Here is a 57,671-nt window from a genome sequence, read left to right on the forward strand (position 1 = left end):
GTCCTGCGCATCGCCCGAGACAGCGAACATCCGCTGCGCCAACAGAACCGCCTGGACGATGACCCGACCCTGCGGCGCTGGCTGAACCAACCGGCCAACACCGTGCTGCTGGCCAACGGCCTGGCGGTTTCAGCGCACCATGCCTGGGACGCTCCCCACAGCGCACGCTGGCAGTACCTCACGAGCCTGTACCTGCAGATGCCCGTGGAAGAGATCCAGCAGCAACTTCACCAACAAGCCGCCAACAGCGCTCGCCAGAACAGCATGCCGGACCTCTGGCACCCGGCCGTGGCCCTGGTCTGGCCCCCGGGCAGTCGCCGCATCCCCTCCGGGCGAGCATCCGCAACGCCACCCAGCACCATCGACCTGACCCAGTGGCGCAAGCAGTGCGCCGCCTTGCTGGTGGAGCCAAGCCCCTTCAGCAACGCCATGCACCTGACCACCGCCGCCCGGGACGCCCTGGCGGCGTGCGGCATGCGCCGGGTGATGATCCTGATGGCCGACCGCAGCCAGGCCAACGTGCGCGTGCACCAGACCGCCGGCCTGCCCAGCGAGGCGGCGGCCATGAGCTTCCCGATCAACCAGAGCAAGGTCTTGCAACGGTTGCTGGCACAACAGGCCCAGGTTCGCCTGAACCCCGACAACAACGCTCAGTTTTCGGCACTGCTGCCGCCGGTCCTGCGCAGCCTGTTCAAGGGCGAGCACCTGCTGCTGCGTTCACTGACCTGCAATGGCAAGGTGATCATGCTGGTGGTCGTGGACCAGGGCGGAGGCCCGTTCTCGGACGTGACGGTCCAGGCTTTCGGCAAGACCGCGCAATGTATCGAGCGAGCCCTGCACACCTTTACCAACCGCGGCCGTTGAACTTGATACAATCCTTTCCCTTTGCGCCCCTGGAGACCTCACATGCCTGACTTCTCTGGCTTGCCGCTGGTGATCGAGCCAAGCGACCTGCTTGCGCGCCTCGACGCACGCGAACTGATTCTGGTGGACCTGACCAGCGCCGCCCGCTACAGCACCGGGCACGTTCCCGGCGCGCGCTTCGTCGACCCCAAGCGTACGCAACTGGGCCAGCCGCCAGCGCCAGGCCTGTTGCCGGCCAAGGCTGACCTCGAGGCATTGTTCGGCGAGCTCGGGCACAACCCGGACGCGGTCTACGTGGTCTACGACGACGAAGGCGGCGGCTGGGCCGGGCGCTTCATCTGGTTGCTGGATGTGATCGGCCACCCGAACTACCACTACCTCGACGGCGGCCTGCTGTCATGGCTGGACGAAGGCCTGCCCGTGTCCACCGAAGTACCGCCCAGCGCCGGTGGCCCGGTGCCGCTGACGCTGCGCGACGAGCCCACCGCCACTCGCGAATACCTGCAAAGCCGCCTCGGTGCCGCCGACCTGGCGATCTGGGACGCGCGCGGCCCGCTGGAATACTCCGGGGAAAAAGTCGTTGCAGCCAGGGGCGGACACATCCCCGGCGCGGTCAATTTCGAATGGACCGCCGGCATGGACCCAGCCCGCAACCTGCGTATCCGCCGGGACATGCCGCAGATTCTCGAACAGCTGGGCATCACCCCCGACAAAGAAATCATCACCCACTGCCAGACTCACCACCGCTCCGGCTTCACCTACCTGGTGGCCAAGGCGCTCGGTTACCCACGGGTCAAAGGCTATGCCGGTTCCTGGGGCGAATGGGGCAACCACCCCGATACCCCTATCGAGCTTTGAAGGTTCCAAAAAGGACAGTTAATGAAAAACCGCTTGTTCATCCTCACCCAGTACCTGTTGCCCCACCACCTGCTGTCACGGCTGGCCGGCTGCATTGCCGAATGCCGCGTACGCTGGTTCAAGAATGCATTCACCGCGTGGTTCGCCAAGCGCTACCAGGTGGACATGTCCCAGGCCCTGGTGGAAGACCTGACCGCCTATGAGCACTTCAACGCCTTCTTCACCCGCGCCTTGAAGGAAGGCGCGCGCCCACTGGACGAAACCCCAGGCGCGATCCTCAGCCCCGCCGACGGCGCCGTCAGCCAGCTCGGCCCGATCGAGCACGGCCGGGTGTTCCAGGCCAAGGGCCACAGTTTCAGTGTGCTGGAACTGCTTGGCGGCGACTCGGCCAACGCAGCGCCGTTCATGGGCGGCGATTTCGCCACCATCTACCTGTCGCCCAAGGATTACCACCGCGTGCATATGCCGCTGGCCGGTACGCTGCGGGAGATGGTCTACATTCCGGGACGGATCTTCTCGGTCAACCAGACCACCGCCGAAAACGTTCCCGAGCTGTTCGCCCGCAACGAACGCGTGGCGTGCATCTTCGACACCGAACGCGGCCCCATGGCCGTGGTACTGGTGGGCGCGATGATCGTGGCGTCCATCGAAACCGTCTGGGCCGGGCTGGTCACGCCACCCAAGCGCGAGCTCAAGACCTTCCGCTACGACGAAGCCGCCCGTGCGCCGATCCATCTGGAAAAAGGTGCCGAACTGGGCCGCTTCAAGCTGGGTTCCACCGCCATCGTACTGTTCGGCCCGGGCCAGGTGAAGTGGGCCGAGGAGCTGGTGGCCGGCTCGCCGGTACGGATGGGCCAGGGGCTGGCCTTGCCGAGGACCTGAACCATCGGTCGCCCCGTGGGAGCCGATACACTCGCTCCCACGGGCGACCTGGAATTCGATCGGAACTTCTTTCGACCACAGCTGCTATTGTTGGAGACATCCTTTTCGTTTTCAGCCGGAGTCGTCCACGGCATGAATGAGACCAGCCCTCTCCAGTTACTGCGCGTCTCGACCCCGACGCAGCCACGCCTGTCGTTCTGCGATGCCACGCCACGCGACCTCAAGCGCTGGATCGCCAACCTGCCCAAGGCCAACATCGGCGAAACCGCTCGACTGCTGTACCAGGCCATCGGCGAACTCAACCTGCTGCTCACCACCAGCGACAATCGCCTGCAGCTGCTCGAATTGCTGCGGCCCGAGGTGTACTACGTCTGCAAGCATCTGGAGCGGCATTTCCTGCACCAGGCCATTGTGCTGGACGACCGCTCACGCAAGATCGTCAACCTGTGCCAGGCCCTGCAAAGCCAGCTGGCGATGGGCTACAAACAGATCGTGGCGCGCATTTCACCGAAATTCACCAAGGACCGCGCCCGCCTGCTGAGCACCGCGCTGCAACGGGCGATGCATGCCCTCGACGGCCCGCTGATGCGCGCCACCGAGCTGTACAGCCCAGTGCCTGAAGGGTTATGGCTCGATTTGCACCAGCTGTACCGCATCGCCTGCCAGCATCGGTTGCAACATCAGAGCATCAATGACGAGCTGGCCAGCCAGGTCCAGCAACTGAGTCCGGAGCAAAGCTATGTGGTCGCCCTGCTGCTGGGCGCCTCGCGCAGCAACCAGCTGCGCCAGGGCCAGATAGCCCGGCTGGCCGAAGCGCTGGAAATCTGGAGCCAATGGATCAAGCTGGACCCGGCCACTTCCGCCACGAGCCTGTTCGCCGTCGCCCCGGGCCTGGATGTGGGGCCGCGCTATCGCTCCAAGTTCAGAGCCGAGCAACAGCCCAGCCTGCTGGGTTTCGATCCTCAGCCGCTGGTGCGCGCCATCGCCGTGCATCTGCAGCAGCCGACCGACCACACCCTGCCGGTGCCCGGTGGCATGAGCACCGACACCCTGCAGCACCTGCAGGCGGCCTGGGGCGAGGCCGTCGAACGCAGCTTCCAGCGCACCGAGGGCAACGGCACGCTGACCTTGTGCGTGGGCATGAGCGCGCTGCATTACTACCTTGGCGGCAAACGCTCCTTCAGCGAAATCCTGAAGACGCCGAATGCCCGCAAGGCGCGCTTCGAAGTTTCACAGAGCAAGCCCCACGACACCTGGAACCAGGCCTTCGACGCAGCGCCCACTGGCGACAGTGACCTGCTGCCCTACGAGGAAATCGAATATCCGGCCAACCCGACCGACGATGAAGGCAGCGGATCGGACCACCAGCAGCATTTTCCAACCTACGACCTGCCGATCATCAATCACAGCCCTGGCGGTTATTGCCTGGGCTGGCCTAAGGAAGTACCGGAACAACTCCAGGCCGGGGAAGTGGTCGGCATCCGCGACGCCACCGATCAGGTCTGGAGCATTGCCGTGGTGCGCTGGATTCGCCAGGTGCGCAACGGCGCCATGCAAATGGGCATCGAACTGGTCGCCCCTTATGCCCAGCCTTGCGGCCTGCAACTGGTGCGTGAACAGGACCAGCAAGGTCACTACCTGCGTGGCCTGCTACTGCCGGAGATCAGCGCCATCGACTTGCCGCCCACCATGATCGCCCCGCGCCTGCCCTTCCAGGAAGGCCAGCGCGTATTGATCAACACCAACGGTCAGGAACGCCGTGCCGGCCTGGACCGTCGGGTCACCAGCACCCACAGTTTCAATCAGTTCGCCTATCACCAGGAGGACGCAGGCCCCACCGAGAAGGGCGACGCCCCCGAAGCAGACTTCGATTCATTGTGGAAGTCGCTTTGAACAGCCCACACACAACCCTTTGTGGCAAGGGAATCTATCCCCTCGCCACAGGTGAACGCTTCCAAAGAATGCACCAGGCTCGAATCAGAGCTGCCCGTCGCGATCCCTGAAGCCCAGCAGGTACAAGACGCCGTCCAGCCCCAGGGTCGAGATCGCCTGCCTGGCCGACTGCTTGACCAACGGCTTGGCCCGGAACGCCACGCCCAACCCGGCGATGGCCAGCATCGGCAGGTCGTTGGCGCCGTCGCCCACGGCGATGGTCTGCTCCAGGCGCAGGCCTTCCTTCTCAGCCAGCTCACGCAGCAGGTCGGCCTTGCGCTGGGCGTCGACGATCGGCTCGACGGCCACCCCGGTCACCTTGCCGTCCACCACGGCCAGTTCGTTGGCAAACACATAGTCGATGCCGAGCTTGGCCTGCAACTGCCTGGCGAAGTAGGTAAAGCCGCCAGACAGGATCGCAGTCTTGTAGCCCAGGCGCTTGAGTTCGGCGAACAGGGTCTCAGCGCCCTCGGTCAGGCGCAGGGAAGCGCCTATGGAATCCAGTACGCTGACATCCAGGCCTTGCAGGAGCGCCAGGCGTTCCTTGAAGCTGGCGCGAAAATCCAGTTCACCGGCCATGGCCCGCTCGGTGATGGCCGATACCTTGTCGCCCACGCCAGCGGCTTTGGCCAGTTCGTCGATGACTTCGGCTTCGATCAGCGTCGAATCCATGTCGAACACGGCCAGGCGCCGGTTACGACGGAACAGCGAGTCCTCCTGGAACGCGATGTCGACGTTCAGCTCCTGGGCCACGCTGAGGAACTCGGCGCGCAGTGCCTGGGGATCGGCCGGTTCGCCCCGTACGGAAAACTCGATGCACCCCTTGCCCTTGTCGGCCGGGGTATCGAGCGGCATGCGCCCGGACAGCCGGTCGATATGGTCGATATTCAACCCGTATTTTGCGGTAATCGAGCTGACGCGCTGCAATTGCTCGGCGGTGACCTTGCGGGTCAGCAGGGTAACGATGTGACGCTTCTTGCCCTGGCCTGCCACCCAATGCTGGTAATCGGCTTCCGATACCGGCGTGAAACGTACCTGCTGGTCAAGTTCATAGGCGGTGAAGAGGATATCCTTGAGTACCGACTTGCCTTGTTCGCTATCCGGGATTTCAACCAGGATGCCAAAGGACAGCGTGTCGTGAATCACCGCCTGACCGATGTCGAGAATGTTCACACCACCCTGGGCCAGGACGCCGGTAATGGCCGCAGTCAGACCCGGACGGTCGCTGCCAGTGATGTTTATCAGGACGATTTCGCGCAAGGCGCACCCCCGCAGGTGGAAAAAAACCGCATTCTACCCACTTTCGGTGACCATCGGGCACCGCCAGTGCTTTGCCGGTCATGGGGCTGTCGCTATACTGCGCGTCAATTTCACGGACAAAGAGCCGAGCTCAGTGAACCGGCCCACGCCAGTCAAAACCGACAATTTCTTTCTGCTGATCTTCCGTGCACTGCGCCATCGTCGCGTGCCGATTGCATTGCGCATTGCCAGCCATAACGTGATCCTGGTCGCCCTGGCGCTGGTCATCTATGCCTGTGTGATGGGCTTGCAGTTCAAGCAGGCGATGCACGAACAGGCCGACGCCCTGGGCGAGAGCCTGACCACCCAGACCGCCACGTCCGCCACCGAGCTGCTGGTGTCCAACGACATCCTCAGCCTCAATGTGCTGCTCAACAACCTGACCAAGAACAAGCTGGTGGCCCACGCCGCCATCTACAGCGTGGACAACCGCATCCTCGCCGAGGCCGGACAGCGGCCCAAGCCTGGCCTGCTGGGCGAATCCGGGGGCATGTACCAGAGCAAGATCACCTTCCAGGACGTGACCGCCGGGCAACTGCGCATCAGCCTGGACATGGACCAGTTCCAGCAGCCGATGACCATCAGCCTGCAAAGCATGGGTATCCTGAGCGCGATATTGCTGGCCCTGGCCTTGGCCTTGAGCCTGCGCCTGGGGCGGCACCTCTCCACGCCGCTGCTGCAATTGCGCGTCTGGTTGCGGGATATCGACGAACATACCCCGGCCATCCAGCGCCAGGACGAGATCGGCGACCTGGCCCGGCAGCTGCACGCCAGCTTCGCGCCGGAGCCTGAACCTGAGCCAGAACCCGAGGAAATCGACTACGCGGATGATGATGCCGAGCCCGGTTTCGAAGTCCGCAACCTGCGTGATCCCGGTTTCGACGAAACCCCGCCCATGCCTGCCGCCCGGCCCGCGCCCCGTCACGTAGTGCGCACGGTTGAAGACGACGAGGACGACGATGCCTTCGCCGACCTGCGGGACGAAACGGTGACCGGGCAAACGCAGCCGGTCGCCAGGGCTGCCGTCTCGAACCAGCCGCAGCACAGTGCCGTGCTTGCCGTGCAGCTCGGCGCCCAGGATCAATTGCGACGCCTGCCCCAGGCCCGCCTGAAGGAACTGCTGGAACGCTATCGCGATTGCCTCGACCAGGCCGCCTCGCTGTACCAGGGTGAATTGCATACCCTGAACGATGGCAGCACGCTGATGCTGTTCCACACCGAAGACAGCGGTGACGATTACCTGACCAATGCCATCTGCTGCGGCGAACTGCTGCGGGCCCTGGGCCATCAGTTGCAGATCGAAGTGGCCGACAGCGGCATTACCCTGCAATTGCAACTGGGCCTGACCCTGGGCAACGGACTGTTCGGCCTGAGTCAGATTGACCTGCTGCTGACCGAAACTGCCCAGGACGCCCTGGCCTTGTCCCAACACAGCCGCAACCTGTTGCTGGTGGAGCGCAAGATCAACGACGACGCCCTGATTCGCCAGCGGGCCCGCATCCGCCCTATCGCCAGCCCTGAAGGCGCCTGCTGCGTGGAGCGACTGATGGAGCCCTATCCGTCCTTGCTGGAGCGGCAACTGGCGCGAATGCACGAGCGCCAGGCCTGATATCCAGTCGTTGAAGCGAACGCAAGCCTGCAGATGAGTGATTATCTGCAGGCTTTTTTGTTGCCATCGCCGATCGGTTGCGAGCAGGCTCGCTCCCCCACAAGATCTTCGTAGGCGGCAGAATCCGTGTTTACTCAAGGTTGAATGTGGCTTGTTCGCGAAGGAGCCAGGACAGGCGCCGACAATCCAATCGACAGAAACGACAAAGCCCGCATCAGTGCGGGCTTTGTCTTGTTTGCAGTCCAGCTATCAGAACCGGAAAACTTCCATATCCGTCCGAATCGGCAAGGCCATCGGGATCTTTGGCGACTTCTCCGGTTCAGCAGGCTTGGCCTGGGCCGGAGCGGACTTGCGCACCGGCGCTTCGACGATGGGAGGTTGGTTGGCCAACGGCTTGAGCGCCGTCGATAGCTGCTCGGCCAGGCGCTGCACCAGGATACCTTGGGCCTGGACCTGGGCCGCAGTGCTGCCCGCATGTTGCTCCTGCAGATGAACGATACGGTTTTCGCGGACCTTGCCGCGACGGTCGATCAACCGCCATTGGGCGTCGAGCACCGCCGGCTGCGATTCGCCAGAGTCCAGGCGGGTAATGGAAAGCAGCACCTGGACATCGGGGGTGAAACCCTGGGTCGCTGGCGCAAGGACCACGCGCTGGCTGTCCAGGTGACCGGCCACCTGGCGCAGCAGCAACTGATCGATGTCCGAAGAAAGGCTACCGGCCCAACGACCGTCGGTGGCGGCCTGCAAGCTACCGTCGGGTTGGCGTTGCAGCAGGGTTTCGCGTTGCAGGTAGTCAGCGATCAATACAGGGCCGAGCAACACAGCCATGCCCGTGCTTTGTGCAGGCTGGGCCGGGTTTCCACTGTCGAGTTGATACAGCGACACCGGCTGGTGAATGCTGCAGCCCGCCAGGCCAAGCAGGCCGGCGAGCCACAGAATAGGAAGGCGCAGAGCAGTCATCGTTCCGTCCAGGTGGCGGCCACAAGGCTTACCACAGTGAAAAAATACTCGGTCATTATGAAGAACGCTCGGCCACGCCGGCGCTTGAAAGGGCCTATCATCCGTGAATATCCGTTCCGACTCCAGCGCGAAAGCATCGATCTGCGGCTTTTAATCGCAGACCGAGGCCTCTGGCACGCTTAATTCAGGTTTTCGACGAGCAGTGCATCCACTCGCTGGAAACCCCTCGGAAGCTTGTTGCCCCGGCGACCGCGTTCACCCTTGTAATGCTCAAGATCGTCCGCTTTCAACGAAAGCGTACGCTTTCCAGCCTGCAGCACAAGCGTGGCACCCTCCGGTAATACTGCAATATCCGTGACAAATTCCTCACGGCTTGCAACCCGTTCGCCGGAAATGCCGATTATTTTGTTGCCTTTGCCTTTCCCCAGCTGTGGCAGATCGCTGATCTTGAAGACCAGCAAACGGCCCTCGGTCGTCACCGAGGCCAGCCAGTTGTTATCGCGATCGAAGACCGGACGCGGCGCAATGACCTTGGCGTTGTTCGGCAGGCTCAACAGCGCCTTGCCCGCCTTGTTCTTGGCTTGCAGGTCCTCACCCTTGACGACGAACCCGTAGCCGGCATCCGACGCGATAACGTACAGCCCGTTATCATCAGGCATCAGCACGCATTCAAAAGTTGCACCCGGTGGCGGCGTCAGACGACCGGTCAGCGGTTCGCCCTGGCCGCGAGCCGATGGCAGGGTATGGGCCGGCACCGAATAGCTGCGTCCCGTGGAGTCGATGAACACCGCATACTGGTTGGAACGCCCGGGCGCCAGGGCCTTGAAACCGTCGCCGGCCTTGTAGGAAAGCCCGGCGGCGTCAATATCATGACCCTTGGCGGAGCGTACCCAGCCCTTTTCCGACAGTACGACGGTCACTTTCTCATTGGGCAACAGGTCGTGTTCGCTCAACGCTTTGGCTTCGGCCCGCTCCACGATCGGAGAGCGTCGGTCGTCGCCGTAGGTTTCGGCGTCCTTGAGCAACTCGGTGCGCACCAGCTTCTTGAGCTTGGCTTCGCTGCCCAGCAAGGCGAGCAGCTTGGCCTGCTCCTTGAGCAACTCGTCCTGCTCGGCCCGCAGCTTCATCTCTTCCAGCCGCGCCAATTGCCGCAGGCGGGTATCGAGGATGTAGTCGGCCTGGATTTCGCTCAGGGCGAAGCGTTCGATCAGCTTGGCCTTGGGATGCTCCTCGGTGCGGATGATGTGGATCACCTCATCCAGGTTGAGGTAGGCGATCAGCAAGCCATCCAACAGGTGGAGGCGACGCTCGACCTTGTCCAGGCGGAACTGCAGGCGCCGGCGTACCGTCTTGACGCGGAATTCGAGCCACTCCACCAGTAGCGCCCGCAGGTTCTTCAACTGCGGCTTGCCATCCAGGCCGATGATATTGATGTTGACCCGATAACTGGATTCCAGATCGGTGCTGGCGAACAGGTGCTGCATCAGCGCCTCATGATCGACCCGGCTGTTGACCGGAATGATCACGATGCGGCAAGGGTTCTCGTGGTCCGACTCGTCGCGCAGGTCCGCCACTTGCGGCGCTTTCGACGGTTTTGCCTGCATCATGGCCGCAATCTGCTCCAGGACCTTGGCTCCGGACACCTGGTGCGGCAGTGCGGTGATGATGATGTCGCCATCTTCCACATGGTACACGGCGCGCATACGCACCGAACCACGACCGGTCTCGTAGATTTTCAGCAGGTCGGCCCGCGGCGTGATGATTTCCGCCTCGGTCGGGTAATCCGGCCCCTGGATGTGTTCGCACAGCTGCTCCACCGTGGCTTTCGGCTCGTCCAGCAGGCGCACGCACGCCGTGGCTACTTCCCGCAGGTTGTGAGGCGGTACGTCGGTGGCCATGCCCACGGCGATGCCGGTGGTGCCATTGAGCAGGATATTCGGCAAACGTGCCGGCAGCACCAACGGCTCCTCCAGGGTTCCGTCGAAGTTCGGCCCCCAGTCCGCGGTGCCCTGGCCCAGTTCGCTAAGCAGCACTTCAGAGTAACGCGACAGCCGCGCCTCGGTGTAACGCATGGCGGCGAAGGACTTGGGATCGTCCGGCGCACCCCAGTTGCCCTGGCCGTCCACCAGGGTGTAGCGATAGCTGAACGGCTGGGCCATCAACACCATGGCCTCGTAGCATGCCGAGTCGCCATGCGGGTGGAACTTGCCGAGCACGTCACCGACGGTACGCGCCGATTTCTTGTGCTTGGAATCGGCATCCAGCCCCAGTTCACTCATGGCATAGACGATGCGCCGCTGAACCGGCTTGAGGCCGTCGCCAATGTGCGGCAAGGCGCGGTCCATGATCACGTACATGGAGTAATTGAGGTAGGCACTTTCGGTGAAGTCAGCCAGCGATCGGCGCTCCACGCCGTCCAAGCTGTCTGCAAGAATGTCGCTCATGCGGGCCTCATCAGTTCGTTGTCTGGCACGACGACAGGCGTGTCGCCGCGCTGGGTAGATTCAATCGGGTCCAGGGCGCATCGGCCCCGTGGTTGCCCATTCATGGCGAAGCGCTCCAACCGCCATCGGGCGCGGCGAAACGCCAGATGACCGGCCGTCTTTCGCCATCGGCGCGTGGCCCATCGTTGTTGTCCAGGCCGATCCAGGTGCCTGCGGCATCCACCACCATTGCTTCGGCCAGCCCATAGGGTTGGGCGTAGCGGCGTTTATCCAGAAGTCCCTCGGCCGCGAATGACCAGCAGCGCTCCACCTTGGCGGTCTGCGGATCGCGCCGGCAGATCTGATAGGCGTTGCGTTCCAGGGTAAACAGTTTGCCGTCGAACAGTGACAGATCGGCGAAGTCCCGCGAGACCGCCTTGGCATCGGCAAACTGGGCCGGTTGCATTTCCTGCCCCGCTTCGCTCAGCAGCGCGCACTGGCCGTCGCAATCCCATACCGTTTGCTGGCGCTTGATCAGCAACAGGCCGCGGCGCTCGCGCTCGGCCGCCAGCCACAGTTGGTCACCGGCCGGGTTGACCGCAATGCCTTCGAACAGCGCATTGAAATGCAACAACATGCCGCTGGCCCGGGCCTGGCGGATCATGGTCGGGGCGATCTTCAACCAGGATGCATCGCCCGACGGCGACACCTGCAACACGGCGGCATGGGACTCGCTGACCACATAGCGGTTGCCTGCGCTGTCGCAGGTAATGCCTTCGAAATCCAGCTCGCCACCACGCAGGAACGAAGCGGCCCAGGTCCGCGAACGCAAACCCCAGGGCAAGTCGCTTTCAGGCACCGGCGGTACCTCGATGGTCGAGACAAGGGCTTGCCAGACCGCCGCATCGGAGGTGTCCAGGCGATAGAGGCGATCATCATCGCGATCGGACACCGCCCACATTTCGCGGCCACACAGGGCCAGCCCGGACAGATTGCCGCCCCGCATGCCATCGACGACGTGCTCCGACAGCATTTTCAGTTCCGTTGCCGGCCCGGCGACGACGCTTCCCACCCATAGCAACAGCGCCAGGGCGAACCCGTTGCGCATCAGGCCAGCACCTCGGCCAGGTCGCCCTTGGACTCCAGCCAGGTCTTGCGGTCGCCGGCACGTTTTTTCGCCAGCAGCATGTCCATGATCTCCGTCGTCGCCTCGAAGTCATCCAGGGTCAACTGCACCAGGCGGCGCGTATTCGGGTCCATGGTGGTTTCGCGCAGTTGCGGCGGGTTCATCTCACCCAGCCCCTTGAATCGAGTGACCTGCGGCTTGCCGCGCTTCTTCTCGGCCACCAGGCGATCGAGAATGCCATCGCGTTCGGCTTCGTCCAGGGCGTAGTAGATATCCTTGCCCAGGTCGATACGGTACAGCGGCGGCATCGCCACATAGACGTGACCGGCATCCACCAGCGGGCGGAAATGCTGGACAAACAGCGCGCACAGCAGCGTGGCGATGTGCAGCCCGTCGGAGTCGGCGTCGGCGAGGATGCAGATCTTGCCGTAGCGCAGTTGGCTCATGTCCTCGGCGCCCGGATCGACGCCAATGGCCACCGCGATATTGTGCACTTCCTGGCTGGCCAGCACTTCGCTGCCGTCCACTTCCCAGGTGTTGAGGATCTTGCCCCGCAACGGCAGGATGGCCTGGAATTCCTTGTCCCGGGCCTGCTTGGCCGAGCCGCCGGCGGAATCACCTTCCACCAGGAACAGCTCGGAACGCATGGGATCCTGTCCGGCGCAATCGGCCAGCTTGCCCGGCAATGCCGGCCCCTGGGTGATGCGCTTGCGTTCGACCTTCTTGCTGGCCTTGAGACGACGACCGGCGTTGTTGATCGCCAGCTCGGCCAGCAACAGGCCGGTTTCCGGGTTGGCATTGAGCCACAGGCTGAAGGCGTCCTTCACCACACCGGACACGAACGCGGCCGCCTCGCGGGAGGACAGGCGTTCCTTGGTCTGGCCGGAGAACTGCGGCTCCTGCATCTTCATCGACAGGACGAAGGCAATGCGCTCCCAGACGTCTTCCGGCGCCAGCTTCACGCCACGGGGCAGCAGGTTGCGGAACTCGCAGAACTCGCGCATGGCATCCAGCAGGCCCTGGCGCAAGCCATTGACGTGGGTACCGCCCTGGGCGGTGGGGATCAGGTTGACGTAGCTTTCCTGGACGCTTTCGCCGCCCTCGGGCAACCACAGCAATGCCCAGTCCACGGCTTCCTTGTTGCCGGCCAGGCTGCCGCAGAACGGCTCATCGGGCAGGCGCTCGAAACCACTGACCGCGTCCACCAGATAGGAACGCAGGCCATCCTCGTAATGCCACTCGACCTTTTCACCCGTGGCCTTGTCCTCGAAGCTGACCAGCAGCCCCGGACACAACACGGCCTTGGCCTTGAGCACATGCTTGAGGCGGGTGACGGAGAACTTGGGCGAATCGAAATACTTGGGATCCGGCGCGAAATACACGCTGGTCCCGGTGTTGCGCTTGCCGACGGTGCCGACCACTTCCAGCTCGGTGGCCTTGTAGCCATCGGCAAAGGTCATCTGGTATTCGTTGCCGTCACGCTTGACCCGTACCCGGACCTGGGTCGACAAGGCGTTGACCACGGAAATACCCACCCCGTGCAAACCGCCGGAGAACTGGTAGTTCTTGTTGGAGAACTTGCCGCCTGCGTGGAGCTTGGTGAGGATCAGCTCGACGCCCGACACGCCTTCTTCCGGGTGGATATCCACCGGCATGCCACGACCGTCGTCGCTGACTTCCAGCGAATGGTCGGCATGCAGGATGACCTGCACCGACTTCGCATGCCCCGCCAGGGCTTCGTCGACACTGTTGTCGATGACTTCCTGGGCGAGGTGGTTCGGCCGACTGGTGTCGGTGTACATGCCGGGGCGCTTGCGCACCGGGTCGAGGCCCGAGAGGACTTCGATGGCGTCTGCGTTATAGGAGCTAGCGCTGGGAGTGGCCATGGGGTCTCGTCGTCAGTATTCAAATAAAAAGGGGCGATGGCTCACAGCGACGTGAAGTCGATCGCCTGGTACAGATCGGCGCCAATTCCGGCAAAACTCAACAACGCCGGCAATCGTTGGGCAAATCCCTGGAAACTGTGATCGCCACCGGCCTGGATGCGCAGGGCACAGGCGCGGTAGTACTGCTGGGCGTGGCGATAATCCAGCGTTTCGTCACCGGTTTGCAACCATATCTGAAACCGCTGCGGATCCCGGGGCGCCGGCACTTCCAGCTCGGCCAGGGCCGTGACGTGGTCGTGGGTCAACTCCCAGGTTTCGTCGGTGTACAGATTCCTCTGCGTGCCCAGGTAGCCATCGAACATCCGATGGGGGCTGACGGCAGGGTTGATCAACAGCGCCTTGAGGCCGTGGCGTTCGGCCAAGTGAGTCGCATAGTAGCCGCCGAGCGAGCTGCCGACCAGCAGCGGACGGCCCAGTTGTGCGATCGCCTGTTCCAGCTGGGCCATGGCTTCGCGGGGGTGGTGATGCAGTGCCGGCACTTGCAGTCGGTCGGCCAGGCCCAGGCGGGTCATCACATCGATGAGCTGGCGGGCCTTGGTCGAGGCTGGCGCGCTGTTGAAGCCGTGGATGTAGAGGATCGAGGCCGACATGCCAATTTCCTGTGTGTGGGGGCAAAGGCCGGAGTTTACAGGGAGATTGGAGTGGTTTGGGGGGATTTGGCCTTATCGCCGGCCCATCTCTGCTGGCTGTGCTGCGATTCTGTTGTGGGGGCTAGCTTGCTCGCGATGGCTTTGTGTCGGTCTGTGTGGATTTTTTGACCGGGTACATATCCATTGCTGCGGTAACGGCCGCTTAGGGTTCCGCCCTTACGGCGGGTCACTTTTGAAAAGGCGCCAAAAGTAACCAAAAGCGCCTCGCCCCACCACTGGGCACCTCGCCAAGGCGAGGTGTTCCCGAACGCAGGCATTGCTCCGTGGGCCCGCCGCGAAGGGCCATCCATGGCCCAGCGCGGCTATCCCGGCATCCATGCCGGGATACCCACTACGCAACGCCTGCGTTCGGCCCTTGTGGTTTAACGGGGCGCTCAAGATCAAAAGCCAAAGCAAGAGCAAGAGCAAGAGCAAGAGCAAGAGCAAGAGCAAGAGCAAGAGGTTGCCTGGCCTATCGGGGATCAACGACGTCCAGCGCTCGGTTTGCCAGCAGCTCAGAGAGTTCGACCATCTGCTGGACGCCGAAGGCTATATGCCGGTTGGAGCCTTCCAGGTTGAAGGCCAGGTCGCTGAGCATCGCATTGGCCGAGGCCAGGGTTTCGCTGAGGTTGGCCAGGAGGGTTTCGCTGTCCAGGTTTTCGACGACGGTGAATAGCTGACCGGGTAATGGTTTCTTTTTAGCCTGGGGTTCTGGGGCGAGGTAGAAGTTGAGGGCGCGTTCGGCGGCTTCGTCGAGTTTTTTGGCATCGAGGCCGGCGTGAGCCGAGGTGGGATCGGTTTCGGGGGGATTGGGGGTTACTTTGAACATGATGAGGCTCCCTTATGTAGTGGAGCCGCCATTTCCCGTTTCCAGGCGAGAGGGTGGCAGCTATGCGCGGGCTGGAAAACCGGAGTGCGGAGCAAACCCGGCAGACTCGAAAGTCTCCCGCGCACAGCCGCCATGAAGCAGAACTGCACACGCAAAAAAGCGATGCAGTATCTCATGTGGCGCGCTGTTGCATCCTCACTTATCGGGTTTCCAGGCCCGGTCGCTGAATTGCAGCGACCGAAAAAGGTTAGCGAGTCCCCTTCCCACCCGGCAACCGCCAGAGATCGTCGGAAAAATCTGCCTGAATGTCCGACCTTTCCCACAGATTTAGATCGACTGTAAAGCCGCCATCGCGAGCAAGCTCGCTCCCACAGTTGGAATGGGTATGGCCAGAGAAACTGGTCGGCCGTCAGGCCGACTCGCTTTGGCTTTGGCTTTGGCTTTTGATCTTAGACGCCCCATTAACCACAAGGGCCGAGCGCAGGCGTTGCGTAGTGGGCATCCCGGCATGGATGCCGGGATAGCCGCGCTGGGCCATGGATGGCCCTTCGCGGCGGGCCCACGGAGCAATGCCTGCGTTCGGGAACACCTCGCCTTGGCGAGGTGCCCAGTGGTGGGGCACAGACCTTTTGGTTACTTTTGGGGCGTTTGCCAAAAGTAACCCGCCGTAAGGGCGGAACCGTAAGTGGCCGTTACCGCAACAATGGATATGTACCCAGTCAACAGTTCAATACCCCTGAGCCCCATAATCAACCACAAACTCAAACCCAACCACCCGCTCAACCCCCGTCTCCAACCGCCCATCCGGCCAAAGCCGCAACCACCGATACCCGGGCGCCTGCTCACCGACGGCAAAATCCTCACTCCCCGGCTCGAACTGAATGCAAGTCGAAGGCGAAGCCAACAACCGCACCCCATTGCGCTCCCGGTCGATCTCCTGGTGCACATGCCCCCAAAGCACTGCCCGCACCTGAGGAAACCGATCCAGCACCGCAAACAGCGCCTCGGGATTGCGCAACCCGATAGGCTCCATCCACGGGCAGCCAATCGACACCGGATGATGATGCAGGCACACCAGGTGATGGCGCTCCGGCGCTTCGCTCAAGGCATTGGCCAGCAGGATCAATTGTTCTTCTGCCAGGAAGCCAGGCACCGAGCCCGGCACCGCGGAGTCCAGCATCGTGATTCGCCAGTTGCCGATATCCACCACCGGATCGAGCAAAGTGCTCTGCACCGCCGCCTGGAGCATGACCTGCGGTTCGTCATGGTTACCCGGGATCCAGCGCGCCGGGGCATCGATTCGCCCGCTCAGGCGCCGGAATGCCTCGTAGGATTGCAGTGTCCCGTCCTGGGACAGGTCGCCCGTGGCAAGCATCAGGTCGACGTCCGGCTGCTGCCTGAGTACCAGGTCAATCACCGCTTGCAGGCTGTCACGGGTGTTCATGCCCAACAGCAGGCCGTCAGACCCGGCGAACAGGTGACTGTCGGACAGCTGGACCAGCAACGCCGCATCGGCGGTGGTCAAGGTGGATACGCTCGGCAAATCGCTCGCTCCCAGGCGCGATGACGCCATTGGCTGAAGTCGCAATTATGCTGGGGATGATCGAAAGGGGAAACCCGCGAACCGGAACCGGTTCACACTAGCGAACGACTTCGAACTCGTGCCCCAGCGCCAGGCAATGACTCAGCCACTCTCCCAGGAACAGGTTCAACTGGGCTTTCTCGTCCGGCTGGTGCATCGAGGCATTGGGATAAGGATAGATGCCACGGAAGCGTCTTGCATGTTCGGCGCTGACGACTTCGGCCATGCGGGCATCGTGGTAGACCTGGACTTCCAGCTGCGGCACCGGCAGCCAGGGCAGGCTGTGCTCCTGGCGCACTTGCAGCGTGGTGGTATAGGGGCAGGTCTGCAGCACTTCGAGGGCCAGCACGCCGAGCATCTGGTCGCCATGGGTCACGGCGATGCGGCGCGGCGCCGGATCGTTGCGCATGTCCGGCAACAAGCGCATCAGGCGGGCATAGTTGGCCTCACAGGCCGCCTGCAAGCCCACCAGATCGACGCGATAGCGATCGCGTAGCTTGTTCAGGACCATAGCCCCCTCACTTCATCGCGGTTCAAGGCCAGCCACTGCAAGGCAATGATGCTGGCCGCGTTGCAGATACGTCCGTCGCGCACCGCCTGCAAGGCATCTTCGTAAGCCCAGACCTTCACACGAATGTCTTCGGCCTCTTCCACAAGCCCGTGCAGGCCGCCTGCCCCCGTGCTGTCGCAACGCCCCAGGTAGAGATGCACGAATTCATTGCTGCCGCCCGGCGATGGGAAATACTTGGTCATCGGCCACAGCGCGGCGAATACGAGCCCAGCTTCCTCCTGCGCTTCGCGATGAGCAACTTCTTCCGGTTGTTCGTCCTTGTCGATCAGGCCGGCCACCAGTTCCACCAGCCACGGGTTGACCGTCTTGCCCATGGCGCCCACGCGAAACTGCTCGATGAGCACCACTTCGTCGCGCTGCGGGTCATAGGGCAACACGCACACCGCGTCATGGCGCACGAACAGCTCACGACTGATTTCACGGCTCATGCCCCCAGCGAACAGCTCATGGCGCAGGTGAACGCGATCGAGCTTGTAGAAACCCTGGAAGCAGCTTTCGCGCTTGACGATGTCCACGGCGGTCGGTGTGGCGTTGGCGAAATCAGTCATGACAGTCCTCGTATGGAGCAGATCGATGCGAGGTTCCAACCTCGACTTCGCGCCATCCTAACGCGCCCGTACCGTTTGATGCAGCCCCTTTCCACTGATCGGGATAGACGGCAGGGGATGAAAGAATTCTAATGAGTTTAGTGGCGAACTGATTGCCCCGCAGACAGTCGAAGCGGGGAGCTTTTCGCCTTTCCCTGTTTCATGAAGGACACCCATGTCGCTTTTCAAAACCGTTTCAGTGGCCCTCGTCGCCCTGACCCTGGGCGCTTGCCAAAGCCTGTTCCAGCCCAATTACCGCGCACCGCTGGAAACCACCCGCGATGCCTCGGAACAGTTGCAACCCGGTTGTGCCAGTGCCGACTGCCCCTTGGTGAACATCGACACCCTGCATTTTCCCGCCGAGCCGGCACTGGACGGCATCGTCGAAAAACGCTTGCTGCAAATGACCCGCACCGCACCCGACGCCCCGGTGGCGCCGACATTGGCCGCCTACCGCGACCAGTTCCTGCGCAGCGCCGCCCCTGGCAGCAGCAGTTATCTGCAGGCCAAGGTACGGGAGCAACATGACGGCCTGGTGATCATCGAACTGTCCAGCTACCTGGATACCGGCGGTGAACACGGGACACCCGGACGCGGCTTCATCAACTATTCGCGCCAGCAGAACAAGGTGCTGACCCTGTCCGACATGCTGCTGCCGGGCCAGGAGGACGCCTTCTGGAAAGCTGTCCAGGTCGCCCATAACAGTTGGTTGATCAGCACCAAGCTGGATCAGGAGCCGGAATTCATCAAGCAGTGGCCCTTCAAGAAAACCCCGAACGTGGCGCTGACCTACGGCGGGGTGATCCTCAAGTACGAAACGAGCACCATCGCGCCCTACGCCCTGGGCCACATCGAACTGAAGATCCCCTACCCGCGCCTCAACGGCATTCTCAAGCCCGAGCTGTTTCCCGGCCGTAGCTGAACGCCCGGCCCAGCATCAGTTGCAGCGCCCCTGCCACGATCAGCGATGGCAGGGTCGCGCCGAAATCCGGGTAGAAGTGGGCGAGCACATGATAGGTGCTCACCCCGCCCAGCCACGCCAACAACGCCGGCCAGCGCAATGCGGCCGACATTACCTGGCTGCTGCGCCTGCGCAGGATGAAATGATCCACCAGCACCACGCCGAACAGCGGCGCGAACACCGAGCCGATCAGCAGCAGGAAGTTCTGGTACTGCGCCAAGGGCGCGAAGCAGGCGATCAATGTGCAGATGACACCGATGGCCAAGGCCAGGTGCTCGACCTTCAACCCCGACAACATGCCACTGGAAACCGCGGCCGAGTGAATATCGGCGAAAGCGTTTTCCGACTCGTCCAGCAGGATCAACAGCAGCGGGATGCCCAATCCGGCGCCTGCCAGGGCCAATAGCAATGCATTGACTTCGCCGCTCGGCGCAAAGGCCAGGGTGTAGGCCACGCCCAGGCTCATCAGCCAGCAGTTACCCATGAAAAACCCCAGGGCGGTGCCGCCGAAGACGTTCCTGGCGCACTTGCCGAAACGTGAGTAGTCGGCGATCAGCGGCAGCCACGACAACGGCATGGCGATCGCGATGTCGAATCCCACCGCCAGCGGCATCGAGCCGTCGCCCGCCTGGGCCCACAGCGCCGCCAGGTCAGCCTTGGCGAACAGGTTCCAGGTCAGCCACAGGCAAGCCCCCAGCAGCAGCCAGATGCCCCATTTGCGCAGCACCTTGCGCACGAATGTCAGCGGTCCGCTCACCGCAAGCAAGGTCGCCAGGGCGCCGAAGAACAATGTCCACAGCAAAGGGCTCGCACCCAGGCTGCCCTCGCTGAAGGCCCGTGCGCCAAGCAGGCTGGCCGCATCGCGCATGACAATGATTTCGAACGAGCCCCAGCCAATCAGTTGCAACAGGTTCAACACCGCCGGCACGCTCGCGCCCCTGCCACCCAGGCTGAGCCTGAGCGCCGCCATGGCCGACAGGCCGGTGTCGCTGCCGATCACGCCAACGGCCGCCAATAGCAGGACACCCACCAATGTGCCGAGGAAAATCGCCAGCAACGAACCGCTCAGCCCAAGGCCCGGCGCGAGCAAGGCACCGACCTGCAAGACCATCAGGCCGATGCCGAGGGAGAACCACAGGGAAAACAGGTCGCGGGCGCCGAAGACACGTTTGTCCAGGGGGACTGCGGTATCCGGGGAGTAGGTGCTGGGTTGGATGTTCACGAGTGTTATCTCAGAGGAGTATTTGTTGTTTTGGGGCCGCTATCGCGAGCAAGCTCGCTCCCACAAGGGATCACAGGCGCACACAGACTTTGTGTTCACAGCAGATCCCCTGTGGGAGCGAGCTTGCTCGCGATGAGGGCAGTGAAAACACCGCCCCCTCGGCTCACATCACACTTTCTTGTAAAGCTGACTGCCTTCCTGCTTGAACCGCTCGGCCTGCTCCGCCATTCCCTGGGCGACGTCGACGTCCACCGCTTCGATGCGCTGGTTGGCGGCGTATTCGCGTACTTCCTGGGTGATTTTCATCGAGCAGAATTTCGGCCCGCACATCGAGCAGAAATGCGCCACCTTGGCCGAGTCCTTCGGCAGGGTTTCATCGTGGTACGAACGGGCGGTGTCCGGGTCCAGGCCGAGGTTGAACTGGTCTTCCCAGCGGAACTCGAAACGGGCCTTGCTCAGGGCATTGTCGCGGATCTGCGCACCAGGATGCCCCTTGGCCAGGTCGGCCGCATGGGCGGCGATCTTGTAGGTGATGATCCCGGTCTTCACGTCATCCTTGTTCGGCAGCCCCAGGTGCTCCTTGGGGGTCACATAGCAGAGCATGGCACAGCCGAACCAGCCGATCATCGCCGCACCGATACCGGAGGTGATGTGGTCGTAGCCCGGCGCGATGTCGGTGGTCAGCGGGCCGAGGGTATAGAACGGCGCCTCGTCGCAGCACTCCAGCTGCTTGTCCATGTTCTCCTTGATCAACTGCATCGGCACGTGGCCAGGGCCTTCGATCATGCATTGCACGTCGTGCTTCCAGGCGATCTTGGTCAGCTCGCCCAGGGTTTCCAGCTCACCGAACTGCGCTTCGTCGTTGGCGTCGGCAATCGAGCCCGGACGCAGGCCATCGCCCAGCGAGAAGCTGACGTCGTAGGCCTTCATGATTTCGCAGATGTCTTCGAAGTGGGTGTAGAGGAAGTTTTCCTTGTGGTGCGCCAGGCACCACTTGGCCATGATCGAACCGCCACGGCTGACGATCCCGGTGACGCGCTTGGCAGTCATCGGCACATAGCGCAGCAGCACGCCGGCATGGATGGTGAAATAGTCGACACCCTGTTCGGCCTGTTCGATCAGCGTGTCGCGAAACAGCTCCCAGGTCAGGTCTTCGGCCACCCCACCGACTTTTTCCAGGGCCTGGTAGATCGGTACGGTACCGATCGGGACCGGCGAGTTGCGAATGATCCACTCACGGGTTTCATGGATGTGCTTGCCGGTGGACAGGTCCATGACCGTGTCCGAACCCCAGCGGATGCCCCAGGTCAGCTTGGCCACTTCTTCTTCGATGGACGACCCCAGCGCGCTGTTGCCGATGTTGCCGTTGATCTTCACCAGGAAGTTGCGGCCGATGATCATCGGCTCCAGTTCGGTGTGGTTGATGTTGGCCGGAATGATCGCGCGGCCACGGGCGATTTCATCGCGGACGAATTCGGGGGTGATGACCTTGGGGATGCTGGCGCCGAAGCTGTGGCCGGCGTGCTGTTGATCCAGCAGGCCAGCGGCACGAGCCACTTCCAGCTTCATGTTCTCGCGGATGGCGACGTATTCCATCTCGGCGGTGATGATGCCTTTGCGCGCGTAGTGCATCTGGCTGACGTTGGCCCCCGGCTTGGCGCGACGCGGATTGTTCACGTGGGCGAAGCGCAGCTTGGTCAGCTCGGGGTCGGCCAGGCGTTCCTTGCCGAAGCTGGAACTCAGACCTGCCAGGCGTTCGGTGTCGCCCCGCGCCTCGATCCAGGGCGAACGTACATCGGCCAGGCCTTTGCGTACGTCGATGATCACGTTCGGGTCGGTGTAGGGGCCCGAGGTGTCATAGACCGTCACCGGCGCGTTGATCTCGCCACCGAAGTCGGTGGGGGTTACGTCGAGGCTGATCTCGCGCATGGGCACGCGGATGTCCGGGCGGCTGCCCTGGACATAGATTTTTTGCGAGCGGGTAAAGGGCTGAACCGATTGCTGATCGACCTGGGCCGAATCACTGAGGTTGGTCGCGTTTTTTGATTTTGTCGTCATCACGGGCTCTCCAGACACACATCCAGGCAGTGGATTTTTGTCGGAGCGAACCTGTAGCGAATGGACGCACCCCTGCACGATCGTGCGGATGCTGTGCTTGCTGCTCGAGGATGCTCGAAGATCGAAAGTCGATTGTCGAACAACATCCCGGACGAAGCACAAGAGGACTCGCCGGGTGACGAGAAATCTTGTTCCCTACGCAGGCGTTAACCTGATCAGGTTCAACGGGATCCGAAATTATTCGATCTCAGCCTCAAAGCAAGGCACCCCGACAAGAACCCGGCCAGTCTAGACACAACCACTACAGAACGCCATGGCTACGGCAAAAGGCGTGATGAATGGCGCATATACAGGATTGTTGCCATGCCCCGGCGCAACTACACTCGCTACGCCGCGCCTTCGTGCGCACTCATTCGTCTAGGGATCGTCTCATGCTGCGCAAACTCTCACTGGCCCTTGCCGTGTCTTGTGCGTCCAATGGAATGGCTTGGGCTGCCGAAGCGCCCTTATCGACCAGAACCGACCTGGTGAGCGTGTACCAGGAAGCGGTGGACAACAACGCCGACCTGGCCGCTGCCCGCGCCCAGTACGGCGCCCAGAAGGAAGTGGTGCCCCAGGCCCGCGCCGGATTGCTGCCCAACCTTTCCGGCGGGGCCGAGGTGGCCAACGTGCGCACCGACATCGATGAGCCTGCCGCCATTGCCAACCGCAGTGCGCGTTCATACCAGGCCACATTGTCCCAACCGCTGTTCCGTGCCGACCGCTGGTTTCAATTCCAGGCTGCCAAGTCGGTGAACGAGCAGGCGGCACTGCAACTGTCGGCCACCGAACAGAACCTGATCCTGCAAAGCGCCGAGAGTTACTTCAATGTGCTGCGCAGCCAGGACAACCTGGCGTCGACCAAGGCTGAAGAAGCCGCGTTCAAGCGCCAGCTCGACCAATCCAACGAGCGCTTCGACGTGGGCCTGTCGGACAAGACCGACGTGCTGCAATCCCAGGCCAGCTACGACACCGCGCGGGCCAACCGGATCCTCGCTCAACGCCAGGTCGAGGATGCCTTCGAAGCCCTGATCACCTTGACCAACCGCCAGTACAACTCGATCCAGGGCATCGTCCACACACTACCGATCCTGCCGCCGGCGCCGAACGATGCCAAGGCCTGGGTGGACACCGCCGCCCGGCAGAACCTCAACCTGCTGGCCAGCAACTACGCCGTCACGGCGGCCGAAGACACCCTGCGCCAGCGCAAGGCCGGCCACGCCCCGACCCTCGATGCCGTGGCGAGGTATGAGAAAGGTGACAACGACGCGCTGGGGTTCAGCAACCCGAACGCGATTGGCCGTCCATACGGGGGCGATGTCGAGCAGCGCACCCTGGCCCTGCAGTTGAACATTCCGATCTACAGCGGCGGGTTGACCACCTCCCAGGTCCGCGAGTCCTACTCGCAGTTGACCCAGACCGAGCAGCAGCGCGAAGGCCTGCGCCGGCAGGTGGTGGAAAACACCCGTAACCTGCATCGCGCGGTGAACACCGACGTGGAACAGGTCCAGGCACGGCGCCAGTCGATCATTTCCAACCAGAGCGCGGTGGAGGCCACGGAGATCGGTTACCAGGTGGGCACCCGCAATATCGTCGATGTGCTGGATGCCCAGCGCCAGCTGTACACCTCGGTGCGCAACTACAACAACGCCCGCTACGACTACATTCTCGACAACCTGCGCCTCAAGCAGGCCGCCGGCACCCTGAGCCCGGCCGACCTGCAGGACCTGTCGCGCTACCTCAAGCCTGATTACAACCCGGACAAGGATTTCCTGCCACCGGACCTGGCGCAGGCCGCGGCGGAGCAACTGCGCTCACGGCCGGCGCAGTAGCCCACGGATCTCGCGGCAGCTACCCTTGTGGCGAGGGGATTTATCCCCTCGCCACAGATATCTCCTCGTGCCACACAGCAATCATCACCGTCCCGCGATCAACCGCCCCAAACCGTCCAGCAAACGCTGCAGCGCCCCCTGATTGGTGCGCATCACCTTCAGGCCAGCCTCGGCCATGCGCTGGGCATCCCGGGGCAGTTCGAACAATCGCTGCACCGCCAAGGCCAGGCTCTCGGCATCTTCGACTTCCTGCAATGCCCCGGCGGCCCGCAGCTGGGCGGCGATTTCGAGGAAATTGAACAAGTGCGGTCCACTCAGAACCGGCTTGGCCAGGGCCGCCGGCTCCAGCAGATTGTGTCCACCGTTGGGCACCAGGCTGCCGCCGACAAAGGCGCTGTCGGCCAACGCGTAGAGAAACAACAGTTCGCCCATGGTATCGCCCAGCAGCACCGAAGCCTGGGCGGTCACAGGCTGCCCGCTGGAACGCCGGACCGTGGCGAAGCCTTCGCGCTCACAGAGCCGGTACACCGAGTCGAAACGCTCGGGATGACGCGGCACCAGGATCAGCAGCGCATCGGGATAACTGTCGAGCAACTGGCGGTGGGCGGCCAGCACCACCTCGTCTTCGCCCTCATGGGTGCTCGCTGCGATCCAGACTGCGCGCTCTGTCGCTTGCCATTGATGCCGCAAGGCGCTGGCACTTTCCAGCAGTTGCGGATCGATCGTCAGGTCGAACTTGATGGATCCGGTCACCTCGACGGTTTCGGTCCGGGCGCCCAACTGGCGAAAACGCTCGGCCTCGGCTTCGGTCTGGACGGCGAACAGGCTCATCTCGGCCAGCATCGGACGGGTGAGCCGGGGAAACCGCGCGTACCCCCGCGCCGAACGTTCCGACAACCGGGCATTGGCCAAGGCCACGGGAATGCCGCGCCTGGCGCATTGATGGATGTGATTGGGCCACAGCTCGGTTTCCATGATCACCGCCAGCTTCGGACGCACCCGATCGAGAAAGCGCTTCGCGGCGCAGGGCAGGTCGTAGGGCAGGTAGCAATGCTGGATGCGCGGCTCGTTGGCGAACAAGGCCTGGATCCGCTCCGAACCGGTGGGCGTCATGCAGGTGACGGTGATCGGAAGCTGTGGATAACGTTGCAGCAGGGCCCGGATCATCGGCGCGGCGGCAATGCTTTCGCCCACCGACACCGCATGCACCCAGATACCTCCCGGCACCAGGGTCGGCAGGCGCCAGGAAAAACGCTCGCCAATACGCCGGGCATAAGCCGGCGCCTTGCGTGCCCGCAACCACAGTCGAATCGCTACCAGCGGCAGCCCCAGATAAAACAATGCGCTATAGAGAGTTCTGTTCATGGCGGCGGAGTTTATCGGGTTTTCAGCCGATCGCCTGCAGCTGCACGGCAAAACGTTCAGCCAACCAGCGCGCGGCCGGGCCCAGGGGCTCGTCGCGCCGCCAGACCAGTTCCACCACCAGCGCTGGCGGAGTCCATTCGCTGTTGAGCTCGACCATCTGCCCCTGATAGGCCGGGTACTGCACCACATGCCGTGGCAGCCAGGCCCAACCCAGGCCACACCTGAGCCATTCGGCCAGGACATAGAAGCTGTCGGCGCGCCAGACTTGCGGGCTGGCCTGCTCACTGCCGGGGTAGACACTGGACTGGGTCGCCATCAGCAACTGGCGATGACGGGCCATTTCCAGGCAAGTCACGTATTCCTGCGTGGCCATGGGATGTTCGCGTCCGCACACCGTCACCATCTCGACGCTGCCCAGGACCCGGCGCTCCAGTGCCGCAGGGATCTGCTCGTGATAGAACAGCAGCCCGAGGTCGGCGTGGCGCTCCACCAGCTTGCGCGCGACATCTCCCTGGGCAGCGCTGGCCAGTTGCACCTCGAGGGTGGGGAAGCGCTCGGCCAGGGCGGTCAGGCTGTCGATCACCGGCTGATAGGGCATGGCCTCGTCCTGGGCCAGCCGCAGCCGTGCTTCCTGTCCTCGCATCAAGGCCTGGGCCCGCCCATTGAGGCGTTCGCACTGGCGCAGCACCTCCCGCGCCTCTTCCAGCAAGGCTTCGCCGGCTTCAGTGAGCCTGGGCTGACGGCCACTGCTGCGCTCGAACAGGTTCACTCCCAGATCGGCTTCCAGCAAGGCAATGGCGCTGCTGATGGCCGACTGGGCCTTGCGTTGGTCCCGGGCCACGGCGGAGAACGAACGCTTTTCGGCAACACCGACAAACAGCCGCAGCTGCTCCAGATTCCACTGCACGTTCATGATGCAACCTATCTCGATATCAGATAGGTAATGACTTTACCGCATCTGAACGCTCACTAGAATGGCGCCATCGAAAGTCGCAACAGCCAAGAGGAATCGCTCATGAACGCTTACTACTACCTGGCCATCGCCATCTGCGCCGAAGTGATTGCCACCGTCTCCATGAAAGCGATCAAAGGCTTGAGCACGCCCCTGCCCTTGCTACTGGTCATCGTCGGTTACGCCACCGCGTTCTGGATGCTGACCCTGGTGGTGCGCACTGTCCCGGTGGGCGTGGCCTATGCGGTCTGGGCCGGACTGGGCATTGTCATGGTCAGCGTGGCGGCCTTGTTCATCTACGGGCAGAAGCTGGACGTGCCGGCGATGCTGGGGATGGCGTTGATTGTGCTTGGGGTGGTGGTGATCCAGCTGTTCTCCAAGACGGCCGGCCACTGAAGCACACCGGTCATTGACTGGAATACCTTGTGGCGAGGGGCTTTATCGATTCGTCGCAGCGCCCCCTTTTCAAGACAACTGACATGCTGCCGTGCTGTCAGGTGGAGGTGGCTACACAGCCCAGCGGAGATAAATTCCCTTGCCGCAATCGGACCGAACTTGAATCGCAGATCAGACGCTTCTCATCGAGTCTGTATACTGCGCCCTCGTCTTGAACACAGAGGTCGCTGCATGCCATCCGTTATTTCCACCGACGTCCTGATTGTCGGCGCCGGAGTCGCCGGCCTCTGGCTGAATGCGCGCCTGCGGCGCCAGGGTTATTCGACCGTGCTGGTGGAAAGCGCCAGCCTGGGTGGCGGGCAGAGCGTCAAATCCCAGGGCATCATCCATGGCGGCGCCAAGTACGCGCTGCATGGCGCACTGACCGGCGCCTCGGAAGCCATCGCCGACATGCCGCGCCGCTGGCGCGAAGCGCTGGCCGGCGACGGCGAGCTGGACCTGTCCGGCGTTCGCCTGCTGTCCGAAGCCCACTACCTGTGGTCGCCCGGCACCCTGGCCGGCAACCTCACCAGCTTTTTCGCCAGCAAGGCCGTGCGCGGTCGCGTCGATCAGGTCAAGGGCGAACAACTGCCCGCAGCCCTGCAGGACAAGCGCTTCAAGGGCAAGGTCTATCGTCTGGCCGAACTGGTGGTGGATGTCCCCAGCCTGATCGCGCGCCTGGCGGAACTGGCTGGCGACGGTCTGCTTGCCGGACAACTCATTGAGCCGCTGCGCGAGAATGACGAACTGCTGGGCCTCAAGGTAGACGGTCGCGAGATCCGCGCCCAACGCATCGTCTTAAGCGCCGGGGCCGGCACCGCCGACCTGCTCGCCGCCCTGGGCCTCGACCAGCCAGCCATGCAACGCCGGCCGCTGCACATGGTCCTGGTCAAAGGCCCTTCCCTCAAGCCGCTCTACGCCCATTGCCTGGGAGGCGGACCGAAGCCGCGCATCACGGTGACCACTCACCCGGCCGCCGATGGCCAGTGGGTCTGGTACCTGGGTGGCGACATCGCCGAAGCCGATGGCGTTGCCCGCGATCCCGCCGCGCAGATCGCTACCGCCCAGAAGGAACTCGGTCAGTTGCTGCCCTGGATCGATCTGAGCTCCGCGCAATGGGCCACCCTGCGAGTGGATCGCGCCGAACCCTTGCAGTCGGGCCTGACCCGTCCGGATAACGCCTTCCTGGCCGAGCGGGATCGTCTATTGGTGGGTTGGCCGACCAAACTGGCCCTGGCTCCGGATTTTACCGACCGGGTGATCACGGCGCTGCAACGCGACGGCATCGTGCCAAGCCATCCGGCCCCCCTGCCCGACTTGCCGAAACCACCCATGGCTGTGCCTGCCTGGGAGCAACTGCTGCCATGAGCCAGCCGACCCTGCACGATTTTCTCCGCCCTCTGGGCAATGGCGGCCCGCTGGTTTCCCCCGTGGGCCTGGGTACCGTCAAGCTCGGGCGCGACCAGGGCGTCAAATACCCCAACGGCTTTCGGATCCCGGATGACGACGAAGCGCGGATGCTGCTCAGGCTGGCACGCGACCTGGGCATCAACCTGATCGACACCGCACCGGCCTATGGCCGCAGCGAAGAACGCCTCGGTCCGTTGTTGCGTGGGCAACGCCAGGAGTGGGTGATCGTCAGCAAGGTCGGGGAAGAATTCAGCGACGGCCAGTCACGCCATGACTTCAGCGCCGCCCACACCCGCCTTTCAGTGGAGCGCAGCCTCAAGCGCCTGGAGACCGACTATATCGACCTGGTCCTGGTGCACTCCGACGGCAACGACCTGGCGATCCTCAACGACAGCGAGGTCTATCCAACCCTGGCGGCGCTCAAGGGCGAGGGCAAGATCGGTGGCTTCGGTTTCTCCGGTAAAACCGTCGATGGCGGCTTGAAGGCCCTGGAGCAAGGCGATTGCGCAATGGTCACCTACAATCTGAACGAACGAAGCGAGAAGGCTGTCATTGACTACGCAGCCGAACACGGCAAAGCGATCCTGGTGAAGAAAGCCCTGGCCAGCGGCCATGTCTGCCTGACCCCCGGGGTGGACCCGGTCCGTGCCAGCTTCGAACTGTTGTTTGAACATCCCGGGGTTGCCAGTGCTATTGTCGGCACCATCAATCCGCTGCACCTCGCCCATAACGTCGCGACCGTTGCCAAGGTCCTGCGTAAAGACTGACGCCGCATGCGCGGCATGAAGAAGGAGTCGACATGCCGCGTACGCTCATCAGAAAGAACCCCAGCAACTTCAAGACCCTGCCCCTGTATGTCGAAGCGACTCCCGAAGGCCTGACCTACCAGAGCGTGGGAATGCCGCTGAACTTCGCCCAGACCCTGCAACGCCGTCGGCCGGTGACGGTGGCCGATGCCGAACGCTTTTCCCTGGAGCTGGCCAACCTGGGGGTCTCGGTGCGCCTGACCCTGCATTGGCAGAACCGCGACTACTGGGTGCTGGTGCGCCAGCGGCGGCAGGATCGCGGCGACGTGGTGCTCAAGCTGATTTCCGGCTACGTCCCGGCCCATGAACTGAACCTGCCGCTACTGACCGCCATCCAGGAAATCGCCGAGGAATGCCTGCTGGAAACCCCCGAAGGCTGGCTCGGCGGACGCTTCAACGATACCTGGCTGCCGGCCCCTTACGCCGCTGCCCTGCATTATCGCGAAGCCTTGCCGTTTCGCCTGGCACCGCTGTCCGGCTCGGCCCGCCCGGTGCGCAGTGCCAACCTGCAGCTGATCGAGCGACCAAGAGCCTATGTGCATCTGCCGACGGCATCCTTGCAACTGATCTACGATTTGCGCCTGGATGTGCCCCGGGAAGCCAAGTCCCTGAGCCTGTTTCATGTGGATGAGCGCCTCGAGGGTGACCAATTGGTGGCCACGCTTGATCGCAAACGGCCCGACCTCTACCTGATGCCGCTGCACGACGGCCAACCCTTGCCCGAGCTGTACACCCTGAAAAAGGACCAGCTCTACCCGGCCAGCACCCGTGGGTTGTATCTGGCGGAAAGCTTCGCAAAGCAGGATGGCTGGCTGGTGCGGGAGGAGCGGATTCGCTGGAAGGATTGGTTGCGCCAGCAAGGGCTGACGCCTCCGGGCAAGGAGTCGGGCCTGACCCGGCTCAAGGGCAAGGCCCGGCAGTTGCTCAAGAAAATCGTTCCGCGCAAGGTGGCTCGTTAGGACGAAGAGCGACCAGTCAAGCCGGACCTGTGCCGAGGGGACGTATCGCTAGACTCCCTCGCCACAAAGGCTCTTCGCCTTCATTTAGTCGCAATCGCCGGACTCAGTTATTGCGGATCTTCTCCACAATCGCTGTCGTCGAGCTGTTTTCCACCAGCCCGAGCACCTTCACGGTACCGCCATAGGCGGTGACGATGTCCGCACCCACGACCTGGTCGATCCCGTAGTCGCCGCCCTTTACCAGCACGTCCGGCTTGACCTGGCGCAGCAGGTTTTCCGGGGTGCCTTCGCTGAAGCTGATCACCCAGTCCACCGCGCCCAGGCCGGCCAGGACGGCCATGCGCCGGTCGACGCTGTTGATCGGCCGACCCGGCCCCTTGAGACGGCTCACGGAAGCGTCGTCGTTGACCGCAACGATCAGGCGATCGCCCTGTGCCCTGGCCTGCTCGAGATAGGTCACATGGCCGGCATGCAGGATGTCGAAGCAGCCATTGGTGAACACGATCTTCTCGTTGTGGGCACGGGCATCGTCAACGGCCAGCAGCAACTGCTCCAGCCCCAGCACACCGCGCTCGGAACCTTCTTCACGCTGGATCGCACGACGAAGTTCCGGGGCGCTGATGGCAGCCGTACCGAGCTTGCCAACCACGATGCCTGCCGCCAGGTTCGCCAGGGCCACCGCGTGCGGCAATTCCTCCCCAGCGGCAATCGCCGCGGCCAGGGTGGAAATCACCGTATCACCGGCACCGGTCACGTCGAAGACTTCACGGGCGCGGGCTGGCAGGTGCAACGCCGGGTGGTCGGGACGCAGCAGGGTCATGCCGTGCTCGCCGCGGGTCACCAGCAGGGCCCCCAGATCGAGGTCCTGCATCAACCGGGCGCCTTTGCTCACCAGTTCATGCTCGTCGGCACAACCGCCGACGATGGTTTCGAACTCGCTGAGGTTCGGCGTGATCAGGCTCGCGCCACGGTAAATGGAAAAATCCTTGCCCTTGGGATCGGCCAGCACCGGGATGCCACGGGCACGCGCGGCCTGGATCAACACCTGATGATTCTTCAACGCGCCCTTGCCGTAGTCCGACAACACAAGGACCTTGATGCCTTCGAGCATCTGGTCGACCTCGGCTCCAAGGGCCAGGGGATCGGTGGCGAACGGTTCTTCGAAATCGATCCGCAGCAGTTGCTGGTGACGGCTCATGACCCGCAGCTTGACGATGGTCGGCTGGTGCGCGATGCGCTGGAATCGTGCCCGCACGCCAGCGCCCCTGAGGCTGTTGGACAGGCTGTCGGCGGCCTCGTCGTCGCCGGTGACGCCGATCAGGGAGGCCGGCGCGCCGAGGGCGGCAATGTTCAACGCGACGTTGGCCGCGCCACCGGGACGATCCTCGATGTGTTCGACCTTGACCACCGGCACCGGCGCCTCAGGGGAAATCCGTGAGGTACCGCCATGCCAATAGCGGTCGAGCATGACATCGCCGACCACCAGGACAGGGGCTTGATCGAATCGCGGCATCGACAACTTCATGGAGCATCCCACATACAAAATGAACAGGGCGGCGATATTAGCACAGGGTGGACGAAGGCTCGTCCATGGCGGTGGGAAGCCGCGCCATTATTCCTGTTTCAGCAATGCCGCCAGCCGGTCACATGCCTGGGACAGCTCGACCTCGCAAGTATTGATTTCGCATTCGGGCGCCAGCGGCGCTTCGTAGGGGCTGTCCAGACCGGTGAAATTCTTGATCCGCCCGGCGCAAGCCTCGCGATACAACCCCTTGGGATCACGCTGGGCGCAGATCTCGAAAGGCGTGCTTACATACACTTCCAGAAACGTTTTTTCAGGAAATAACCGCCGGGCCGCATCCCGATCATTGCGAAACGGAGAGATCGCCGCGACGATGACGATCAGGCCGGCGTCCACCATCAACCGCGCAACCTCGGCAATGCGCCGGACATTCTCGCTGCGGGCCGCGTCATCCATCCCCAGGTCGCGGCACAACCCTTGGCGCAGGTTGTCGCCGTCGAGCAGACAGGTGTGCAACCCCTGCTGGTTGAGCTGCACCTCCAGGGCATTGGCCAGCGTCGACTTGCCGGCTCCCGACAAACCGGTCAGCCAGATACAACGCGGCCGCTGGGACTTGAGCGCGGCCCGGTCACCGGGGGTAAGCGCCGGCGCGTAGGGGCGGATCTGCACCTGTTGCATCGATACCTTTGACGTCTCATTCATAGCCGAGCATCTCGTAGTCGCGCTGGTAAACCCGCCGAACCAGCCGGCGGGTACGCACCGAACAGATTTCCCGGACCGGCATCGAGGTACGCTGCGCGGTGCGGTTCACATGAGGCAGTGTAGCGGCAAGGCCCAGATGCTCGCATACCCGCCGAAAATCTCGACCCATATGTTCCTGATAACCGATGAAGTCCATCGCCAGGTGACCGAGGGAATCGGTGAGAAATTCAGTCTGTGGGGCGAAATGCAACTGACGCGCGACATTCTCCGGATGCAGCCAGCGGGCGACGAAATCGTCGAAGTCACGGTAATGCCTCACCAGCGCTTGCGCCCTTTGGTCCCGCGGCCCCAGCTGATTGCCGCGCAGGAAAGCATAGGCGCAATAGGCACGCTCCAGAGGATCACGGACAAAAGCGAACTTGAAGCTGGCGGCGTATTGCTCCGCAAACTGCTCCTCGTACCAGTACAGCGGTAGATGCCCGGGGCTGAAACCATCGAACATGCCCACGCAGACACTGCTGCCGGCGCATTTGGGAACATGGATGAACAGGCAGGCGCGCTGGGCGAAGGCTTCGGGGAAGCGGCAGTTGGCCGACAATGATTTGTTGACGGCTTGCCGATCGACAATCGACAGGCGGCCCAACAGAAAGGAGCGTTGCGACTTGGGCAACAGTTTCCAGAGATAACGTTGCAGCATTGGAGTACCCGCGCGAAGGGGATCGTCTCATCGATCAGTGAAGGTCGTTCAGGAAAAGTCCTGTAGCCAGGACGTTATCAAACGCGGCGCGCGGATTTATGGCGGGTTGGTTCACACAGGTAACCCATTGGATACAAATGCCCGCGGGAGCTCGGATGCTCCCGCGGGTATCACGCTGTATCAGGCGATGTCCTGGGCTGGCGCATCCAGGCCCATGGCGTGCAGGCGTGCGTAGTAGCCGTTCTGGGCAAGCAGTTCGCCGTGGGTGCCGCGCTCGACGATACGCCCCTGGTCCATGACCAGGATCAGATCGGCTTTCTCGATAGTCGACAGGCGGTGGGCAATGACCAGGGTGGTCCGACCTTTCATCACTTGGTCCAAGGCCGCCTGGATATGCCGCTCGGACTCGGTATCCAGTGCCGAGGTGGCCTCGTCGAGAATCAGCAACGGCGCATTCTTCAACAGTGCCCGGGCAATGGCCAGGCGCTGACGCTGGCCACCGGACAGCAGCACGCCGTTCTCACCCACTTCGGTATCCAGCCCCTTGGGCAACTGCTCGATGAAATCCATGGCGTAGGCATCACGGGCAGCTTTCTCGATATCGGCCCGTGGCGCGCCGGCCAGGTCGCCATAGGCGATATTGTTGGCCACGGTGTCGTTGAACAGCGTGACGTGCTGGGTCACCTGGGCGACATGCCGGCGCAGGTTGCGCAAGCGATAGTCCTCGATTTCCACATCATCGAGCAGGATCTGGCCGACTTCATGGTGATAGAAGCGCGGGATGAGGCTCGCCAGGGTCGACTTGCCACTGCCCGAACGCCCCACCAGGGCTATCATCTGCCCAGGCGCTGCCGTGAAGCTGATGTCCTTGAGGACCTCGCGGTCGGCACCGGGGTAGGTGAAACTCAGGTTGCGCACATCGAGACGGCCGCTGACGCGTTCCTGCTCGACCGTACCGTTGTCGATTTCCGGCGCGACATCCAGTTGCTCGAAGATGCTTTCCGCACCGGCCACGCCTCTCTGGATGGTGGAACTGACTTCCGAAAGCTGGCGGATCGGCTTGGGCAGCAGGCCCGCGGCCGTGATGTAGGCCACCAGATCACCGGCCGTGGCATCCCCGCGCAGGAACAGCACCAGGAACATCAGGGCCGCCATGGCGGTGTAGATCACCAGTTGCAACATTGGCGTATAGACAGCGCCCGTACGCGTCATGCGCAGCTGTTTTTCGGTATTGCCCTGGCTGGCCCGGGCAAAACGCTGTTCTTCGTAGGCTTCGCCGCCAAAGCTGCGCACGACGCGATAGCCCTGGATGGTCTCGGACGCCACGTGCGTGACGTCGCCCATGGCCACCTGGATTTTCTTGCTCTGCTTGCGGAATTTCTTGCTGGTATTGCCGACCATGAATGCGATCAGCGGCAGGATCGCCAGCATCACCAAGGTCAGTTTCCAGTTCATCCAGACCAGGTAAACGAAGAGGAACACCACGGTGAGGCCTTCGCGGATCACCACCTTGATGGCATCGGTGGCAGCACCGGTGACCATGGTCACGTTAAACGTGATGCGGGAAATCAGGTGCCCCGAATTGTGGGTATCGAAATAGCGGTTGGGCAGCACCAGCAGCTTGTTGAACAGCTCGACCCGCAGGTCATGGACCAGCCCAAGGGAAACCCTGGCCAGGTAATAGTTGCCCAGAAACGACCCCAGGCCCTGCCAGGCGGCGATCAGGATGATCAGCAGCGGCACCGCCATCAGCAGCTTCAAGTCCTTGAGGTAGGCCACGTTGGGAAAGAGCACCGCATCGGGGTTGCTCAAGCCATCGACGAAATATTTGAGGATCCCGGCCAGCATGGGCTGGGTGGAAGCAAATATCACGAAACCCACGATACTCAGCAAAAAGATGCCCACGTAGGGTTTGACGTATCCCAGCAGCCGAAAATAGATTTTCAGGCTGGAGTCCTGTTCCGCTTTGGGCGGTGCATCACTCATCGTAGAGCTCACTGGTTAGGAAGAACGCGGAATTTTATCACAGCCACCCGGCTTGACCCGCGCCCAGGTCAAAACACCGGCCAAACCGATCGGCAGCCAGCTGATGAACCACTCGGCGCGCGGCGTTCCGGTCAGGCTCGCGGCATCGAACTGCATCGCCAGGAACGAGAATATCCACATGCCGAGCACACCCCGCCCCAGCAGACTCTCCCGTGCATGCCAGACTTCGCGCAGCACGGCGAACCAGACAATGCACCACAGCGCCAGCCCCGGCAATCCAAGCTGGATCGCAACATGGCTGAACAGGTTGTGTGCGTGGTCAAAGGAAATACCGCCAACCGGGATCCGATAGTCTGCCGCCAGGCCCAGACCACCCCACGGATGCTCGGCAATCATGTGCAGGCTCGACATGAGGATCTCGGGCCGGTAGGAAGCACCACGCGCCAGGACCATCGGTTCGAGCAGCCAGAAGGTCAGCATCGCCAGCACCAGGGCGATGGCTGCGATCACACGGGTACGCTGGTCGCGGCAATAGATAGGCATGGCCAGGACGCTGAGCAGCAAGGCCAACGCCGCGCCACGGCTCTGGCTCATCACGACGAATACGCCCAACAGTGCCAGGGCCACCGCCCAAACAACCTGCAGGCCGATGGAACGAGGCACCCAGTGCAACAGCCAGATCGCCGCCAGGCCAATCACGTAGCCGCCAAGGATTGGATGGGACAACTCGCCCAGTCCTTCCAGGCGGGCCACCCAGGGATTGTTTTGAACGCCGTAGAAATGAACGATCGCCATCAAGGCCGTCAGGGCAAGCCCCACTCCCCCCCATTGCATGATGCGGATGACTCGCTCGGGCTGGCCGTCGGCCAGGATCGCAAAGTACAAGAGGAACACCAGGATGTAGAGCAACCGCTTGGCCTCACGCGCCGGCTCCGGTGCATCGGCCCAGCACAGGGTGATCAGCGACCAGACTACAAGTGCCAGCAGCGCGGTGTAGATGACACGCTGGGCACGCCACAGCTCTGCCAACCGATGACGCGCCGGCCAGGCAAACAGAATTGCAGGCAACCAGACAAAGATAACAAGGCCCTGTTGATAAATCTTATTGGTTGGTGCCAGGGCGATTGCCAGCAGAAACCAGAACAAGCCAAAGGCCATCCATCGCTGTGCCCAACGTGTTGCTTGCATCTTCGCTCCTAAACGGTTCACCTGCCAAACAGGCATGGTTAAAACAAAAACTTTTGGGCATCATGGCCCGCCAAGGTACCGGCCCTTTCAACAAGGTTTCCCTACGATGCAATTTACACGGCTTCCCCAAGCCGCTTTGAATCAACTGATTGAAGGCGCCAGCATTCTGGAGGCCGACAGCTCCGGCCCAAAAGTCTATCTGTTGCAGGATGGCAACATCCTTAAGTTATTTCGCCGCAAGCGGCTTTTTTCTTCGGCTCTTCTACGGCCATATTCGGTACGGTTCATCCGCAACGCGGCTCGCTTGCGAGAGCTTGGCGTACCGACCCTCGACGTGCTGGCTTCCTATAAATTGCCAAGCCCCGGCATGACCGCCGTACAGTATCGGCCGCTTCCTGGAAAAACCCTGCGTCAAATATCCAATCAGGAAGATTTCAGTTGGCAGCAAATGCTTCCGGAATTGATCGAACTGATCCGCAGGCTGCACGCCAGCGGTATCTACTTCCGCTCGCTACACCTGGGCAACATCGTCGTCACTCCGGAAAACGAACTGGGCCTGATCGATGTGGCCGATATGCGCTTTTTGCGCGCGCCCTTGCCGCGGCATCTGACGCGCCGCAACTTGCAGCATTTCGCCCGTTATATTGCCCGAGAGAACCTGAACGGGAGCTTTCCGATGCAGGCGTTGGAAGAAGCGCTATTGCCTGCCTGAAAACAGTTGCCGTGCGGTCTGGCTGAAGCTAAGCCAAGCCTGGTCAGGCGCCAGCGCTTGATATTGAGCCGCCGCGACCGCTTCTGCCGACCCCTGTGAAGCCTGGAGGAGTGCCTCGCTCCAGGCGTTGATATCATTCGCCGGAGCGTACCGCCCCGCATCGCCCAGCTGTTCGCGAAACACCGCCAGCTGGCTGCTGAGCACCGGAATACCGGCCATGACCGCTTCTTGCAGGATCAGCCCGAGCCCTTCCTCAAGAGAGGGGATCACCACCCAGTCAAACGCCTTGTAAAGCGTTGCGACATCATCCAGATGCCCCATCAGCAACACTTTCCCTCGTAGATCCGGTTGGGCGATCCGCGCCTGAAGCGCCTCGCGCCGCGGCCCTTCACCGACAATGACCAGGCGCCAATCAGGCTGGTTTGCCGCTGCAAGGGCAAACGCCTCCAGCAGGCAGGCGAAGCCCTTGTCGTCCACCAGGCGTCCAACGGCTCCAAATATCCGCAGACCGCCAGAAGGCAAGCCCAAGCGAGTACGGGCTTCCTGGCGCGGGATGAGTGCGTGCTGGAAAGCCGCCGGGTCGAACGCGCTGCGCAGTACCGTCACCGGCAGCCCTAGCGCGTTCTGCAACGCGGTCGCAAGGGTCTGGGAAACCGCCACCAGCGCCAGGCGTGAAGCAGGGAAGCCACGCAGCAGCTCACGACTTTCAGCTTTTATCCGCGTCGCACCGTGGAAAATCACCACCACCTGTATGTGTGGCATGCCCTCGAGGACAGGCAACAAGGTCCGGGCGACACCCAGACCGTCCAGCAGCACGACGCGAGCATCGCTGTCGAGCAGTGCCTGTCGGAATCGCTTACGCATCAAGGGCTTGAATAACCGCCAGACATGTCGCCCCTTCAGACGGGCCGACGAGAGACGCCACTCTAGCGCCTGCCCCATGTTGACCTGACAGGCCACGCCCGCGCCCTGCAAGAACCATGTCTTGACCGGCATCGCAGGTTCGAGCTGCGAGAGGATCTGGTGATGGACTTTGTGTACCGAAGCGAACGGCGAACCGCCCGCCCACATGACGTTAATAATGCTCATTGAGCAGCAAACCTTTCATCGCGTTCCGGGATTCGTGCTGCCGGGCATTTAAAAATTGATGAGCCAGCCAATGCAGACTCCGAGCAAGAGAACCAGAGCCAGCTTGATCTGCTCGCGACGCCTGCGGCGCGCCTTGCGCTGACGTTCCACAGGTACTTCGACGTGATCCCCGAAACCAGTGTGCAAAACAGCATCTGCTTCCAGCGTGACCGCCGTCAAGTTCAGCTGTGCATAGCGAAGCGACAGGGCTTTTTCGCCTCCGAAGCCGGCAAACGGGGCACACAAGCGATACTCCTTCAGCCGTCGTAGCCCGGGATTGAGCGAAAAGCTCTGCCATTCAGGCTTGTCGGAGATCAACGGGTAACAGGCCACTCCAGCGATGACTTCACGATCGCCCAGGTGTATGTAAGGGCTATGTACGCACAAATCGTAAACATAGTTGCGCAACCACACCTGGAGAATATCGGGACGCTGCTCGAGAATGGCACGCGAATCTTCCACGAAGGCCGGCCGATAGAATTCCCAGTCGTCCTCGCAGTGAAAGATATAAGGGGTCTTGACGTGCCCATAGGCCAGGTCGATCGAGGCCAGTTGTCCCAGCTTCGGCCTGTTGACGAAAACTGTGCAGTGATCTTTCCAATGCGCCGGAATGACCTCATGTACCCCTTCATCGCCGGCATCCTCGGTGATGAAGACTTCCCGGATAGGCGCGGTATTGAAACGGTCGAAGCTCTCCAGAGTCCGCTTGAGCAGATCGAGCCGACCGCAACTGGTTACCACCAGGGTAATGTCACTCTCTTCGGAAAATTGCACCTGAAATACCATTTAGTTAAACGCTACCCCGCATCGGGCAGCCGAACGATTCCTGTCAAACGCCCAGCCTCAGGCGCAGTTTTTCAAGCAGGCTCAAAGGCGCACGAGGCCGCAACGGCGGCTCCAGCGCCTCGACAATCTTCTGGCCTATGCGTGCAAAGCTGAACTGCTCCAGCGCCAGTTTCTGGCCGTTGCGCGCGATACCCTGCGCCATTGCGGGATCGGCACGAAGCTGAGCGAGCTTTTCCTGAAGCTGCGGGATGTCGCGATACAACACGACGTTCTGCATGTCCTGCAGGCCCAACGCCCGGGCCTCATCGGCGCCCTGGTCGAACGCCAGCAGCACGCAGCCACAGGCCATGGCTTCGAAGTTCTTGATCATGAACTCCCCCATGCCCACATCGGCGCTGACGAAAAAGCGGATACGATTGAGCGTCTCGCAATATTCTTCGCCCGACTTGGTGCGGGTCACCACCAGCGGCTCGACGCGCCCCAACTCGTCCAGCAGAGCCTTGCGGCCACTGTAGGCAACGCTGTTGGTGCTGCCGACAAAAGCCAACTCGATATCCCGCTCGCGCCCCTGATCCTGCAACAAGGATTGATCGTAGCCCTTGGGCACGAATACCGCATCGAAACCTTCCCCGCGCAGACGCTCGGCGACCGTGAAGCCGGAACTGATCACCCGTGCCCAAGGCAGGCGGCGGTAATGAGCACTGAATTTTCCAGTGTATTTGCACGCAATATAGTTCTGGTAGGCATCGTGTTCGAGGATCACCAGGTTGGGGACCGTACGGATGAATCCGGCCTGGCGGATCTCCTGCTTGAAGCGCAGGAAAAAGACGATCCGGTCGTAACGCGACACGTCCACATGGCGCCTGAAATAGCCCCGCAGGTTGCGCTGTTCACCACTGTCGAGCCAACGCAGGTCACATTCGCAATGGGCGGCAACACCTTCATAAAGCCGATCAAGAATGGCCCGTTGTTCTTTCTGCACCAGGAATAGAACTTTCATCGTCTTCCTATCGGACCAAGGAAAATATGTTGCTTAATGTTTCAAAACAACTCGACTGCATCCATTTCAAACGCTGGCTCATAACTTTCCCTGATGGAAACCTGTCGCGTCGATCTCCCAGGAGGATGTCGCCGCCAGTTGTTTGATCGATGCAGTATCGGGGACAGGCAATGCCGACCATTCATTGTGCTTCCAGGAAACAAAATGAAAATAAGGAAAAGCACGCTCCCCATCTCGATCATTGGTGAGGAAGCCGTCGCGCCAGTACCAGCGATGAGGGAAGTCTTGCGAACCGTCGTGCCACTTTATGCAACCGCCCGGCGTACTGAACGCTTCGATGAACTCGCTGCTTCGACGCCATGGATTGAATTTTCCGACCAGGGAAAACAGCGGCTTGGGAAAATTCTTTCGCCACAGGAAAATGCGGCTGAACGCCCCCTCGTCCAAGGCGTGATGTTCGTCGTCGGTAAAACGCTCTTTCCAGTTCTTCATCAGCTTGAACACTTCACGCTTGCGTGCAGTGTTGCGCATCAGGCACAAATGCCCAGCGACACGTCGCTCATGGGTTGAAAACAGGTCATACCGGGCCAGGCGCTCAGCGGTGAAGTATTGCCGGAGGTTGCCATATATCAGGTCAATATCGCCAAAAGCCCAGAAATCATAGCCGTCGAGGCGGTCGACATGGATGTAACCAAGGGCGGGCTTGATATCGCACAATTTATAAGGCTCGGCAGGCCTGAAATCGATATCCAGTTTCCGGGAAACCAACTGGCAATAGGCTGCGAACGTCATGCTTTCTACCGTCACGTTTGGCGGAAGATTTTCCGGCACGCCACAATCGCTGAATATCAGCCAATCGATATCAGCGTTACGCCGACAGCTCTCAAGGAACAATGGCATCCAGAAAGGCCAACGGCCGAAGTAAGGAATGATAAAAAGAATACGCGGGCAGGGATTGATCAAAACAACTCACCTTCACTAAGGACGAAGACGCCAGGGCCTGTTATGCGTCATTTATGTTTTATTTTCGCTTCAGAAGGTTTCAACAACCAAAAAAGTTCGTGACGCCTGACCGCCTTGCGGAAAAATTCGTTCTCACCATAAACGGGAATAACTCTACCCGCCATAAAGCGCTGTATCAATCGCCTCACTCGGCGCTTCAATGGCGCAGACGGTTGCAAGTCGTGCATCATCCCCAGCGCCATGGCCTTGTCCCGCTGCCCCCTCAATGACAGAGGCAGGCTCAGGGGCTGCATCGACCGATCCGGATCGAAAAACGGCGGCAAGGCGACCCCCTCCCCTGCATTGCCCATTGGCCAGCGGTCATTGTCATGCAGGTGGTTGGCATAACCCAGCAGCGTTGCGGGCTGCCACTCCAAGCCTTCGAGGGCTTGCAGGACGGCCTGATGGGCGCAGAGGTGATCGGGGTGCGGGTCCAGGGTTGGATGCGGCAGCACGATGACGTCGGGGCGAGCCTTGAGGATCAGCTCGCGCAGATCGGCCAGCAGGTTGTTCCAGGTCGGTGCCCCATCGACATCGCCAGGCAAGGCAAACGGGTTCATCTGACGAAACAGCCGGGTATCACTCAGGTCCGCCTCGCGCGACCCTTGCGGCTGGCCGGGCGTCGCTTGCATCGCCGCCAATTGCAGGCAGAAGTATCCCAGTTGCACACAATGTGTTTCCGGCACCCCGGCCCAGCGCGGCACCGCGATGCTGTCCCAGGCACGCAGGCGTCCCTTGAGCCGAGCCGCCTCGATGCGGTCCAGCCCCATCCGTTGATAGTGTTCGGCTTCTATCTCGCCAGCGGTCAGCGTCACGACCCAGGCTTCGTCAGCCTGGCTGTACAAGCCGTACGCGGCCAATTCCGCATCGTCGGCATGAGGGGCGATGACCATCACCCTTTGATGGCGCATGTCCACGGGTGCGAAGGACCATAAGGTCGCTCCCCCCAGCAAGCGGCAGAAGCGCCCCCGCAAGCGCAGCTCGCCAGCGGTCAGCGCGGCCCCTTGCTCACTGAGGTTGAGGTAGCGCACGCCGTTGACCCCGCGCTCGAAAGTCTGCCGATCCGAATACTCACCGCCCGACAATACGACGACCGGATCGATGAAGCGCCCCAACCAGGTACTCTTGACCCGTAGCGCCAGGATCAACGTCGCCCCTTCATCCAGCATCACCCCCTCGTCCAATCGCAACCGCCCGGCATCGAGATGCACCTTGGGCTGCTGGGTGAACGGCGGGAAGCTGTACAGATAGTCCTCCCGAGGCGAATAGAACAGATGGTCGGCGAACCATGCCTCATGGGCCATCCAGCCCAGGACCGCGAGCAACAATGGCAACCACCAGGCGACCAGCACACCCGACAGGACCAGCACCATGAGGGCGAGCAACAGCACGACGCGCTTGTTGCGACGGTGGCGCTTGAGCAATTGCTGCTTGCGACTCAAGGGCAGGTTCATACGCTGAACACCGGCACGGGGTTGCACCAACGGTCCTTATATTCCCGGTCTGCCCGGCCGAAAGAGAAACGCATCGGCTTGCCGAGGGCACGGGCATGCTCCCAGGCCCCTTGGGTATTGAGGAAGCTCAAGACACTGCCAGGGCTGAACTCACGGGTCTGCGGGTCGACACCGCCGTTGATGTACTCGACGCTGATCCATTCAGGCGCTTCGACGCGATACACCAGTTGAATGGCAATCGGCGCATCGTTGAGCAAAATCACCGAACCGATGAGCAGTTCGCGCAGCAATTCGATCACTTCGCCCATGCGCTCGGCTCCGGTGGCCGCAAAGCCCCAGCGACGCAGGAACAGATCACAGTAGATCGCGGCCAGCTCGTCGCTGGAGAACGCTTCGACCGGCCTAACCACACCACCAGCCTCTTCCAGCAAACGCAACTCGCGGCGCTGGTTATAGCGAAACTTCTTCGACAGTTCTTCCGGCGTGCGGGCCATGGCCAGCTGTTCTTTTTGTGGCTTCAAGCCACTGAAACGTCCTTCGTTGAGGGCCGACAGGTAACGTCCACGATGACGCAACGGTGCCAGGGCATCGGGCGCCGCCGGCAGGATCAGCTCGGCATTGCCCAGGTCGAACAGGCCTTTCTTGCCGTTGCGCTTGAGCACGTCCTTGGACAACGCCAGGTCGCGCCCCCAGGTGGGAATCGCCGCCTTGAGCTCACCCTGCTGCTCATAGGCCAGGTATCGCACGGGGATGCCAGCCAGGGCCGCGAGGCGCTCCACCACCACGGGATGGGTTGCCACGCTGCCACCAAAACGTTGCCAGGCCTGGGCATAGACCGAAGCGTCTACGGCTGTCCAACCGCGTTCGCGCCAGCCTTGAAATCGATTGAACATCAGGCCCCCGGCGCCAGTTCGGTCACTTGTGGCAGACGCCAGAAAGCCTCGCGTACGGCGCGATCCGAGAAGCGTTCACGCAAGCGGTCGAGCATCAGTTCGGCACATTGACGACGCTGCAGATCGTCCATGGCCGCCAGGTGCTGCAGCCCCTGGGCCATATGCTCGGCGTCACCCAGCGGGAACAGGATGCCCACGCCCTCGACCACCTCCTTCGCCCCGCCACAGGCCGTGGCCAGCAATGGCACGCCAGCGGCCATGGCTTCGAGCAATACCATGCCGAACGGTTCGTGATCGGAACTCAGGGCAAACACATCGAAGGCGCGAAAATAGCGACGCGCCTCGGGCACCTGACCGAGAAACAGCACACGGTCGGCAATGCCCAGCTCCAGGGACAGCTCTCGAAGGTCTTTCTCCAGGCGCCCCTTGCCGAGAATCGCCAGCTGGCTGTTGCCAGGCAGATGCGCCAGCGCCGCGGCGAAACCTCGCAATAGCGTGGCCTGGTCCTTGTCCGGGTGCAGGCGGCCGACATTGCCGATGATCCAGGCGTTCGAATCCAGCCCGAGGGTCTGCCGCGCCTCATCCCGGGAAAGCAGGCTGGCCTGCGTCGCGTCGAGGTCAATACGGTTGTAGAGGGTCTGGATCCGGCTGGCCGGCCATTTCGGCAGACAGCGACGCATGTCGTCGCGCACCGCGTCAGAGACGCCAAGCAAGCTCAGGCGCTTGCGGTAGACATGGGCGAACAGCCGGCGGGTCCGCCGCTGATAGTCCCCAAAGGCATGGTGCACGCCTATCACCGGCAGGCGGGTGCCCAGCAGGGCGATATAGATTGGCTTGAAGCGGTGAGCAATGCAGAAACTGAAATTGCGTGAGGCGACGATCCTGCGCAGATCGGCGATGGCGCCCAGCTTCAGGCCGCGCACGGCACTGGAGCTGTATTCCATGAACAGCACCTCGTCCGAGGCACAGCCGGCAGCGACCTCGGCGTCGGCAGCGCCGGTGAGGAACACCGTGGTCACGCGATAGCCAGTGCCGGCGAACAGACTGGCGTATTGACGGGCACAGTCGAGGAACGGCCCGTCATAACCGTGGCAGAACTGCAGCACATGTCGCTCAGCCGAGCGTGTCATAAGCGTCCACGCCGTCTTTGACCACCAGGATGTCTTCCATGATCAGGTACTGCAGGTCGGAACCATAGAACATGTTCAGCGCATCGGTGGGCGAGCAGATCATCGGTTCGCCACGACGGTTGAGCGAAGTGTTCAAGGACACGCCATTGCCCGTCAGTACTTCCAGGGCCTTCATCATGTCGTAGTAGCGCGGGTTGTATTCGCGCTTGAGCACCTGGGCACGGGACGTACCGTCCTCATGGACGACTTCCGGTACGCGGGTCTTCCATTCCTCGGCCACTTCGAAAGTGAAGGTCATGAACGGCGCGGGGTGATCGACCTTGATCATCTGCGGCGCGACGGTGTCGAGCATCGAAGGGCAGAAGGGCCTCCAGCGCTCGCGGAACTTGATCTGCTCATTGATGCGATCGGCCACGCCAGTGGCGCTCGGGCAACCGATGATCGAGCGACCGCCCAGGGCACGCGGACCGAACTCCATGCGCCCCTGGAACCAGGCCACCGGATTGCCGTCGACCATGATCCGGGCGATGCGCTCGGGCGTGTTGTCGATCTTGCGCCACGCCGGTCTGCTTGGATGACGGGCACACGCGGCGATCACGTCTTCGTTGCTGTAGGCTGGGCCGAGGTAGACATGCTCCATCTTCTCCACCGGTACGCCGCGAGCGTGGGACACATAGGCAGCCGCCCCCACTGCGGTGCCGGCGTCGCCGGAGGCCGGTTGCACGAACAGTTCCTTGACGTCGTCGCGGGCGATGATCTTCTGGTTCAGCTTGACGTTCAAGGCGCAGCCGCCGGCGAACGCCAGCTTGCCGGTTTCCTTGAGTATGTCGCCCAGGTAGTGATCGATCATCTGCAGCGCGAGCTTCTCGAACAGCGCCTGCATGCTGGCCGCGTAGTGAATGTACGGCTCGTCGGCGATGTCGCCTTCACGTTTCGGGCCGAGCCATTCGATCAGCTTCGGCGAGAAGTAGAAGCCCTTGCCCTTCTCCTTGTAGCGACGCAGGCCGATCACGTTGGCGTAGTCGGTGTTGATCACCAGCTCGCCATTCTCGAACGAGGCCAGGCGCGAGAAATCGTACTTGCTGGCGTCGCCATAGGGCGCCATGCCCATGACCTTGAATTCGCCATCGAGCATCTCGAACCCGAGGAACTCGGTAATGGCGCCGTACAGGCCGCCCAAGGAGTCCGGATCGTAGAATTCCTTGATCTTGTGGATCTTGCCGTTTTCGCCGTAGCCGAAAAAGGTCGTGGCGTACTCACCCTTGCCGTCGATGCCCAGGATCGCGGTCTTTTCCTGGAAGCCTGAGCAGTGATAGGCGCTGGAGGCGTGGGCCAGGTGGTGCTCGACCGGCTCGATCTTGATTTTCTTCGGGTCGAAGCCCAGTTGCTCCAGGCACCAGACGATCTTGCGGCGATAGCGCTTGTAGCGGCGGTTCCCCATCAGAATCGCGTCGAGGGCGCGGTCCGGGGCGTACCAGTAACGCTTGGCGTAATGCCAGCGAGCCTCGCCGAACAGGCTGATCGGGGCGAATGGAATCGCCACCACATCGACGTCGGAAGGCTTGATGCCGGCCTGCTCCAGGCAGAACTTCGCCGACTCGTAGGGCATGCGGTTCTTTGCATGTTTATCGCGTACGAAGCGCTCTTCCTCGGCCGCCGCGATCAGCTTGCCGTCTATGTACAGCGCTGCGGAAGGATCATGGCTAAGGGCGCCGGACAGGCCAAGAATCGTCAATGCCACAGGGGTCTAGCCTCTTATGTCTGCATGTGGGCGCCAAGCGCCGCGAAAAAATGATGTGCCACGTGCCGGGGCGCGGGGCAGCTAAAGGGCGGGATTATAGCTTAAAAGCGATCCTAAGCCTCTAGCGGTGAGTGGCAAGCCTGGGACGCACTGTTCGGAGGGGCCACGGCAAGCCGGCGCCTGGGACTTGTGGGGAGGGGATCCATCCCGGCCTGGCTGCGAAGCAGTCCCAAAATCGGCGGCCTGGTTGCGCTCAACGGGTTTGGGGTCGCGGCGCGACTCAACGGGAACCCCTTCGCCACCAGGACTGCATCCGACTGCCGGCGTACGCTGCTCGCTAGGACGAGGCGCTATCGATTGTTCTGGGCAACCGCTGGTCAATCACCCGGTACAAGGCGCTGCCCTCAGGCCAGTTGCGCATGAACCGGGCCCGGTCACGTGCGTAGGCCGGGGCGAAGCTGGCGTGGGTGCGGTGCTGGCACATCGAGTCCAGGTCGATCAGCGCCCAGCGGTCGTGCTGCCAGAACAGGTTGTGACCCTTGAGGTCGCCGTGGCTGATGCGCTCGCGGATCAGGTCGGCGAACAGACGGTCCAGCGCCAGCAATTCGGGCTCCGGCGCTTCACCGCTTTCCATGTAGGGTGTGAAGCGCTCGATGATGTCGGGCCCAGGCAGGTAATCGGTCACCAGGTACGCACCGCGACGCAGCCACAGGAAACGCTTTTCCAGCAATGCTAGCGGCTTGGGCGTGGCGATGCCGAGGAAGGCCAGGCGATGGCCTTCGCGCCAGGAATGCCAGGCACGGCTGGGGCGCCAGAAGCGCTTGAGCCAGTGGGCGAAATTCTTGATGTTGTAGCGCTTGATCACCAGGGGACGACCGTCCACTTCGACTTTGCCAACACTGGCCGCGCCACCGGTCTTGTACAGGTGTCCCTGGTCAAGCAAGGCATCCGCCTGCGCCAGGACCGGTGCCATGGCTGCCTCCTCGTCACGACGGATCGCCCGCAGGCCGAACGGTCCCCGTTGCACACTGAACAGGCTGCATTCGCGACCGATCTTCTCCAGGAAATCTTTCAGGCGCCAGGCCTGCACCTTGTCGATCTGTTTCTGCAGCGCTTCCATGGGCAGCGCGTGCTCGGCGTTACCGAGCAGGTAATGCACCAGCAGTTCCTCGTTGAACGGCTCGATGGACTTGGGTAGCTGGGCAAAGAACACCCCGAGGTTCTCCAGCACCTTCTGTCGCGACAAGGGTTGCCCAGGGGTTTCGGCGCGGATGCCGGCACCGTCGATCAGATAGAGCTTGCCGCCATGACGCAGCAGGTTGTCCAGATGAAGATCTTCCTGCCACAGGCCTTTGCTGTGCAGCTGGGCAATGGCGCCCAAGGCCTCGGCCAGCACAGCCGTCTGCTCGTCCGCCAGCAAGGGCAGGTGCTCGACCTGCTTCCAGGCATCCGCCAGGCTCTCGGCCTCTTCGAGCAACTCGAACAGCAACCAGCCGCCCTCACCTTCTTTCAGGCCATCGGCAAGCAATAGCGGAGTGGTCAAGCCCTGCTCGGCCAGCAAGCGCACGCCCTGCAATTCTCGCTGGAAGTGCCGGGCGGCCTTGCTGCCCACCAGCAACTTGGCCAACACCGGCCGGCCGCGCCACACACCGGCACCGACATAACGCTGCCCCGGCAACACTCGCAACAGCGTCAGCAGCTGCAGTTGCGCCGGCCCGGCGGCGTCCGCCAATTCCAGGCTCAGCGGCAGGACCGGGCTGCGGCCGGCATCTTTCAGTTCGGACAATTGCATCAATGGGCTTCCTTGTGGCTGCGCCGGGCGGTAAGGCGGCTCATCCAGCTATCGACCAGTGCCCCTTCGATCGGCTGGTCCAGATAGGCAGACAGTAGCTCGCGCACGTCGTTGTCATTCCAGGCGCGAGCGCGACGCAGCAAGGGCTCCAGATCCTTGACCCGGTCGCGCTGGCCGAACAGCAGTGGTCGAGTCTTCTCCAGATCGATCAACCGGGCCTGGTAGCCGTTCGCGATCGCCTGCAGGAAGATGTGCTTGGGATAGAAACAGCCATGGACCTGACGCATGCCGTGCAGGCGCCGCGCCAATTGGCCGCAGGTCTGCAGGATGGCGCAGCGTTGCTCTACCGTAAGCGCCGGCCAGCGATGCAATAACGAATCCAGGTCGTCCCAGCCGTCGAGCGCCCGGGTCAGCAGGATCGCACGCACCTCGCCGTCCACCTTGCGCTGGCCGTAGAACACTGCTTGCAGCGCCGGGATCCCCAGTTCGCGATATCGGCTGATATTGCGAAACTCCCGGGAAAAGCTCGGCTCGCCGAAGGGATGGGACCAGGTTCGAGTCAGGTAATTGCTCTGGCGCTTGAGGTAATAGCCCTGCCCTTCCAGTTCAAGCCGGAACACGCTGCTCCAGCCCCCGCCCGAGGTATTGGGTTCATCCACGGCGTCCAACTGCCGCGCCCACAGAGCCTCGAAGCTGTCCAGGCCGTGACGCGCCAGCAAGGGCCGGTCTTCGGCGGCCAGAAAATCAGTCATTCACGCCCCTCGAAAAATCTCACTACATGGCGGATGCGCTTCTTGTCGCACGCATCGAGCCGGTCACGCTGGCGGTATTGCAGGTAAAAGCGCAGGCGCTGGGTGGCGGACAGGTGATACTTGGCCACTTTATCCAGGCATGCCAGGTCTTTGGTGATACGGTACTTGAGCCAGAAACCACGCCAGAAATCACCGTTGGGACAGTCGATCAGGAACAGTCGCGACTGGTCGTCCACCAGCAGATTGCGCCATTTCAAATCGTTATGGGTGAAACGATGTTCATGCATGATCCGGGTGTACCCCGCCAGTTGCTGGCTCACCTTTTCGACCCAGGCGCGATCGGCCAGGCGCTGGTCGTGATGCTCGGCCAGGGCGGAAAGGTCCTCGGTATGGGGTAGCTCACGGGTGATCATCGCGCCGCGGGCATAGGCCGCGCCATGCCGTTCCAGCCCCCAGGCGACGACTTGTGCCGTGGGAATGCCCCATTTGGCGAAACGCTTGAGGTTCTGCCATTCGGACTTGACCCGGGGCCTGCCCAGGTAGCGCCGCAGGCCCTTGCCGGCCCCGGTGTAACGCTTGACGTAATAGTTCACGCCATTGCGCTGTACCCGGATCACCTCCGACAGCGGGTCGCGTGTCAGGCGCTCGCCCTCCAGGGCGAACACCGCGTCGAGGCTGCCGAAATCCCGCGCCAGTTCAGCGTAGGCAGGTTCCAGATTCCAGCCCGACATCAGAGCGCGTCCCCGTACCGTTGTTTACGTGCATAGAGCTTGTTGGCCTTGCCTTCGAGCCAACGCAGCAGCGTGGCTTCTTCGGCGAGGATCCGGCGCAGCGGCTGCTGGAAATAGCCTTTGAGAAAACGCAGCTTGTCACGCTGTGTCAGGCCAATGTCCAACGCCGAGAAATACAGCGCCGCCAGGTCCTTGTTGCGCCAGCGCCGGGTGATGGCCGGGCGGGTCTGGGCACGGTGCAGGTCGATCACCGACAGTTTGAGATCCGCAGCCGTGACCGGTTTGTCGGTGTGCAGCAGGAAATGGCAGATGTAGCAGTCTCGATGGTTGACCCCGGCACGGTGCATCATGCCGGTCATGCGTGCCACCTCGGCGATCAGGGCCCGCTTGAGTGCCGGTTGCGGCGGCTGCCTGACCCAGTCGATGCTGAAATCTTCGAGGCTGATGGTAGGCGCCAGCTCCTCGGTGACAATGAAAGAGTGCTGGTCTGCCGGGTTGCTGCCTTTTTCGCCATAGGCCACGGCCGTCATGGTGGGTACACCGACTTCCTGCAAGCGCTGGATGGCTTTCCATTCCTGCCCCGCTCCCAGGACCGGCAATTTGACAGTCAGCAGGTTCTTGAAGATTTCGCCCCAACCGATTCCCCGGTGGATCTTCACGAAAAAGCCGCGACCGTCCACCTCCGTGCGCAAGGTGCGCCGGGCTTCCAGTTCGCGATAGACCTCGCCCTTGAGCGCTTCGACTTCGGCGAACGCATCGCGTCCGGCCCAAAGGCTCTTGAACGGTTCGGCCAACATCACTTTCATTGTGCGTGCTCCGCCAGAATCACGTCGGCCGCGTGCTGCGGCATGCTGTAGAGGTCCGCCGTTTCGGCGAAAGCCAGGCCGTTGCGGCTCCAGGCAGCCCGCGCCTCGGCGTCGCTCAGCATCCGCTGCAGGTACTCGGTGAGCTGGGCCTGTTCGAACGGCTCGTCCAGCACCAGGCCGCAATCGGCCTCGGCAATGTAATGAGCGTACCCGCACACCGCGCTGACCAGCACCGGCAAACCGGCCACCAACGCTTCCAACAGCACGGTGCCAGTGTTTTCGTTGTACGCCGGGTGGATCAACAGGTCGGCCCCTAACAGGAAACGCGGGATGTCACTGCGGCCCTTGAGGAACCGCACGTTGTCGCCCAGACCCAACGCGGCGCTCTGCAGTTGGAATACCTTGGGGTCGTCCTGGCCGATTACAAACAATCGGGTGCGTTTTTTCAGTTCCGCCGGCAACGCGGCCAGGGCCTTGAGGCTGCGATCCACGCCCTTGGTCTTGAACCCGGAGCCGATCTGCACCAGCAACAGCTCGTCGTCAGCCAGTTCGAATTCGGCACGGAACGCGGCGCGTATGTCATCGGCATCGGCGGGCCGTCGGCGATCCTGGGCGATGCCCGGTGGCAGCAGGTGAAAGCGTTCCAGCGGTGTGCCGTAGTGCTTGATGAACAGCGGCTGCTGGACTTCGGAAATCATCAGCACATCGGTTTTCGCATCCTTGGCGAACACGGCCCGCTCGTACTCGGCGAAATGCCGGTAGCGGCCCCAGCGCCGGTACAGCGAGTTGCGCAGGTTCTGCGCCTTGTCTTCGAAACAACCGTCGGCGGCGTAGTACACGTCCAGGCCGGGCATTTTGTTGAAGCCGATCAAACGGTCCACCGGGCGCTTGGCCAGGTCGGCCTCCATCCACGCACTGAGCTTCTCGTTACGGCGGTGATTGAACAGCGCCTTGACCGGCGCCACCAGCACCTCGAAGCCGGGCGGCACGTCTCCTTCCCAAATCAGCGTGTAGACACGGATCTGGTGACCGCGTCGCTGGCACTCCAGGGCAATGCGCATGAAGTCACGCTGCAGGCCACCGAAAGGGAAGTACTTGTACAGGACAAAAGCCAATTGCATCAGCGTGATTCCTCAGCCAATAACGTGCTCAGGTGGCTGGCGACACGCTCGGGGTTCAGACGCGTGAAGCACAGGGGCTGCTCGCGTTTCAGGTCAAACCGCCGGGCATCTTCGGCGGTCGGCGGATAGGTGCATTGTTTCTGCATGCAGGGTGCACAAGGAAAATCACTGGCAAGGTGGACCTGGCCCTTGCCGTAGGCACCGGTGAGTACCGGGTTGGTGGGGCCGAGCAGGGAGATGGTCGGCACGTCCAGCGCCGCGGCCAGGTGGCCCAGCCCGGTGTCCACGGCCACGCAGGCCTGAGCGCCGGCCAGCACCTTGCCCACAGCGCCCAGGTTCAGCTTCGGCAACACCTGGGCGTTGCGCAGCCCTTTGGCGATGCGCTCGGCCCGGGCCTTTTCCAGGGGGCTGCCCCACGGCAACTTCACCACCACGCCGAGCTGCCCCATGCGCTCGGCGAGCTGGCGCCAATAAAGCTCCGGCCAGTGCTTGGACTCCCAGGTCGTGCCATGCAGGAACACCACGTAGGGGTATTGGCGCGGCAATTCCACCAGCTTGTCGACGCTCAGGCCATAGTTGCCCAGGGTCTGGGGCAGGTCATACCCCAGCGCCAGCGCGAACAACTGCCGCACCCGCTCCACCGCATGCTGACCGCGAGCCACCGCCAACCGACGGGAATAGAACCGCGCGGCCAGGGGTTCACGGGCCGATTGCTTGTCCAGGCCGGCCACCGGAGCCTTGACGTAACGGGTCAGCCAGGCGCTCTTGAGCAGGCCCTGGGCATCAATGACCAGGTCGTACTTTTGCGCCCGCAGGCTCTGCTTGAAGCCTCGCCACTCGCCGCTCTTGATGGTTTGCCAGAGGTTCTTGCGCCAGCGCCGAATCGCCACCGGTATGACCTTGCCCACGGCCGGGTGCCAGGTGGGAATCTCGGCGAAACCTTCTTCCACCACCCAGTCGAACCGGATGCCAGGGATCGCTCGCGCGGCGTCGGTCAATGCCGGCAGGGTGTGGACCACATCGCCCAGGGAGGAGGTCTTGATCAGCAATACCCGCAAGTTACTGGACCTCCACGGGGGTGCCCTGCACGCGCGCCAGGGCATCGGTCACCGATGGCGGCATGAGCTGGCGCAGGCAGTTGTAGTGGCCGAAGCGGCAAGTGCGGTCGAAGCATGGGCTGCATTCGATGCCCAGACGCACTACTTCGACCTTGTCGGCCAGCGGCGGGGTAAAGCCCGGCGAGGTGGAGCCATAGACAGCCACCAGCGGACGGTTCAGGGCCGCCGCCACGTGCATCAGGCCTGAATCGTTGGACACCACCGAGTCGGCGCAGGACAGCAGGTCGATGGCTTCGGCCAGGGAGGTATCGCCACTGAGGTTCACCGCCTCTTCCCGCAGGCCGGGAATCAGGCGCGAGCGGATGTCTTCGCCCACCGGGTGATCCTTCTTTGAACCGAACAGCCACACTTGCCAGCCTTCACGGATCTTCGCTTCCGCGACCTGGGCGTAATGCTCGGCCGGCCAGCGCTTGGATTCGCCGAACTCGGCCCCCGGGCACAACGCAAGCACCGGACGGTCAAGGCTCAGGCCGAACCTGGCCAAAGCAGCGTCACGGGTCACCGGGTCGATCTGCAGGCTCGGCCGCGGATAAGGTTTCGGCAGCTCGGCACCCGGCTCATAGGCCAGGGCCATGAACCGCTCGATCATCAGCGGATAGCGGTCCTTGTCCAGCTTGCGCACATCATTGAGCAGGCCGTAGCGCAGCTCGCCGCGCCAACCGGTGCGCTTGGCAATACCGGCGAAGAACGGCACCAGGGCAGATTTCAACGAATTGGGGAGCAGGATCGCCTGGTCATACTGACCGGCCAGGGATCTGCCGATACGCCGGCGGGTCGCCAGCTCCAGCACGCCGTGACCGAGCGGGAAGCTCAAGGCCTTGCGTACTTCGGGCATGCGCTCAAGGATCGGCCGGCTCCACTCAGGGGCCAGGACGTCGATTTCGCACTGCGGATGGCGCTGCTTGAGGCACTGGAACAGTGTCTGCGCCATCACCATATCACCGACCCAACTGGGCCCAACGATCAGAATATTCATGTGCTTTCCAAAAACGATACGGGGAGGCCTACGCCTCCCCGCCTCGAGAATCACTGTGGCTTAGGTCGTTGCCTGCTGCCCTAATCTACAACACACCGCCAATCTACCGAGGGAGCGAGCCTGCTCGCGACAAGGCCAGCTCATTCAACATCAATGTCGCCTGACATTCCGCTATCGCCAGCAAGCTCGCTCTCACATTTAAAGCTTCAGCCCAGCCCCAGCTCACCCCAGATCCGCAATACCTGGCGGCGCTCATCCACGAACTGGTCGCCTGCGATCACCCCGGCATCTTTCTGCAAGGCCTGGCGGTGGGCGGCGGAGCGGTAGGCTTTATAGGCTTCGCGCAACAGCGTGGCATCTTCGGCCGGCATCAGACCGACCTCTTGCAACCCGTCCAGGATGCGGATGTTATCGGTGTAGCGCACCAGCGAGGGATGCTCTTCGGACCACGCCAGAGCCGCGTATTGCACCATAAATTCAATATCGACGATACCTCCGGCGTCCTGCTTGAGGTCGAAGGGCGCCGAGGCGTCGAAGGCGTTTGCCGCCGTCCCGGCGGCGGTGGCCTTGCTACCGAGATTGTCGCGCATCTTGGCGCGCATCTCGCTGACCTCCTGGCGCAGCGTCGACAGGTCACGCTTGCGCCCCAGCACCTGGGCGCGGACTTTCTCGAAGGCCTGGCCCACATCCTGGCTTCCCACCAGCACCCGGGCCCGCACCAGTGCCTGATGCTCCCAGGTCCAGGCTTCGTTTTCCTGGTAGCGGGCGAACGCCCCGAGGGAACTGACCAGCAACCCCGAAGCACCGGAAGGCCGCAGGCGCATGTCCACTTCATACAACTGCCCGGAGTTGGTCTGGGCCGTCAGCAGGTGAATGATCCGTTGGCCCAGCCGGGTAAAGAACTGGGCTCCGTCGATGGGTTTCGGTCCGTCGGTTTCCGCCTGGGGATCGCCGTCATGGATGAACACCAGGTCCAGGTCGGAACCATGCCCTAACTCCAGGCCGCCGACTTTCCCATAACCGACAATAATGAAGCCCGGATCGCACAGACTGCCGTCGGTGCGCAGCGGCACACCGTGCTTGGCCACGGTCTGGCGCCAGGCCAGGGCCAGGACCTGTTCGAGAATCGCCTCGGCCAGCCAGGTCAGGTAATCGCTGACCTTCATCAACGGCAGGCTGCCGGCAATTTCCGAAGCCGCCACCCGCAGGCGATGCGCCAGCTTGAAATGCCGCAGCGCTTCCATCTGCTGTTCGAGATCATCCTCGGGGATCCGCGTCAGGCGCTCGCGCAGCTCGGCGGCCAGCTCCGGCGCCAGGGGCGGCTTGAACAGACGACCTTCATTAAGCAGCTCGTCGAGCAGCAGGGGGAAACGCGTGATCTGTTCGGCAATCCACGGGCTGGCCGCGCATAGCGTCAACAAACGTCGCAGGGCACCGGGGTTTTCCGTCAGCAGCACCAGGTAGGCCGAACGGCGGGCCACCGCTTCCACCAACGGCAGTACCCGCTCCAGCACCAGGTCCGGATCGGCGTGCTCGACGGCCTGGGCCAGCAGGCGCGGAATGAAGGCATCCAGGCGTTCGCGCCCCAGGCGCTGCATGGCGCGCAACTGCGGACTGCCGCGCAGGGCCGCCAGGGCCCTGAGCGCCTTGGGCGCGTCACGGAAGCCGCCCTCCTGCAACTGCCGGCACGCCGCTTCCTCGTCCTGACTGTCTTCCCACAAGGGCAACCATTCGCCGCCCACCACCACTTCGCTTTCGCCGCCCTCTTCTTCATCCGGGTCGGCGATGACCTGGCCGAAGTGCCAGGCCACGCGTGCGCGCCAATGCATCAGTTGTTCGTGGAAAGCCGCCCAGTCGGTAAAACCCAGCATGAACGCTATGCGCGCCTGGTCCTGGGGGGTGTCGGGCAGCATCTGGGTCTGACGGTCGGCGATGGCCTGGATAGCGTGTTCGGTATAGCGCAGGAACTCGTAGCCCTGGCGCAATTCGTCGATCACCTTGGCCGGCAGGTAACTCTGGCCCTCCAGCGTCCCCAGCACCTTCAACAACGGCCGCTGCTGCAGACTCAAATCGCGGCCGCCGTGGATCAGCTGGAATGCCTGAGCGATGAACTCCACTTCGCGAATGCCACCCGAGCCCAACTTGATGTTATCGGCCATGCCCTTGCGCCGCACCTCCTGCTGGATCAACTGCTTCATGGTGCGCAACGCTTCGATGGCGGAAAAATCCAGGTAGCGGCGATACACGAAGGGCCGCAGCATATCGAGCAGTTGCGCGCCGGCCGCCTGGTCTCCGGCCACTACCCGCGCCTTGATCATGGCGTAGCGTTCCCAGTCGCGGCCCTGGTCCTGGTAGTACTGCTCCAGCGCGTTGAAGCTCAGCACCAGCGCACCGGCCGAGCCGTAGGGACGCAGGCGCATGTCGACGCGAAACACGAAACCATCGACCGTCATCGGGTCCAGGGCCTTGATGAGACGCTGGCCCAGGCGGATGAAAAACTCCTGGTTATCCAGCGGCCGCTTCACCCCGACGGTTTCGCCTCCCTCGGGGTAGGCGAAGATCAGGTCGATGTCCGACGACAGGTTCAACTCCACCGCGCCGAGCTTGCCCATGCCCAGGATGACCATCTGCTGCGCCGTACCGCTGCGCCGGCCGGTGGGCGTGCCGAATTGCTGGCAGAGGCGCTGATACAGCCATTGATAGGCCTGGTCAATGCAAGTGTCGGCCATGTCCGACAGGTCGCGACAGGTCCGGACCAGATCGGCCCGACGGTTCAGGTCGCGCCAGATGATCCGTACCTGTTGCCGGGTGCGCTGGCGGCGCAGGACCCGACCCAGCTCGTCCTCGGTCTCGGCGGCCTGGACCGCGGCGCCGATCTGCCGGCACATTTCCCCGGTCGCCAGGTCGCGATCCAGCTCGCCGCTGCGTACCAGCTCCAGTAGCATCACGGGGTCACGAAGACTCTGCTCGATGACGAAATCGCTGGCGGCGGCGACGCGGTTGAATTCGCCCCAGCGTTCCGGCGTCCAGGTGGCCAATCCGTGATCGTCATCCAGTGAGGCGACCGACGCACGGAACGACTGCTCGGCACGGCTGACCAACGGCAGGAGAATTGCCGGTACTTCGGCAAGCGGGGGCAGGCTCATGGTCTATCCTTGATCGGCGCGGGAAAGGCTGGATGTAGTGTTTTTTCGAGAGCCACTACCTGATCGACTGTCGAACAAAGATGATAAATAGCTGAAAATCTGATTTTATTGGCAGCCGACATCAAGTTTTTACCTGTTCGAGTTAGCTAAAGACCAACAGTAACGATTATTCTCACAACGAAACGAGGGGCCAAAAGCCTTTCATGTGTAGTTTTACTACTCGTCTATACATTCGGGAGGCTGAAACGGTCGACGATTTGTAGTAAAACTACACGCCGCCGAAACAACCTTCGGCAATCCAAGAATTTATATCGTCTGCCCACAAGGCCAGTCGCAAACTCAGGCAACCGATTCTGGTAGCCTTTCCGCCCTGGAGCAAGCCATGCAAGACCTCGATCCCGTCGAAACCCAGGAATGGCTGGACGCCCTGGAATCGGTTCTCGACAAAGAAGGCGAAGACCGCGCTCATTATCTGATGACCCGCATGGGCGAACTCGCGACCCGCAGCGGTTCGCAACTGCCCTACGCCATCACCACGCCATACCGCAACACCATCCCCGTTACCCACGAAGCACGCATGCCTGGCGACCTGTTCATGGAACGCCGCATTCGCTCGTTGGTACGTTGGAACGCATTGGCCATGGTGATGCGTACCAACCTGAAGGATTCCGACCTGGGCGGTCACATCTCCAGCTTCGCCTCCAGCGCGACGCTGTACGACATCGGCTTCAACTACTTCTTCCAGGCCCCGACCGACGAACACGGCGGCGACCTGATCTACTTCCAGGGTCACGCATCGCCAGGCGTCTACGCCCGTGCGTTCATGGAAGGCCGCATCTCCGAAGACCAGATGAACAACTTCCGCCAGGAAGTGGACGGCAACGGCCTGTCCTCCTACCCGCACCCTTGGCTGATGCCTGATTTCTGGCAGTTCCCGACCGTTTCCATGGGCCTGGGCCCGATCCAGGCGATCTACCAGGCACGTTTCATGAAGTACCTGGAAGCCCGTGGCTTCATCCAGCCAGGCAAGCAGAAGGTCTGGTGCTTCATGGGCGACGGCGAGTGCGACGAGCCGGAATCCCTCGGCGCGATCTCCCTGGCCGGCCGCGAGAAGCTGGACAACCTGATCTTCGTCATCAACTGCAACCTGCA

The 57,671-nt window shown here is 62.3% G+C and carries 48 protein-coding genes and 1 riboswitch (2 of these 49 running past the window's edge); of the genes, 13 read left to right on the forward strand and 35 right to left on the reverse strand.

All coding sequences use genetic code 11. The features are described 5' to 3' along the window. The 4 genes from BT179_RS17250 to BT179_RS17265 all read left to right on the forward strand — a co-directional run. A protein-coding gene (locus BT179_RS17250; RefSeq protein ID WP_072432312.1) for an HDOD domain-containing protein crosses the window boundary here: on the forward strand, positions 1–864 show its 3' portion. The gene continues 675 nt to the left of window position 1, outside the view; 864 of the gene's 1,539 nt are visible here — the last part of the coding sequence; its start codon lies beyond the left edge, outside the window; the stop codon is at positions 862–864. A gap of 42 nt (positions 865–906) precedes the next feature. After that, positions 907–1,722, forward strand: a complete 816-nt coding sequence (locus tag BT179_RS17255) for a rhodanese-like domain-containing protein (protein WP_072398515.1) — start codon at positions 907–909, stop codon at positions 1,720–1,722. 21 nt (positions 1,723–1,743) lie between these two features. Continuing rightward, the gene (asd, locus tag BT179_RS17260; protein ID WP_072398516.1) at positions 1,744–2,604 is read left to right on the forward strand and encodes an archaetidylserine decarboxylase; all 861 of its coding nucleotides are present in this window, start codon (positions 1,744–1,746) and stop codon (positions 2,602–2,604) included. A 132-nt stretch (positions 2,605–2,736) separates the two neighbouring features. Beyond that, positions 2,737–4,497, forward strand: a complete 1,761-nt coding sequence (locus BT179_RS17265; RefSeq protein WP_072432311.1) for a molecular chaperone — start codon at positions 2,737–2,739, stop codon at positions 4,495–4,497. 84 nt (positions 4,498–4,581) lie between these two features. Here BT179_RS17265 and serB read toward each other — a convergent pair whose 3' ends face one another. After that, positions 4,582–5,796, reverse strand: coding sequence for a phosphoserine phosphatase SerB (serB, locus tag BT179_RS17270; protein WP_072398518.1), 1,215 nt, complete (start codon positions 5,794–5,796; stop codon positions 4,582–4,584). 133 nt (positions 5,797–5,929) lie between these two features. Here serB and BT179_RS17275 point away from each other — a divergent pair, with 133 nt between their 5' ends. Continuing rightward, a complete protein-coding gene (locus tag BT179_RS17275; RefSeq protein WP_072398519.1) occupies positions 5,930–7,444 on the forward strand; it encodes an AhpA/YtjB family protein in 1,515 nt (504 codons plus the stop codon). A 249-nt stretch (positions 7,445–7,693) separates the two neighbouring features. Here BT179_RS17275 and BT179_RS17280 read toward each other — a convergent pair whose 3' ends face one another. The 9 genes from BT179_RS17280 to BT179_RS17320 all read right to left on the reverse strand — a co-directional run bounded on the left by BT179_RS17280 (position 7,694) and on the right by BT179_RS17320 (position 18,058). Further along, on the reverse strand, positions 7,694–8,404 hold the full coding sequence (locus BT179_RS17280; protein ID WP_072398520.1) for a PqiC family protein: 711 nt from the start codon (positions 8,402–8,404) through the stop codon (positions 7,694–7,696). A gap of 179 nt (positions 8,405–8,583) precedes the next feature. Next, positions 8,584–10,848, reverse strand: coding sequence for a DNA topoisomerase IV subunit A (gene parC, locus BT179_RS17285; RefSeq protein ID WP_072398521.1), 2,265 nt, complete (start codon positions 10,846–10,848; stop codon positions 8,584–8,586). 100 nt (positions 10,849–10,948) lie between these two features. Next, positions 10,949–11,935, reverse strand: a complete 987-nt coding sequence (locus BT179_RS17290; protein WP_072432310.1) for an esterase-like activity of phytase family protein — start codon at positions 11,933–11,935, stop codon at positions 10,949–10,951. Further along, positions 11,935–13,839 (reverse strand): DNA topoisomerase IV subunit B, encoded by a 1,905-nt coding sequence (gene parE, locus BT179_RS17295; RefSeq protein ID WP_072398523.1) that lies wholly within the window; start codon positions 13,837–13,839, stop codon positions 11,935–11,937. Before parE ends, BT179_RS17290 begins: the two co-directional genes overlap by 1 nt. 41 nt (positions 13,840–13,880) lie before the next feature. After that, positions 13,881–14,489, reverse strand: a complete 609-nt coding sequence (locus tag BT179_RS17300; protein ID WP_072398524.1) for a YqiA/YcfP family alpha/beta fold hydrolase — start codon at positions 14,487–14,489, stop codon at positions 13,881–13,883. A gap of 511 nt (positions 14,490–15,000) precedes the next feature. Beyond that, entirely contained in the window at positions 15,001–15,357 is a 357-nt protein-coding gene (locus BT179_RS17305; protein WP_072449262.1) for a DUF6124 family protein, read from the reverse strand. A 727-nt stretch (positions 15,358–16,084) separates the two neighbouring features. Next, positions 16,085–16,900, reverse strand: coding sequence for a 3',5'-cyclic-AMP phosphodiesterase (gene cpdA, locus BT179_RS17310; RefSeq protein ID WP_072432184.1), 816 nt, complete (start codon positions 16,898–16,900; stop codon positions 16,085–16,087). 97 nt (positions 16,901–16,997) lie between these two features. Continuing rightward, complete coding sequence (locus BT179_RS17315) at positions 16,998–17,450, reverse strand: DUF1249 domain-containing protein (RefSeq protein WP_003186471.1); 453 nt, start codon at positions 17,448–17,450, stop codon at positions 16,998–17,000. After that, a complete protein-coding gene (locus BT179_RS17320; protein ID WP_072398526.1) occupies positions 17,441–18,058 on the reverse strand; it encodes an NUDIX domain-containing protein in 618 nt (205 codons plus the stop codon). The genes BT179_RS17315 and BT179_RS17320 overlap by 10 nt, the downstream gene beginning before the upstream one ends. Before the next feature lie 214 nt (positions 18,059–18,272). Here BT179_RS17320 and BT179_RS17325 point away from each other — a divergent pair, with 214 nt between their 5' ends. Continuing rightward, positions 18,273–19,019: an RsiV family protein gene (locus BT179_RS17325; RefSeq protein WP_072398527.1), complete on the forward strand. Its 747-nt coding sequence runs from the start codon at positions 18,273–18,275 to the stop codon at positions 19,017–19,019. Here BT179_RS17325 and cytX read toward each other — a convergent pair. Continuing rightward, complete coding sequence (cytX, locus tag BT179_RS17330) at positions 18,988–20,280, reverse strand: putative hydroxymethylpyrimidine transporter CytX (RefSeq protein WP_072432158.1); 1,293 nt, start codon at positions 20,278–20,280, stop codon at positions 18,988–18,990. The two genes, BT179_RS17325 and cytX, sit on opposite strands and share 32 nt — an antisense overlap. A gap of 168 nt (positions 20,281–20,448) precedes the next feature. Further along, positions 20,449–22,338: a phosphomethylpyrimidine synthase ThiC gene (gene thiC / locus BT179_RS17335; protein ID WP_072398529.1), complete on the reverse strand. Its 1,890-nt coding sequence runs from the start codon at positions 22,336–22,338 to the stop codon at positions 20,449–20,451. Between the two features lie 175 nt (positions 22,339–22,513). Beyond that, a riboswitch (TPP riboswitch) is annotated at positions 22,514–22,619 on the reverse strand. Between the two features lie 150 nt (positions 22,620–22,769). Here thiC and BT179_RS17340 point away from each other — a divergent pair. Then, the gene (locus tag BT179_RS17340) at positions 22,770–24,209 is read left to right on the forward strand and encodes a TolC family outer membrane protein (RefSeq protein WP_072398530.1); all 1,440 of its coding nucleotides are present in this window, start codon (positions 22,770–22,772) and stop codon (positions 24,207–24,209) included. Positions 24,210–24,293: 84 nt separating this feature from the next. Here the strand turns inward: BT179_RS17340 and waaA are convergent, their stop codons facing one another. Then, complete coding sequence (waaA, locus tag BT179_RS17345; RefSeq protein ID WP_072432159.1) at positions 24,294–25,574, reverse strand: lipid IV(A) 3-deoxy-D-manno-octulosonic acid transferase; 1,281 nt, start codon at positions 25,572–25,574, stop codon at positions 24,294–24,296. 22 nt (positions 25,575–25,596) lie between these two features. Next, positions 25,597–26,487, reverse strand: coding sequence for a LysR family transcriptional regulator (locus BT179_RS17350; RefSeq protein WP_072432160.1), 891 nt, complete (start codon positions 26,485–26,487; stop codon positions 25,597–25,599). A 102-nt stretch (positions 26,488–26,589) separates the two neighbouring features. On the opposite strand from BT179_RS17350, the gene BT179_RS17355 reads away from it, so the two are divergent. From BT179_RS17355 to BT179_RS17370, 4 genes are all read left to right on the forward strand, one after another. Then, a complete protein-coding gene (locus BT179_RS17355; protein WP_046065574.1) occupies positions 26,590–26,922 on the forward strand; it encodes a DMT family transporter in 333 nt (110 codons plus the stop codon). 231 nt (positions 26,923–27,153) lie between these two features. Further along, positions 27,154–28,329 (forward strand): NAD(P)/FAD-dependent oxidoreductase, encoded by a 1,176-nt coding sequence (locus tag BT179_RS17360; protein WP_072398533.1) that lies wholly within the window; start codon positions 27,154–27,156, stop codon positions 28,327–28,329. Further along, positions 28,326–29,138, forward strand: a complete 813-nt coding sequence (locus BT179_RS17365) for an aldo/keto reductase (RefSeq protein WP_072398534.1) — start codon at positions 28,326–28,328, stop codon at positions 29,136–29,138. Before BT179_RS17360 ends, BT179_RS17365 begins: the two co-directional genes overlap by 4 nt. Before the next feature lie 32 nt (positions 29,139–29,170). Continuing rightward, positions 29,171–30,136 (forward strand): metal ABC transporter ATPase, encoded by a 966-nt coding sequence (locus BT179_RS17370; protein ID WP_072398535.1) that lies wholly within the window; start codon positions 29,171–29,173, stop codon positions 30,134–30,136. Positions 30,137–30,239: 103 nt separating this feature from the next. Here BT179_RS17370 and hldE read toward each other — a convergent pair whose 3' ends face one another. The 5 genes from hldE to BT179_RS17395 all read right to left on the reverse strand — a co-directional run bounded on the left by hldE (position 30,240) and on the right by BT179_RS17395 (position 36,231). Next, positions 30,240–31,661: a bifunctional D-glycero-beta-D-manno-heptose-7-phosphate kinase/D-glycero-beta-D-manno-heptose 1-phosphate adenylyltransferase HldE gene (hldE, locus tag BT179_RS17375; protein ID WP_072398536.1), complete on the reverse strand. Its 1,422-nt coding sequence runs from the start codon at positions 31,659–31,661 to the stop codon at positions 30,240–30,242. An 87-nt stretch (positions 31,662–31,748) separates the two neighbouring features. Beyond that, a complete protein-coding gene (cysC, locus tag BT179_RS17380) occupies positions 31,749–32,360 on the reverse strand; it encodes an adenylyl-sulfate kinase (RefSeq protein WP_072432161.1) in 612 nt (203 codons plus the stop codon). Then, on the reverse strand, positions 32,353–33,057 hold the full coding sequence (locus tag BT179_RS17385) for a sulfotransferase family 2 domain-containing protein (RefSeq protein WP_072398538.1): 705 nt from the start codon (positions 33,055–33,057) through the stop codon (positions 32,353–32,355). The genes cysC and BT179_RS17385 overlap by 8 nt, the downstream gene beginning before the upstream one ends. A gap of 180 nt (positions 33,058–33,237) precedes the next feature. Further along, positions 33,238–35,043 carry a lipid A export permease/ATP-binding protein MsbA gene (msbA, locus tag BT179_RS17390; protein WP_072398539.1) on the reverse strand — a complete coding sequence of 602 codons (1,806 nt, stop codon included), beginning with the start codon at positions 35,041–35,043 and terminating at the stop codon, positions 33,238–33,240. A gap of 15 nt (positions 35,044–35,058) precedes the next feature. Continuing rightward, the gene (locus tag BT179_RS17395; protein WP_072432162.1) at positions 35,059–36,231 is read right to left on the reverse strand and encodes an O-antigen ligase family protein; all 1,173 of its coding nucleotides are present in this window, start codon (positions 36,229–36,231) and stop codon (positions 35,059–35,061) included. 106 nt (positions 36,232–36,337) lie between these two features. On the opposite strand from BT179_RS17395, the gene BT179_RS17400 reads away from it, so the two are divergent. Further along, the gene (locus tag BT179_RS17400) at positions 36,338–36,943 is read left to right on the forward strand and encodes a BUD32 family EKC/KEOPS complex subunit (RefSeq protein WP_072432163.1); all 606 of its coding nucleotides are present in this window, start codon (positions 36,338–36,340) and stop codon (positions 36,941–36,943) included. On the opposite strand, the gene BT179_RS17405 is transcribed toward BT179_RS17400, so the two are convergent. The 16 genes from BT179_RS17405 to glnE form a co-directional block, all read right to left on the reverse strand. Further along, complete coding sequence (locus BT179_RS17405; protein ID WP_072432164.1) at positions 36,929–38,032, reverse strand: glycosyltransferase; 1,104 nt, start codon at positions 38,030–38,032, stop codon at positions 36,929–36,931. The two genes, BT179_RS17400 and BT179_RS17405, sit on opposite strands and share 15 nt — an antisense overlap. A 48-nt stretch (positions 38,033–38,080) precedes the next feature. Continuing rightward, on the reverse strand, positions 38,081–38,845 hold the full coding sequence (locus tag BT179_RS17410; protein WP_072398576.1) for a glycosyltransferase family protein: 765 nt from the start codon (positions 38,843–38,845) through the stop codon (positions 38,081–38,083). A gap of 55 nt (positions 38,846–38,900) precedes the next feature. Next, complete coding sequence (locus tag BT179_RS17415) at positions 38,901–39,857, reverse strand: glycosyltransferase family protein (protein ID WP_072398543.1); 957 nt, start codon at positions 39,855–39,857, stop codon at positions 38,901–38,903. Between the two features lie 78 nt (positions 39,858–39,935). Further along, the gene (locus BT179_RS17420; RefSeq protein ID WP_072432165.1) at positions 39,936–40,820 is read right to left on the reverse strand and encodes a DUF6625 family protein; all 885 of its coding nucleotides are present in this window, start codon (positions 40,818–40,820) and stop codon (positions 39,936–39,938) included. Positions 40,821–40,867: 47 nt separating this feature from the next. Continuing rightward, entirely contained in the window at positions 40,868–42,301 is a 1,434-nt protein-coding gene (locus tag BT179_RS17425) for a PIG-L deacetylase family protein (protein ID WP_072432185.1), read from the reverse strand. An 8-nt stretch (positions 42,302–42,309) separates the two neighbouring features. After that, complete coding sequence (locus tag BT179_RS17430) at positions 42,310–43,206, reverse strand: antimicrobial resistance protein Mig-14 (RefSeq protein WP_072432166.1); 897 nt, start codon at positions 43,204–43,206, stop codon at positions 42,310–42,312. Next, positions 43,206–44,336 (reverse strand): glycosyltransferase, encoded by a 1,131-nt coding sequence (locus BT179_RS17435; RefSeq protein WP_072432167.1) that lies wholly within the window; start codon positions 44,334–44,336, stop codon positions 43,206–43,208. Before BT179_RS17435 ends, BT179_RS17430 begins: the two co-directional genes overlap by 1 nt. Beyond that, a complete protein-coding gene (locus tag BT179_RS17440; protein ID WP_072432168.1) occupies positions 44,320–46,077 on the reverse strand; it encodes a carbamoyltransferase family protein in 1,758 nt (585 codons plus the stop codon). Before BT179_RS17440 ends, BT179_RS17435 begins: the two co-directional genes overlap by 17 nt. A gap of 337 nt (positions 46,078–46,414) precedes the next feature. After that, positions 46,415–47,869 carry a lipopolysaccharide kinase InaA family protein gene (locus tag BT179_RS17445; RefSeq protein WP_072398548.1) on the reverse strand — a complete coding sequence of 485 codons (1,455 nt, stop codon included), beginning with the start codon at positions 47,867–47,869 and terminating at the stop codon, positions 46,415–46,417. Then, positions 47,869–48,621, reverse strand: a complete 753-nt coding sequence (locus BT179_RS17450) for a lipopolysaccharide kinase InaA family protein (protein WP_072432169.1) — start codon at positions 48,619–48,621, stop codon at positions 47,869–47,871. The genes BT179_RS17445 and BT179_RS17450 overlap by 1 nt, the downstream gene beginning before the upstream one ends. Next, the gene (locus BT179_RS17455; protein ID WP_072398550.1) at positions 48,618–49,352 is read right to left on the reverse strand and encodes a lipopolysaccharide kinase InaA family protein; all 735 of its coding nucleotides are present in this window, start codon (positions 49,350–49,352) and stop codon (positions 48,618–48,620) included. The genes BT179_RS17450 and BT179_RS17455 overlap by 4 nt, the downstream gene beginning before the upstream one ends. Beyond that, complete coding sequence (gene rfaP / locus BT179_RS17460) at positions 49,352–50,158, reverse strand: lipopolysaccharide core heptose(I) kinase RfaP (RefSeq protein ID WP_072432170.1); 807 nt, start codon at positions 50,156–50,158, stop codon at positions 49,352–49,354. The genes BT179_RS17455 and rfaP overlap by 1 nt, the downstream gene beginning before the upstream one ends. Next, on the reverse strand, positions 50,155–51,279 hold the full coding sequence (locus BT179_RS17465; protein WP_072398552.1) for a glycosyltransferase family 4 protein: 1,125 nt from the start codon (positions 51,277–51,279) through the stop codon (positions 50,155–50,157). The genes rfaP and BT179_RS17465 overlap by 4 nt, the downstream gene beginning before the upstream one ends. After that, positions 51,279–52,337: a lipopolysaccharide heptosyltransferase I gene (waaC, locus tag BT179_RS17470; RefSeq protein WP_072432171.1), complete on the reverse strand. Its 1,059-nt coding sequence runs from the start codon at positions 52,335–52,337 to the stop codon at positions 51,279–51,281. Before waaC ends, BT179_RS17465 begins: the two co-directional genes overlap by 1 nt. A 1-nt stretch (position 52,338) precedes the next feature. Then, complete coding sequence (gene waaF / locus BT179_RS17475; RefSeq protein ID WP_072432172.1) at positions 52,339–53,373, reverse strand: lipopolysaccharide heptosyltransferase II; 1,035 nt, start codon at positions 53,371–53,373, stop codon at positions 52,339–52,341. Positions 53,374–53,579: 206 nt separating this feature from the next. Then, a complete protein-coding gene (glnE, locus tag BT179_RS17480; RefSeq protein WP_072432173.1) occupies positions 53,580–56,519 on the reverse strand; it encodes a bifunctional [glutamate--ammonia ligase]-adenylyl-L-tyrosine phosphorylase/[glutamate--ammonia-ligase] adenylyltransferase in 2,940 nt (979 codons plus the stop codon). Positions 56,520–56,901: 382 nt separating this feature from the next. Here glnE and aceE point away from each other — a divergent pair, with 382 nt between their 5' ends. Further along, a protein-coding gene (gene aceE, locus BT179_RS17485) for a pyruvate dehydrogenase (acetyl-transferring), homodimeric type (protein WP_072398556.1) crosses the window boundary here: on the forward strand, positions 56,902–57,671 show its 5' portion. It continues 1,876 nt past the right edge of the window; the window shows 770 of its 2,646 coding nt (coding positions 1–770); it begins with the start codon at positions 56,902–56,904; its stop codon lies beyond the right edge, outside the window.

Origin of the sequence: Pseudomonas sp. NFACC43 (genome assembly GCF_900119645.1) — a bacterium.
GTDB lineage: Bacteria > Pseudomonadota > Gammaproteobacteria > Pseudomonadales > Pseudomonadaceae > Aquipseudomonas.

Coding starts and splice junctions, on each gene's coding strand:
- BT179_RS17255 (WP_072398515.1), top strand. CDS start 907: ATGCCTGACTTCTCTGGCTTGCCGCTGGTGATCGAGCCAAGCGACCTG.
- asd (WP_072398516.1), top strand. CDS start 1,744: ATGAAAAACCGCTTGTTCATCCTCACCCAGTACCTGTTGCCCCACCAC.
- BT179_RS17265 (WP_072432311.1), top strand. CDS start 2,737: ATGAATGAGACCAGCCCTCTCCAGTTACTGCGCGTCTCGACCCCGACG.
- BT179_RS17280 (WP_072398520.1), bottom strand. CDS start 8,404: ATGACTGCTCTGCGCCTTCCTATTCTGTGGCTCGCCGGCCTGCTTGGC.
- parC (WP_072398521.1), bottom strand. CDS start 10,848: ATGAGCGACATTCTTGCAGACAGCTTGGACGGCGTGGAGCGCCGATCG.
- BT179_RS17290 (WP_072432310.1), bottom strand. CDS start 11,935: ATGCGCAACGGGTTCGCCCTGGCGCTGTTGCTATGGGTGGGAAGCGTC.
- parE (WP_072398523.1), bottom strand. CDS start 13,839: ATGGCCACTCCCAGCGCTAGCTCCTATAACGCAGACGCCATCGAAGTC.
- BT179_RS17300 (WP_072398524.1), bottom strand. CDS start 14,489: ATGTCGGCCTCGATCCTCTACATCCACGGCTTCAACAGCGCGCCAGCC.
- BT179_RS17305 (WP_072449262.1), bottom strand. CDS start 15,357: ATGTTCAAAGTAACCCCCAATCCCCCCGAAACCGATCCCACCTCGGCT.
- BT179_RS17315 (WP_003186471.1), bottom strand. CDS start 17,450: ATGGTCCTGAACAAGCTACGCGATCGCTATCGCGTCGATCTGGTGGGC.
- BT179_RS17320 (WP_072398526.1), bottom strand. CDS start 18,058: ATGACTGATTTCGCCAACGCCACACCGACCGCCGTGGACATCGTCAAG.
- BT179_RS17325 (WP_072398527.1), top strand. CDS start 18,273: ATGTCGCTTTTCAAAACCGTTTCAGTGGCCCTCGTCGCCCTGACCCTG.
- thiC (WP_072398529.1), bottom strand. CDS start 22,338: ATGACGACAAAATCAAAAAACGCGACCAACCTCAGTGATTCGGCCCAG.
- BT179_RS17340 (WP_072398530.1), top strand. CDS start 22,770: ATGCTGCGCAAACTCTCACTGGCCCTTGCCGTGTCTTGTGCGTCCAAT.
- waaA (WP_072432159.1), bottom strand. CDS start 25,574: ATGAACAGAACTCTCTATAGCGCATTGTTTTATCTGGGGCTGCCGCTG.
- BT179_RS17350 (WP_072432160.1), bottom strand. CDS start 26,487: ATGAACGTGCAGTGGAATCTGGAGCAGCTGCGGCTGTTTGTCGGTGTT.
- BT179_RS17355 (WP_046065574.1), top strand. CDS start 26,590: ATGAACGCTTACTACTACCTGGCCATCGCCATCTGCGCCGAAGTGATT.
- BT179_RS17360 (WP_072398533.1), top strand. CDS start 27,154: ATGCCATCCGTTATTTCCACCGACGTCCTGATTGTCGGCGCCGGAGTC.
- BT179_RS17365 (WP_072398534.1), top strand. CDS start 28,326: ATGAGCCAGCCGACCCTGCACGATTTTCTCCGCCCTCTGGGCAATGGC.
- BT179_RS17370 (WP_072398535.1), top strand. CDS start 29,171: ATGCCGCGTACGCTCATCAGAAAGAACCCCAGCAACTTCAAGACCCTG.
- hldE (WP_072398536.1), bottom strand. CDS start 31,661: ATGAAGTTGTCGATGCCGCGATTCGATCAAGCCCCTGTCCTGGTGGTC.
- cysC (WP_072432161.1), bottom strand. CDS start 32,360: ATGAATGAGACGTCAAAGGTATCGATGCAACAGGTGCAGATCCGCCCC.
- BT179_RS17385 (WP_072398538.1), bottom strand. CDS start 33,057: ATGCTGCAACGTTATCTCTGGAAACTGTTGCCCAAGTCGCAACGCTCC.
- msbA (WP_072398539.1), bottom strand. CDS start 35,043: ATGAGTGATGCACCGCCCAAAGCGGAACAGGACTCCAGCCTGAAAATC.
- BT179_RS17395 (WP_072432162.1), bottom strand. CDS start 36,231: ATGCAAGCAACACGTTGGGCACAGCGATGGATGGCCTTTGGCTTGTTC.
- BT179_RS17400 (WP_072432163.1), top strand. CDS start 36,338: ATGCAATTTACACGGCTTCCCCAAGCCGCTTTGAATCAACTGATTGAA.
- BT179_RS17405 (WP_072432164.1), bottom strand. CDS start 38,032: ATGAGCATTATTAACGTCATGTGGGCGGGCGGTTCGCCGTTCGCTTCG.
- BT179_RS17415 (WP_072398543.1), bottom strand. CDS start 39,857: ATGAAAGTTCTATTCCTGGTGCAGAAAGAACAACGGGCCATTCTTGAT.
- BT179_RS17430 (WP_072432166.1), bottom strand. CDS start 43,206: ATGTTCAATCGATTTCAAGGCTGGCGCGAACGCGGTTGGACAGCCGTA.
- BT179_RS17435 (WP_072432167.1), bottom strand. CDS start 44,336: ATGACACGCTCGGCTGAGCGACATGTGCTGCAGTTCTGCCACGGTTAT.
- BT179_RS17445 (WP_072398548.1), bottom strand. CDS start 47,869: ATGCAATTGTCCGAACTGAAAGATGCCGGCCGCAGCCCGGTCCTGCCG.
- BT179_RS17450 (WP_072432169.1), bottom strand. CDS start 48,621: ATGACTGATTTTCTGGCCGCCGAAGACCGGCCCTTGCTGGCGCGTCAC.
- BT179_RS17455 (WP_072398550.1), bottom strand. CDS start 49,352: ATGTCGGGCTGGAATCTGGAACCTGCCTACGCTGAACTGGCGCGGGAT.
- rfaP (WP_072432170.1), bottom strand. CDS start 50,158: ATGAAAGTGATGTTGGCCGAACCGTTCAAGAGCCTTTGGGCCGGACGC.
- BT179_RS17465 (WP_072398552.1), bottom strand. CDS start 51,279: ATGCAATTGGCTTTTGTCCTGTACAAGTACTTCCCTTTCGGTGGCCTG.
- waaF (WP_072432172.1), bottom strand. CDS start 53,373: ATGAATATTCTGATCGTTGGGCCCAGTTGGGTCGGTGATATGGTGATG.
- glnE (WP_072432173.1), bottom strand. CDS start 56,519: ATGAGCCTGCCCCCGCTTGCCGAAGTACCGGCAATTCTCCTGCCGTTG.